The organism is Paracoccus sigandri (assembly GCF_003709565.1).
In the GTDB taxonomy this organism is placed as follows: domain Bacteria; phylum Pseudomonadota; class Alphaproteobacteria; order Rhodobacterales; family Rhodobacteraceae; genus Paracoccus; species Paracoccus siganidrum.
Window position 1 is genome coordinate 53,598 of sequence record NZ_QNRC01000015.1, and the last position, 53,129, is coordinate 106,726.

Sequence of the window (53,129 nt, forward strand, 5' to 3'; positions counted from 1 at the left end):
ACAGCGCCGCGATCGCGCCCAGCAGCACCCCGAACAGGATCGGCCAGCGCAGCAGCCCGACCAGCGCGCCGGTTCTGTCGGGCAGCGGCAGATAATGCAGCAGCACCGGGATCACCGCGATCACCCCCAGCATCAGCGCCACCATCACCAGCCCGCCAAGCGTGAAGCACATCGCCACCAGGTTCAGCTGCAGGAAACCGCGCGTTTCCTTCTGGAACAGCGCCACGTTCAGCGCCGAGAGCAGCGCCTTCATCCCGCCATTCGCGGAATAGAGCGCCACCGCCAGCCCGCCCAGACCGGCCAGCGACAGCAGGCTGCCCGAACTGGCCGCGATGGCCTCGACCTGCCCCCGCACGATCTGCAGCGCGCCCTCGGGCAGCAAGGCGGCCAGCAGGTCCAGATGCGCGGCGATGCGCGCCGGATCGGCCGCCAGTCCATAGAGCGACACGAAGGCGGTGATGGCGGGAAACAGCGACAGCAGCGCGAAGAAGGTCACGCCGCCGGCGACGGCGCTGACCCGGTCCTCGGAAATCCGCTCGGCGGTTTCCCGGACGATCCCGACCAATCCGCGGCGCGGCTCTCCCTCCGTCGCCGGGCCGGACCCGTCCCCGCCGGGCGGCACCAGCCCATAGCGGGCGCGCGTGCCGTCATCCAGATCGCCCAGCAGCGCGTCCCGGACCGAGCGCCCTGCCCCCTGCATCTCGGACATCGCGGCCCCCTTCGCTTGCGGAATTGCCCGGCCCGGCCCGTTACAGCCGGTGGGTGCGCCGGTCATCGTCCCGCTTCGGGCCGCGATCGCGGTCTTCGGCCGCCCCGGCGCCGCCTGCGGGGCGGTCCGCGGCGGCATCGCCTCGCCCCATCAGGTCACGCACCTGCTGGGCCGTGGCGGCGAATTCGCCGATGATCGCGCTGGCCTGGGCGGCGACGCTGCGAAAGCCGGTGAAGGCGCTGGCCAGCGAATCGGCCAGCCCGTTCAGCCCGGCGGACAGGCTGGTGGCGGTGTCGGTCATCTCGGCGGCGATATTGCGGCGCGGCGGGTTGCGGCGGCGGGCGGCCTCGGCGCGGCGCTGCGCGGCGGCGCGGCTGTCCTCGCGCGCCTGGGCCCGCGCGCGGCGACGGATCTCCTCGCGCTCCTCCTCGTCCAGCTCGGCGAATCGCGGCGCCAGCGTGTCCGGCGCCCGCCGGTCGCGCTCGGGGATGCCTGCGCCGACGCCGACGTGATAGGGTCGCCGCCCGCCCTCGTCGGCGATCATGCCGGCGATCTTGCGGGTGGCCATGATCGCCCCCGCCGTCAGCCCGGCCACGCCCAGGGCGATCCCGCCCCAGACGACGACCTTCGCGGTGGTCGAGGGCATCGGCCAGGGCTCGCGCCCGTCGGGCGAAACCCGCCCCGACGGGATCACCCGGCTGGAGCGCATCGGCCGGTGCGGATAGGGGCTGGCGGTGCGGTGCCCCTCGGGGACCTTGCGGGGGCCGAAGCGGGTCTCGCTGTCGCGGTCGGCTTCGGTCAGGTCGTGGTCGTTGTCGTCGCTGCGCTGCATCTGGGCCTCCGGCTCGTGCTGTCTTGTAACCTGAACCCGCATCGGGCGCGGAATGTTCCGCCGATTCCGCGCAATCGCCAACCAAAACTTGCCCCCGGCCCGGCACCCCGCTATGCCCGCGCCAACGACAAGGAGAGCGCCATGATCCCTCGCTATGCCCGCCCCGAAATGACCGCGATCTGGTCGCCCGAGACGAAGTTCCGCATCTGGTACGAGATCGAGGCCCATGCCTGCGACGCGCAGGCCGCGCTGGGGGTGATCCCGAAGGAAAACGCCCAGGCCGTCTGGCGCGCGAAGGATGTCGAATTCGACGTGGCCCGCATCGACGAGATCGAGGCGGTGACCAAGCATGACGTAATCGCCTTCCTGACCCATCTGGCCGAACATATCGGCGCCGAGGACGCCCGCTTCGTCCACCAGGGCATGACCAGCTCGGACGTGCTGGACACGACGCTGAACGTGCAGCTGGTGCGCGCCGCCGACATCCTGCTGGCCGACATGGACCGCGTGCTTGAGGCGCTCAAGCGCCGCGCCCACGAGCACAAGGACACGGTGCGGATCGGCCGCAGCCACGGCATCCATGCCGAGCCGACCACGATGGGCCTGACCTTCGCCCGCTTCTATGCGGAAATGGCGCGCGGCAAGGCCCGCCTGCAGGCGGCGCGCGAGGAGATCGCCACCGGTGCGATTTCCGGCGCGGTCGGCACCTTCGCCAATATCGACCCCGCGGTCGAGGAACATGTCTGCGCCCAGATGGGCCTGCGCCCGGAACCGATCAGCACCCAGGTGATCCCGCGCGACCGCCACGCGATGTTCTTCGCCACCCTTGGCGTGATCGCCAGTTCCATCGAGAACATCGCCATCGAGATCCGCCACATGCAGCGCACCGAAGTGCTTGAGGCGGAAGAATATTTCAGCCCCGGCCAGAAGGGTTCGTCGGCCATGCCGCACAAGCGCAACCCGGTCCTGACCGAGAACCTGACCGGCCTTGCGCGCCTGGTGCGCATGGCGGTGGTCCCGGCGATGGAGAATGTCGCGCTGTGGCACGAGCGCGACATCTCGCATTCCTCGGTCGAGCGCGGCATCGCGCCGGATGCCACGATCACCCTGGATTTCGCCCTGAACCGGCTGGCCGGGGTGGTGGACAAGCTGGTCGTCTATCCCGAGAACATGCTGCGGAACATGAACAAGTTCAAAGGTCTGGTGATGTCGCAGCGGGTCCTGCTGGCGCTGACCCAGGCCGGCGTCTCGCGCGAGGACGCCTATCGGCTGGTGCAGAGAAACGCCATGAAGGTCTGGGAACAAGGCGCTGATTTCAAGGAGGAACTTCTGGCCGATGCCGAAGTGACCGCGGCCCTGACCCCGGCCGAGATCGAGGAGAAATTCGACCTCGGCTATCACACCAGGCATGTCGACACGATCTTTCGCCGGGTATTCGATTCAAATCCCGTCTAGTTTCGGGATCGCGCTAACCGCCGCTTAGGGATTTCATGCCAGATTGACCGGGAAGAAACCGGCGGGGGTGTGAATGAACATGCAGGTTGCGCTCAGTCAGCGGCAGAAGGCGGCGGTGATCGTGCGGCTTCTGCTGGACGATGACGAGGGTTTCGGGCTGGACCGGCTGGACAGCGACAGCCAGACGCTGCTGGCCGAGGCGATGGCCGGGATGGAACTGGTCGATCGCCGCACCCGCGACGCGATCATCGACGAATTCTGCGACGATCTGGAGGCCGTGGGCGTCACCTTCCCCGGCGATATCGACGGCACCCTGCGGATCCTGGGCGAGAAACTATCGCTGGACAGCACCGACCGGCTGCGGCGGCTGGCGGCGATGACCGGGCGCGGCGATCCCTGGGCGCGGGTCTCGGCCCTGCCGAAAGAGGCGATCCTGGCGCTGGCCGCGCAGGAGCCGGTCGAGATCGTCGCGCTGATGCTGTCCAAGCTGCCCGTGGGCCGCGCCAGCGAGGCCTTCACCTCGCTGGAGCTGGACCGGGCCCAGGCGGTGGCGCAGGCCATGTCGATGACCGGCGGCGTCAGCGCGCAGGTGCTGCATCGCGTCGGGCTGATCCTGCTGCAATCGGCCGATGCCCTGCCGAAACCCGCCATCGACACGCCCGCCGCCGACCGCGTCGGCGCGATCCTGAATTTCGCCAGCGCCGATCTGCGCGATTCGGTGCTGGAATCGCTGGAAAATGCCGACCAGGCCTTTGCCGGGGGCGTGCGCAAGGCGATCTTCATCTTCGCCCATATCCCCGCCCGCATCCTGCCGCGCGACGTGCCGCGCATTCTGCGCGAGGTCGAACAGCCGGTGCTGATCCGCGCCCTGCTGGCGCAGGAGGAAGACAATGCCGCCGCCGCGCAGTTCCTGCTGTCGAACCTGTCGCAACGCATGGCCGACGGGCTACGCGAGGAGATGGAGGCGGCGGGCAAGGTCTCGGCCAGGGACAGCGAGGAGGCGATGACCGAGGTGATCGCCGCCATCCGCCGCCTGGAAGAGGCCGGGGAACTGGCGCTGATCGTCCCCGATGCCGAGGAATGAGATCTCCCGGCGCCCAGCCGTTCCTGCACACGCCGTTCCTGCGCGCGCCGATGCCGCGCCGCGGCGCTCGGCGCTTGCGGATGCCGCAGTGAGCGCGGATAAGGACGGCGGAGGCCGCCATGACCAACCAGATCGCCATCGCCCTCGTCGCGCTGCTTGCCGCCTTGCTGCTGCTGGATCACTTCTGGCTGCATCTCGGCCTGCCGCTTCTGATCGGCAAGCAGTTCGACCGCTTCATCGAATATCTCAGCTTCTGGCGCTGAGCGGGACCCGGCCGGCGGCTCTCTCCGGCTGCGGCCGCCCGCCCGGATGCAGCCCGCGCCCCGCAGGATGGCGAACGGATCATAAAAAATCATGGCTCGGCAAGGTGTTACCCGGCGCCCCTACCCGCCGCGCACCCTTGCCCGCAAGGTTCCCGTCGGCCTGCCCCGTCCCGATCGGCCGCGCCGCCGCCGCCCTTCCGCGCGGCCCGTCGCGCCCCGCCCGATCGCCGTCCGGGCTGCGACAATCCGTCCCGGAGTGTTAGCGCAGGTCAGGCATTCTTTCGGCGCAACGCCGCCACGGGGCATTTGCATCCCCCCCTTTCGCAGGCTAGAGGAAGCGCAACGTCATCTGGTCGGGAGAGAGAACCATGGCAGTCAAAGTCGCGATCAACGGGTTCGGACGCATCGGGCGCAACGTGCTGCGCGCCATCGTGGAATCGGGGCGCACCGATATCGAGGTCGTCGCGATCAACGATCTGGGTCCGGTCGAGACCAACGCCCACCTGCTGCGCTATGACAGCGTCCACGGCCGCTTCCCGGCTAAGGTGACGGTCAGCGGCAACTCGATCGATGTCGGCCGCGGCCCGATCGAGGTCAGCGCGATCCGCAACCCCGCCGAACTGCCCTGGGGCGATGTCGACGTCATCATGGAATGCACCGGCATCTTCACCTCGAAGGAGAAATGCCAGCCGCATCTGCAGACCGGCGCCAAGCGGGTGCTGATCTCGGCGCCGGGCGACGGCGCGGACAAGACCATCGTCTATGGCGTGAACCACGACAGGCTGACCGCCGATGACCTGGTGGTCTCGAATGCCAGCTGCACCACCAACTGCCTGTCGCCGGTCGCCAAGGTGCTGAACGACGCGATCGGCATCAGCCGCGGCTTCATGACCACGATCCACAGCTATACCGGCGACCAGCCGACGCTGGACACGATGCACAAGGATCTGTATCGCGCCCGCGCCGCCGCCCTGTCGATGATCCCGACCTCGACCGGCGCCGCGAAGGCCGTGGGCCTGGTGCTGCCGGAGCTGAAGGGCCGCCTGGACGGCGTCGCGATCCGCGTGCCGACCCCGAACGTCTCGGTCGTCGACCTGACCTTCGAGGCCGCGCGCGACACCAGCGTCGAGGAAATCAACGCCGCGATCAAGGCCGCCGCCGACGGGTCGCTGAAGGGCATCCTGGGCTATACCGAGGAGCCGCTGGTCTCGTCCGATTTCAACCACGACCCGCACAGCTCGGTCTTCCACATGGATCAGACCAAGGTCATGGAGGGCAAGCTCTGCCGCATCCTGACCTGGTATGACAACGAATGGGGCTTCTCGAACCGCATGTCGGACACCGCCGTGGCGATGGGCAAGCTGATCTGAGCCTGCCCGCAGGGGAAAACGAAAACGCCTGCCGGATCGCTTCGGCAGGCGTTTTTCTTTGCGGTTCGGTAAGATGATGAAGAAGCGGGGCAATAGCTTCCCGCCATCCACCCGACCATGCCGTGCCGCCCCGCCAGCCTTCGGCGGGACGTAGCGTCGCCGTTGCGAAGGGACCGCGCCGCGCGCCGGTGCAGGATCGGAAACCGCCCCACCATCGCGATGCGGCGGCAGTCGATCGTCACGCGCATCGGGAAATCGCCGGACCAGCGGCAACCCGAGAATCGCTCACAGCAGCGCCGCGACCTGCCGGTGCAGATGTTCCGCCGCCTGCCGCGCCTCTGCCTGCCTGTCCCGCCAATCGTCCGGCGCCAGCCCCAGATAGGCATCCCGCGCGCGGCCCAGCAGCGCCGCGATGGGCGCGGGCAGCCGGGGCATGGCCCATTCGGCGGCCGCGTCCTTGGCAATGAAGGCGCCGGTGGCAGCCGTGTGCCACATCCGGACCAGCGTCAGCAGCACGTTGCGCTCGTCGCCCTGCAGGTTTTCCAGCAAGGCCGGCAGCCCCTCGCGCATCGCGCGGCGGATCTGCTCGGCCGGGATCCGGGGCAAGAGGTCGGGCGCGGCGGGACCGATAAGCGGCCTGGCCTGCTGTCGGGCCTGCGCCAGCACCAGCACCAGTTCGGGGTCCCGGACGGGTTCCGGCACCGCGCCGGCCTCGAACCCCTCGCGCAGCCATTCGCCATAGAGGAACTCGGCCCGCGCCGGCCAGGGCGCGGCAAGGTCGGCGCGCTGGAACACCATCAGCTCGATGCAGCGCGGCCCGCCGGGCGCGGCGGGATGGCGCGCCGAGATCCGCAGCAGGCCGGCCAGCAGGTCCCGGCGCATCGCATCGCTCATCGGCCGGTCGATCACCGCCAAGAGGTCCACGTCGCTTTGCGGGCGCAACCCGCCCGCGACCGCCGATCCGTGCAGGTGGAAGGCCAGAAGCGCGGGGCCGAACACCTGCGCCGCAAGCGCCAGCCCGGCGCGGGCCTCGGCCGGGATATCCTGCTGCCTATTCCGTTCGTCCATCTTCCGCCTCGTCACCATCGGCCCGGGGCCCCGCCAGTTCCAGGATATCCGCGAACAGCCTCTGCCACTGCGCCTCGTCAAGCTCGATCAGGCCGAGGGCGCGCAGCAGGAAGGCCCCCTCGCCGGCCAGGAAACCCAGCGCCACCTTGCGGTCCGCGGCGCGGGTCAGGTCCAGCCCGGCAAGGCGCTGCGTATACCAGGCGCGGCTTTCGGCGACCTGGTCGGGGCTTTCCAAAAGCGCCGTCATCATCGCGGCCGAGCGGGAATGCTCGGCCTCGTCGGTGTCGCGGGTGGCCAAGAGATGGCCGCGGATCACCGCCTGCGGCGACGGATCCGGCCCGGCATGGGCCATGACCTCGGTCTCGAACGCCGCGCCCCAGCGCAGGATCATCGCCCGGATCAGGTTCTCCTTGCTGCCGAAGCAATATTGCACCCCGCCCTTGGTGATCCCGGCCTCGCGGGCCACGGCCTCGAAGGTCAGGCCCGCGGCGCCCGATCGCGCCACGATGGCCTCGGCCGCGTCCAGGACCTTGTCCCGGTCAATGCTGCGTGGTCGTCCCGACATTTCGCCCCTTCCATTTCAATACGGACGTATTTATATGCCCCGGCAGGCGCGGACAAGCCGCGACCGCATCTTGAACCAGGATTCGAACCGATGTCGCCCCTCGACTGCCCGCCCCGCAACCGCTGGCTTGTGCTGGCCATCGTCTCCAGCGCGCTTTTCCTGATCGTCATCGACATGACGGTGCTTTACACCGCCCTGCCGCGGCTGACCCATGACCTTGGCGCAACCGCGACCGAGAAGCTGTGGATCGTCAACGCCTATCCGCTGGTGGTCGCCGGGCTTCTGCCCGGCCTCGGGACCCTTGGCGACCGGCTGGGGCACCGGCGGATGTTCATGGCGGGGCTGGCGGTCTTCGGGCTGGCCTCGCTCGGGGCGGCCTTCGCGCCTTCGCCGGCGGCGCTGATCGCGGCGCGGGTGGTGCTGGCGGTGGGCGCGGCGATGATGATGCCGGCCACCCTGTCGCTGATCCGCCTGACCTTCACCGACGAGAAGGAGCGCGCCTTCGCCATCGGCATCTGGGCCGCCGTGGCCTCGGGCGGGGCGGCGATGGGGCCGGTCATCGGCGGGCTGCTGCTGGAATATTTCTGGTGGGGCTCGGTCTTCCTGATCAACGTGCCGGTGGTGCTGGCAGCCCTGGTGGCAAGCCGGCTGCTGCTGGTCAACCGCCCCGGCAACCGCAGCCGGCCCTGGGACCTGGCCGGATCGGTCCAGGTGATGGTCGGGCTGGTCGGGCTGGTCTATGCGGTGAAGGAGATCAGCAAGCGCGACCCGTCCTGGACCGCCGCCGCGCTGAGCTTCGCCATCGGCCTGGTCTTCATGACGGTCTTCGTCCGCCGCCAACTGCGCAGCCCCGCGCCGCTGATCGATTTCGCGCTGTTTTCCAATCCGCGCTTTTCGGCGGGCGTGGCGACGGCGCTGGTCGCCTCGGCGGCGCTGATCGGGGTCGAGCTGGTCTTCAGCCAGCGGCTGCAACTGGTGCTGGGCCATTCGCCGCTGGAGGCCGGGCTGCTGATCCTGCCGATCCCGGCGGCGGCCTTCTTCGCCGGGCCGCTGGCCGGGCTGGCCCTGCCGCGCATGGGCGCCGAGCGCGTGCTGTGGTCGGCGCTGCTGATGACCGGGCTGGCGCTGGCGGCCTTCCTTGCGACCCATGACGGCCCGGCCGGCCTGTGGCTGACGGCGCTGGCGGCGATGGGTTTCGGGACCGGGGCCGCGATGACCGCGGCCTCCAGCGTCATCATGCTGTCGGCGCCCGAGGATCGCGCCGGCATGGCCGCCTCGGTCGAGGAGGTCTCCTATGAACTGGGCGGCGCGCTTGGCATCGCGCTGCTGGGCAGCCTGATGTCGGCGCTGTACACGCGGGCGATGGTGCTGCCCGAGGGGATCGTGATCGGCAGCCAGGCCCGCGACAGCCTGGACGAGGCGCTGATCCTGGCCGAGGCGCTGCAACCCGCCCAGGCCGAAACGGTGGCCCGGCTTGCCCGCACCGCCTTCGACCAGGCCTTCGTCGGCGTGGTCGGCGTCGCGGTCGCGATGCTGATCCTGGTGGCGCTGGTCATCCGGCGCCAGACGCGGATCGCCTGACGCCGCCGCCGCCGCATCGCGTCAGGAATGGATGCGGCGGCTGTCGCCCGGGGCCTGGTCGCGGTCGGCCTTGCCATAGTCGCGCGCGACATGGGCGATGCGCAGCCGGTAATCGGTGAGGACATGGCCCCGCCCCGCCGCCTGCGCCCGGCGATGGGCGGGCAGCGACCGCCATTCCGCGACCGCCGCCTCGTCGCGCCAGAAGGACAGCGACAGGACCTTGCCGGGCGTGGTCAGGCTCTGGAACCGCTCGATCGAGATGAAGCCGTCGATCCCGTCCAGCAGCGGGCGCAGCTCGGCCGCCAGGTCCAGGTATTCGGCCCGGCTTTCCTCGGTCGTGACCGCCTCGAAGATGACCGCGATCATGTGTCACCCCTGGCATGGGGACCCGAGGCCAGCCTGACGAACAGGCGGTCCTCGCGACGGATGAAGCCCTCGCGGCGGGCAAAATCGTAATTCTCGCGCCCCAGCGGGTCCTGCGCCAGCCGCGCGCGATAGGCTTCGTATTCCGCCAGCGAGCCGATGGAATAGATGCCATAGGCCGTGCTGGCCGAGCCCTCGTGCGGGGCGAAATAGCCGAACAGCGCGGCACCGCAGCGCGGCGCGCATTGCCCCCAGTTGCGGGCATAGCGCTCGAACAGCTCGCGCCGGTTCGGGTCGATGTCATAGGTGATGACACAGGTAATCATGTCCTGCCTTTCCGTTGTCTGCCGCCCCAGACTAGCCGCTTGCCGCGCGGACATGGTTCGATTACCGTCGAACCATGAACGAAGGACCCGAGATCGCCCGCATCGCCGCGCTGGTCGGCGACCCGGCCCGCAGCGCGATGCTGCTGGCGCTGATGGACGGCCGCGCGCTGACCGCATCCGAACTGGCCGGGCTTGCCGGCGTCACCAAGCAGACCGCCAGCAGCCACCTGTCCCGGCTGGTCGACGGCGGCGCCCTGGCGATGGAGGCGCAGGGGCGGCACCGCTATTTCCGCCTGGCCGGGGCGCATGTCGCGGCGCTGCTGGAGGCGCTGATGGTCTTTTCGGGCGATGCGGCGAACCCGCCGCCGCGCACCGGCCCCCGGCAGCCCGCGCTGCGCAAGGCCCGCATCTGCTATGACCACCTGGCGGGCGAGATGGGCGTGGCGATGTTCGACCGGATGCGCGCGGCGGGCTGGCTGCGGCTGGATGGCACGGTGCATTCCGTCACCGATGCGGGCTGGCAGCGGCTGGCGGCGATCGGCCTGGCGCCGGACCGGCTGCCGCGCAGCAACCGCCCGCTATGCCGCGCCTGCCTGGACTGGAGCATGCGGCGCGACCACCTGGCCGGGCTGGTCGGCAAGCTGATCCTGGACCGGCTGTTCGCGCTGTCCTGGGCGCGTCGGCTGGAGGGATCGCGCGTTGTGGCCTTCACCGCCGAGGGCGAACGCCGCTTTCACAACTGGCTGGGCTGAGCCGCGGCGCGATCCGCAAGGCCGCCCGCCCCCGCATCGCCCGAGCATTCGCGGACCTGCCCGCCGCCGACGACCAGCTGCCGATGCGCCGCGCGAACCAGCGCCGGGCGATGGGCGATGACGATGCGCGTGACCGGAAGCGAGGCGATCAGTTCGACGATCTCCTGCTCGGTCCGCTCGTCCAGGTTGGCGGTGCCCTCGTCCAGCAGCAGAAGTTTCGGGCGGCGATAGAGCGCGCGGGCCAGCAGCACCCGCTGGCGCTGCCCGCCCGACAGCGCCGATCCCATGTCGCCCACCAGCGACAGATATTGCATCGGCATCCGCAGGATGTCCTCGTGGATGCGCGCGCCCTCGGCGGCGGCGATGACGCGCTCCATGTCCATGTCGGGGTCGAAGAAGGCGATGTTGTCGGCGATGGTCCCCGACAGAAGCTGGTCGTCCTGCGCCACGACGCCGATCTGCGCCCGCCAGGCGCGCCAGGCCGCGGGATCGGCGGGGCGCCCGTCCAGCAGGACCTGCCCGGCGACCGGCCGGTGCAGCCCCAGAAGCAGCTTGGCCAGCGTGGTCTTGCCCCCGCCCGAGGCGCCGCTGATCGCCACGAAATCGCCGGGCGCGATCGTCAGCGAGACATTCTCCAGCACCGGCGGAAGGTTGTCGCCATAGCGGAAGCCGACCTCGCGCAGCTCGATGCCGCCGGCCAGGTCGCGATGGACAGGGCTGGCCGCGGCCGGGCACAGGTCGGGCTCGGCGGTGACGATGTCGCCCAGCCGCTCCAAGTGCAGCCGCAGCAGGCGGAACTGCATGATCTCCTCGGCCAGCGACAGGGCGCGGTCGGAAAAGGTCTGGCGGAACGACAGGAAGGCCATCAGCATCCCGACCGAGAATCCGTCGGCATTCAGCACCATCCGCGCGCCCAGATAGATCACCAGCACGGTCTGGATGCCGAGCACCGCATTCTGCAGGAAGTCGCGGGTGATCCCCAGCCGCCCGACCCGGACCGAGCTGTTGATGACCGAGGCGAAGCGGTTGCGCCAGCGGGCCTCGCGCTCGACCTCGCCGCCCATCAGCTTGATGGTGGGCATGGCGCGCAGCGTCTCGATCAGGTTCGACTGTTCGGCGGCGCGGGCGACGATGGCCTCTTCCGTGGCGGCGCGGGTGGCGGGGAAATAGGCGAAGCCCAGCCCCAGTACCAGCAGCAGCGCGACGATCACCACCATCGCCAGCAGCGGCGAATAGAGAAACAGGATGAAGGCGGCGACGACCGCCATCAGCCCGTCCACCAGCGCCGAGATCATCCCGCGCGTCAACGCGTCCTGGATCGCCTCGGTCGATTCGATGCGCGACATGACATCGCCGACATGGCGCTTCTCGAACCAGGCGACCGGCAGGCGCAGCAGGTGGCGGACGATATTGCCGACCACCTGGAAGCTCATCATCGAGCCCAGCAGCCGCAGGATCCAGGCGCGCAGGGCGTCCAGCCCGGCATGAAGCAGCGTCAGCGCCCCGAAACCCAGCGCCAGCACCGGCAGCAGGTTGGCATCGGCCCGCCCGATCGCCTCGTCCACGACCAGCTGGATGTGGAAGGGCAGCGCGAAGGTCGCGATCTGCAGCAGCAGCGACACCACCAGCACCTGCGCGACCGAGGGTGCCAGCCCGCGGATCCCCGACCACAGCGCATTCAGCCGCACCGGCATCCGCGCCGCCAGCTTGCGAAAATCGCCTGCCGGCGCCAGCTCCAGCGCGACCCCGGTATAGTGGTTCGAGAATTCCTGGATGTTCAGGCTGCGCCGGCCCCGCGCCGGGTCGTGGATGACATAGCTGTCGCCGCGGACCGATTTCAGCACCACGAAATGGTTCAGGTCCCAGTGGATCACGGCCGGCAGCGCGATCCGCCGCAGCGCCCTGATCCCGACCCGCAGCGGCCGCGCGGCCAGCGACAGCGTGTCGGCCAGCTGCATCAGGTCGCGCAGCGTCGCCCCGGTCAGCGAGACCGCGTGGCGCTGCCGCATCCCGTTCAGGTCGATGTCATGGCCGTGATAGCGCCCGATCATCGCCATGCAGGCCAGCCCGCATTCCGCCGCCTCGGCGGCGCGGATCACCGGCAGCCGGCGATGGCCGGGCAGGTTCAGCTCGGCCAGGCCCATCACATCCGCCCCACGGCATAGAGCGGGTCCAGCAGCCATTCGACCAGCGTCCGGCGGTCCAGCACGATGCCGGCCGACAGCAGCATCCCCGGCTGGACGGGCATCTGCTGGCCGTAGGCCTCGACCAGCTCGCTGGCCAGGGCGACCTTGACGCGGAAGACCGGCTCGGAGATCGGCAGGCCGGGGATCGACAGTTCCGCCGGGGCCAGGACCGTGCGCGACACGCTGGCGACCACGCCCTTGGCGGTGCCGAATTTCTGATAGGGGAAGGCCTGGTACATCAGCCGCACCTCCTGCCCCGGCTGGATGAAGCCGGCGGCGCGCGACGGCACGAACAGCTCGGCCTGCAGGCGCGAGCCCTCGGGCGTGATGACGGCGATGGCGGTCTGCGGGTCCAGCGACTGGCCGCGCGCCACCGGCACCGCGACCACCCGGCCGTCGAAGGGCGCCGTGGCGTGATAGGTGCTCAGCACTTCCAGCTCGGTCCCCTGCCGCTCCAGCGCGGCCTCCGAGGCGCGGGCCTGCGCCTCGGCCGCGCGGATCGAGAAGGGGATGCTGCGCAGCTGCGCGTCCATCTCCTCGATCTGGCGTTCCATCACCATGATGCCGGTGCGCACGTCGACCAGCTCCTGTTCCGCCATCAACAGCGCCATCTCGGATTCCTCGACCGACCTGTTGCTGGCGAAGCCCCGCTCGGCGATGGCCTTCACCCGCTCGACATTGTTGCGCAGCAGCTCCAGCCGCTCGGTCACGGCGGCCAGGCGGCCCGCGCCGGCCTCCAGCTCCTGCCGCATGGCGGCGCGCTGGCGTTCCAGGTTCCGCCGCTGCGCCAGCAGCCGCTCCTGCTCGGCATCGGCCTGGGCGCGGGCGGCCTCCAGCTCGATGCGCAGGTAATCGGCGATGGCGGCGCCGGCATCGCCCGAATCGGTGTCCTGGGACAGGCGCAGCACCGCCAGCGACTGGCCGACCGCGACCCGCTGCCCCTCGGTCACGTCCAGCCGCTCGACCGTGCCGCCCTGCCGCGCCGTGACCCGGATCAGCCCGCCCTCGGGGACCACCCAGCCCGGCACCGTCTCGATCCGCGCATAGCTGGCCAGCGCCGCGAAGCCGAGCGCCAGCGCGATCACCACCGCCGCCGAGGCGACCAGTATCCGCGTCCGAACGGACAGCGACAGCAGCACCTCGCCCTCCAGCGAGCGCGCCTGATAGGCGACGGCCTGCTGGCGGAAAAGCGGCGCGCTGCCCCCGGATTCGGGCGGCGGACTGTCCTTCATCGAGAAATCCGTGTTCCTTCGCTGTCGGACCCGCCGCAAGGCGCGGCGGGCCCGGAAGTCACCATGACCCCGCCGGGGCGAGGGTCAGGCAGGCATCAGCACTTGCTGCCGCCCTTGCCGCCCTTGCCGCCGCCGTGACCGCCGCCATGGCCGCCACCGTGACCATGGCCGCCGCCGTGGCCGCCGCAGGTCGTGACGCAGCCAATCAGGCCGCCCAGGACGGTTTTCACGACGGCGACCTTCAGCGTCACCAGGCCCAGCAGCAGGCCGCCGGAAACGGCTTCGACCTGGTCGCCGTTCAGGGCAACGATGGTGTCGTCATCGATGTGATCGAATGCGGTATTCATGGTTCTCTCCTACCATTACACTGGTCAACAAACCCTGGCCGGGCCCGGAAGACCGGACCAAAGCGCCAGGGGCACAAGCATGGGAAACGCCCATGCGCGGCTTGTCCGCGCCGAAGCCCGGACATTCAACGCAAGGCCGACGGCCCGCGATGAATCTCGATCATCCTGGAGATGGGGTCATGCCGGCGCGGCGCGAAATGGCCGGCGGCACGGTGAAAAGACGGGGGCGAAAAGAGGGGCCCGCGCCCTATCGAAGCCTGGTTTTCGGAAGGGTGCCGCGACGGCCATCAAGGCGCGTCCATGCTGCGGCTTGCAGGAAATACGTATTCATAACGACTCCGCCTCTCGGCTGGGCAAACTGGGTAACCACTTGAACTGAGGGAAGTAAACATGCGAACCCGGCCCGAGGCAAGCGAAATTAACAATCGTTAACCAGGATTGTGCCAAGTTCCGCTTAAGGTTTTCCGCCATCCGGGCGGGTGCGGGCCGGCCTGCCCGGCCGGCCCCTGCCCTGGCGCTCAACCGCGAAGCGTGCCGCCGGTCGCCTTCTGCACCTTCTCGATGATCTTGCGGCTGACCGCCTCGATATCGGCATCGGTCAGGGTCCGGTCGCGCGGCTGCAGGCGGGCGGTGATGGCGATGGACTTGCGGCCGTCCTCCAGCCCGGTGAACTGGTCGAAGACGGTGACGCGCTCGATCAGCGCCTTGTCGGCGCCCGCCGCCGCATTGACCAGCGCCAGCGCCTCGACCTGCGGATCGACGACGAAGGCGAAGTCGCGCTCGACCGCCTGCAGGTCCGAGATCTGCAGTGCAGGCCGCGTCGGCGCCTTGACCTTCGGGAAGGGCGCATTGGCAAGGCGGATGGTGAAGCCGACCGCCGGGCCCTTCACGTCCATCGCCTTCAGCACGCGCGGATGGATCTCGCCGAAGGTGGCCAGCAGGTTGGGGCCAAGCGCGATATTGCCCGCCCGGCCCGGATGCCACCAGCCGTCCAGCTTGCGGTTGATCTGGGCCTTCTGCGGGGCGCCGATGGCGCCCAGCACCGCCTCGGCATCGGCCTTGGCGTCGTAGAGGTCCACCTTGCGGCGCGTGCCGAAGGGATCGCGCGGGCCGGTCGCGCCGACCAGCAGGCCGGACAGCTGCAGGGCCTGCTCGCCCGGCTCGCCGCCCCAGAAGACCGGGCCCAGCTCGAACAGCGCCAGGTCCGCGAAGCCGCGCGACTGGTTGCGCGCCGCCGCGGCCAGAAGACCGGGCAGCAGGTCGGGGCGCAGATGGGTCATCTCGCTGCTGATCGGGTTTTCCACCCGCACCGCCTCGGCGCCGCCGCCGAACAGCGCCGCCGTCGCCTGGTCGATGAAGCTGTAGGTCACGCATTCGTTGTAACCCAGCGCGGCGGCCATCCGCCGCGCGGCGCGTTCGCGCACCTGCAGCGGCGTCAGGATCGGCTTCGGCACGCCCGGCCGGGGACGCGGCAGCGGCTTGCCCTCCAGCCGGGTCAGGCTGGCCACGCGGGCGATTTCCTCGACCAGGTCGGCCTCGCCCAGCACGTCGGGCCGCCACGAGGGGACCTGCGCCATGTCGCCCTGCATGCGGAAGCCAAGCGCCTCCAGCGTGGCGCGCTGGGTGGCCTCGGGGATGTCCAGGCCGACCAGGCTGGCGGTGCGCGCCGGGTCCAGCCGATAGGCCCGCGCCGTGTCGGGAACCGCGCCGGCCGTCACTACGTCTGATGCCTCGCCGCCGCACAGCTCCAGGATCATCCGCGTCGCCAGCTCCAGCCCCGGCCGGGTGAAGTCCGGGTCCACGCCGCGTTCGAAACGATAGCGCGCGTCCGAGTTGATCTTCATCGCCCGGCCGGTCGCCGCGATGGTGATCGGGTCCCAATAGGCGCTTTCCAGGAAGACCTCGGTGGTGTCCCCGTCGCAGCCCGAATGCTCGCCGCCCATGATCCCGGCGATGCTTTCGGGACCGTTCGCATCGGCGATGACCATCGCGCCCTCGGGCAGCGCATGGGTCTTGCCGTCCAGCGCCAGGATCTCCTCACCCGCCGCGGCCGGGCGGACATGAAGATCGCCGCTGACCTTCGCCATGTCGAAGACATGCAGCGGACGGTTCAGGTCGAAGGTGAAGAAATTGGTGATGTCGACCAGCGCATTGATCGGCCTCAGCCCGATCGCCGCCAGCCGCTTCTGCAGCCAGTCGGGGCTGGGGCCGTTCTTCACCCCGCGCAGCACCCGCCCCGCGAAGAACGGCGCCTTTTCGGCAAGGCTCGGCTCGATCGAGACCCGGACCGGGCTGTCGAAGCGCCCCTCGACCGTCACCGTCTGAACCGGTTTCAGCACGCCCAGGCCGCGCGCCGCCAGGTCGCGGGCGATGCCGTGGACGCCAAGCGCGTCGGGGCGGTTGGGGGTGATCTTGATGTGGATCATCGGGTCGATCTTCTCGGGCGCGTTGGCCCGCAGCCAGTCGGTGAATTTCTGCCCGACCTCTCCCGAGGGCAGCTCGATGATGCCGTCATGTTCGTCCGACAGCTCCAGCTCGCGCTCTGACGCCATCATGCCGTGGCTTTCCACGCCGCGGATCTTGCCGACGCCAAGCGTCACGTCGATGCCCGGCACATAGTCGCCGGGCTTGGCCAGCACCACGGTGATCCCGGCCCGCGCATTGGGCGCGCCGCAGACGATCTGCTTCTCGCCCTCGTCGGTCAGCACCCGGCAGACCCGCAGCCGGTCGGCATCGGGATGCTGTTCGGCATGCAGCACGCGGGCCAGCGTGAAGGCGCCCAGCTTCGCCGCCGGATCCGCGACCTCCTCGACCTCCAGGCCAAGATCGGTCAGCGCCTCGGTGATCTGGTCGAGGGTCGCTTCGGTCTCAAGATGCTCTTTGAGCCAGGACAGGGTGAACTTCATGACGTCTCTTTCCACAGCATTGCCGGCCGGCGCGAGGCAGGCAGATCCTTTGCCTGCCTTGAACCGGGCCAGGGCGCCGGGGTCAAGCCGGAACGGCGCTTTTCCGCCCCCGCCACCTGAACCAAACGGCAGTTTTTTGGCCATTGTCGCCGATCGGGCCCGGTGCCAAAGTCGCCGCGGAATTCGAGCGCCGCTCGCGCGGGGTCTCTTCAAGGAATTGCATCATGATCTTTCGAAACACATCGCGACTGGCCTGCATCGCCATCGCGGCCTCGTCGGGCTTTTCAGCGCCCGTGCTGGCACAGGACGCCCCGGCCGAGGATACCGCGCCGCTGTGCGAGGGCATGGCGGCCGCATGGATCGGCGACGGGCCGGAAGGCTCGGACATCTCGGCTGCGGATGCGCCGCTGTCGGCCAATCTTTCCGCGACTGCCCGCGCGCAGGGCCTGATCGCCTTCCGCGTCACCGCCGAAAGCCAGCCCCTGCGGATCGAGGCGCAATCCTCGGGCGATCCGGCGATCACGCTGCTGACCATGGATGGCGACGAGATCGCCGACAATGACGACACGCCCGAATCGCTGAATTCGCGGATCGAGGAGAGTGTCGGCCCCGGCGATTACTGCGTCGCGCTGCGATCCGTCGGCGGCGAGCGGATCGAGGCCACCTTGCAGGTCGGCCGTCCCGACCAGCCGGCGCTGCTGAACGAATCCGGCGGCGGAGAGATCGCCGCCTGCAGCCCCGATACCGAGGCCACGGCCCTGGCCGAGGGCGCGCTGGAGGCCGGTTTCGCCTCGGGGCCCGTCAGCGCCACGCAGGACGGCAACGCGACCGGCTATTACCGCTTCACCATCGCCGAGGCGACCCCGGTGACGCTGCGCGCGACCAGCGCCCAGCTGGACCCGCATGTCAGGCTGTTCGACTCGAATGGCGGGCTGATCGCCGAAAACGACGATGCCGACGGCACCGATTCGCGGCTGGATTTCCCCTCGAACCTGATGCCCGGCGACTATTGCCTGGGCGTGGCGGCGCTGTCGCCGGGGGTCGGGCAGATCAGCGTTTCGGCCCAGATGCTGGACCGCGACGCCTTCCTGCAGGCCGCCTGGCGCCGGGGAGAGATCGCGCCCCCCGCCGACGGCGCCTATCCGGTCCAGCAGATCGACCTGGCCAGCATCGGGCAGACGGTCGTGCTGCAGGACGGCAGCGCGCAATGGTTCCGCTTCCAGATCGAGGCCCCGACGGTGCTGATCGTCGATGCCTATGGCTCGCTTGCCGGGGTGGATCCGAAACTGGCGCTGTTTGCCACCAGCGGCGCGCTGGCGGGCCAGAACGACGATCACGGCGGCACCACCGACGCCAAACTGGGCCCGCTTCTGCTGGAGCCGGGCAGCTACAACCTGGTGCTGACCGACGTGAACCGCATCGACCAGCCCGGCGCGCCGATGCGCCCGGTCGGCCTGGTCTTCGACATCTTCGAGCGGGTCGCGCGCCCCGAATGACGCCCCGGCGGGCGGCCCCTGCGCAGGGGCGGCCCGCCCATCCCTCTCTGGGCCTGCCCTTGTCTGCAGCGCGGCAAATCCTATCTGTGATGGCAGGAAACGGGCACCGCCCCATGCAGGAGAGATGATTGTCGCACGATATCCAGCAGCAGCTTCTGATCGAGCAGCGCGTCACGAACGAGGCGAAATCGCCGCTGGTGGCCTATCTGCTGCTGATCTTCCTGTGGGGCTTCGGCGTGCATCGCTTCTATCTGGGCCGCTGGCTCAGCGGACTCCTGATGCTGGCGATCTGGGGCATCGGCTGGCTGCTGACCCCGATCCTGATCGGCTGGGTGCCGGTCGGCTTCGTCGCGCTGTGGTGCGTGATCGACCTGTTTTTGATCCCCGGCATGATCCAGGAGGACAAGGACGCGATCCGGCAGCGGCTTGCCCAGGACCTCTATCCCCGCCGCTGAAGGGCGCCGAGCCGGGTTCCGTTAATCATTTCGAAAGATCGCCGTGCCACAAGGGGGACATCTTCTGATCGTTTCCCGGACCCGGACATGACCCTCGACATCCAGCAGCAGATCCTGATCGAACAGCGCATCCAGAATGATGCGAAATCCCCCGCCGTCGCCTATTTGTTACTGATCTTCATGGGTTTTTTCGGCGCGCACCGCTTCTATCTGGGCCGGACGGCCAGCGCGGTGACGATGCTGGTCCTGACCGTTCTGGGGATTGCGACGGCGGTCATCGCCATCGGCTTCATCCCGCTGGCCGTCGTCGGCATCTGGACGATCGTCGACATCTTCCTGGTTCCGGGGATGCTGCGCGGCGACAAGGAGCGTTTGCGCGATCGCCTGACAAGTCAGGCCGCGCGCGCGTCCTGAGCCCACGCAGGTCCTGCGGGTGTCAGCGGCTCAACCCGCCGCTGACGCTTGGCACGTCGCCCGCCGCAAAGCCGTAATGGCGCAGCCAGCGCAGGTCCGATTCGAAGAAGGCGCGCAGGTCGGGGATGCCGTATTTCAGCATCGCGATGCGGTCAATGCCCATGCCGAAGGCGAAGCCCTGCCATTGGTCGGGGTCGATCCCGCCCGCGCGCAGCACGTTGGGATGCACCATGCCCGACCCCAGGATCTCCATCCAGGAATTGCCCTGGCCGATCTTCAGTTGGCCACCCTCCCAGCTGCAGCGGATATCGACCTCGGCCGAGGGTTCGGTGAAGGGGAAATGGCTGGCGCGGAAGCGCAGCTCGACCTGGTCCACCTCGAAGAAGGCGCGGCAGAATTCCTCCAGCACCCATTTCAGCTGCGCCATGGAGATGTCGCGGTCGATGGCCAGGCCCTCGATCTGGTGGAACATCGGCGTATGGGTCTGGTCCATGTCCATGCGATAGACGCGGCCCGGCGCGATCACCCGGATCGGCGCGCCATGTTCCTGCATCGCGCGGATCTGCACCGGCGAGGTATGGGTGCGCAGCACATGCGGCGGGCGGTCGTCGCCCGGCGCGCGCGACATGAAGAAGGTGTCGTGTTCCTGCCGGGCGGGATGTTCGGGGGCGATGTTCAGCGCGTCGAAATTGTACCAGTCGCTTTCGACCTGCGGGCCCTCGGCCACGGCGAATCCCATGTCGGCGAAGATCGCGGTGACTTCCTCGGTCACCTGGCTGACCGGATGGATCGTGCCCGAGGGGCGCGCGCGGCCCGGCAGGGTCACGTCCAGCCATTCGCCGGCCAGCCGCGCCTCCAGCGCCGCATCCTCCAAGGCCAGCTTGCGGGCGCGCAGGGCGGCGTCGATCTCGTCGCGCAGTTCGTTCAGGGCGCGGCCGGTGGTCTGGCGCTCCTCGGGGGACATGCGGCCCAGTTCGCGCATCTTCAGGCTGATCTCGCCCTTCTTGCCAAGCGCGGCAAGGCGCACCTCCTCGATCCGGTCCGGGTCGGCGGCGCTGTTGATGCGGTCAAGCCATTGCTGGCGGAGGGGGGTCAGGTCGTCCATCGTCTTGCCTCGGCGTCCATGTCGCGCCTGCGTTAGCACTTGTGGCCGGAATGAGAAAGCCTCTGACGCCGCGCGATGATCACTCCGTCCGGGCAGGCGGTCCGTCGCAAGCCTTGCCCGAATATCTGTACATCCAGGGAAGTGCCACCCAGAACACCGTCAAAAGACCGGCGAACAGAATCGCCAATGCGGCCTGCCCCTGGACGGATATGGGCATCGTGTCGATGTCGATCCCTGCGACCGTCGTCATCCACAATAATGCAAGACCCATAATCGATGCTGCGTGCGTCAACCTGTGGGAGGCGAGAGTTTCTCCTGCCGGCCCCAGCAGGAGTTTTCTCCGGCGCGGCTTTTCGGAAAGGATCGCCCCGAAAAGATAGCCGGCACAGCAAAGGAGGAAATAGATCCTGTCCGCCATCATCCCGGCATGTTCGCCCAGACCTGCGGCAGACAGGATCTGCTGCAGGGGAAACCGCCAAAGGGCGTGCGTGACAATGAACAGAAAAGCACAGAGCAAGGCGATTCTCACGCCTCGCGGCGCCGGCCTCAAGCGGACTTCTTCCATGTCGGTCGTTTCCTGGCTGCACCCTCATTCGGGACGCATCAGAGCATCCCCGCCGGACCTGCGCCAGGCTTTCCGCAGGACGCCTTACCCCGCAACCCTCAGCGCGGCGTGGCGCGCAGCCAGACGCCGCCCTTCGGCCGCAGGGTCAGGATCATGTGCGGCACCGGATCGCGCCCCGGCAGGGCGGCGAAGCGGAAGCGCGCCAGCAGCGTGGCCAGGATGATCACCGCCTCCTGGATGGCGAAGCTGGCGCCGATGCAGATGCGCGGGCCGGCGCCGAAGGGCAGGAAGGCATAGCGGTCGGGCGGGGTCAGGAAGCGGTCGGGATCGAAGGCGTCGGGGCGGTCCCACAGCAGGTGATGGCGGTGCAGCGCATAGATCGGCAGCATCACCGTGTCGCCGGGACGGACCTCGCGCCCGCACAGCCGGTCGGGGGCGCGCGCGGTGCGCGACAGGAAGGCGGCGGTCGGATAGAGCCGCAGCGTCTCATGCACGATGCGGTGGACCAGCGGCAGCGCCTCCAGGTCGGCGGCGGTGGCGGCGCGCTCCCCCAGCGCCGCGCGGGCTTCCGCGGCGGCGCGTTCCTGGACGGCCGGGTCGAAGGCGCAGAGATACAGCGCCCAGGCGATGGTCAGCGCCGTCGTCTCGTGCCCGGCGACGATGAAGGTCAGCAGGTTGTCGCGCAGCTCGTCGCGGTTCATGGCGCGGCCGGTCTCGGGGTCCTGCGCATCCAGCAGCAGGTCCAGCAGGTCGGGCGGCCCGTCGCGGGCGGCGGCCTCGGCCCGCGCGGCGATGGCGCGGTCGGCCACCGCCTTCATCCGCTTCAGCCCGCCCCCCGACAGCAGCCGCCCCGGCCGCGGCACCCAGGGCGGCAGGCCCAGCACGTCCAGGACCGAGACCTTCGCGGTCTGCGAGATATAGCCGTTGATCGCGTGATGCACCGCGTCGCGGTCGAACCCGCCATCGCCCGAGAAGGTGACGTCCGAGATCACCTCGAAGGTCGCCGCCACCGCTTCCTGGAACAGGTCCACCGGCCCGGTCGCGGCGCGGATCCTGCGGCACGAAGCCTCGGCGGCGGCGGTCATGACCGGACCCAGCGCCTCGACATGGCGCTGCGCGAAGGCCGGGGCGGCGGCGCGGCGCTGCCAGCGCCAATGGGCGCCCTCGGCGATGAACAGGCTGTCGCCGATCGCCGGTTCCAGGATCAGCTTGGTGGTGACGGATTTGGGATAGTCCTCGACCCGGTCCTTCAGGATGCGGCGCAGGCATTCGGGGTCCATCACCATGTGCCAGCGGATCCCCAGCCGCCCCGAGACGATCGGCTGGCGCAGCGCGATGCCGGGGATCAGCTCCAGCACGTTGCGCCGCGCGGTCATCGCCGTGGCCAGGATGCCAAGCGGGCGGTCGACCAGCTCGACCTTGACCGGCTCGGCCGGCCGGGCGCCGGACGGCGGGGGCGAAAGGGTCTGCGGGGCGCGGCTCATGGTCCCAGCATAGCCGCCGGCCGCCCGTTGCCGCAATCGCGGACCACGCGAAGGTGAGCGGCCGCGGCGGGCAAGAATGCGCGGGCTTTATCCGCCCCGGCATCCGCTCTAACATCGGAAGCCATGAAACACGCAAGCATCAAGGCATTCCACACCGCGCAGAGCGGCCCCGACAGGCTGATCTGCGACGCCCTGCGGGCAGAGATCGACCGGGCGCTTCCCGATGCGGAAAGCCGGATCTGGCACGCCCATCCCGTCTGGTTCCTCGACGGCAACCCGATCGTCGGCTACAGCCGGCTGAAGGATTGCATCCGCCTGCTGTTCTGGAGCGGCCAGGGCTTCGAGACGCCGGGCCTGGCGGCCGAGGGCACGTTCAAGGCGGCCGAAAGGCGGTTCACCCCCAGCGACGAGATCGACCGCGACCTGCTGCGGCGCTGGCTGGAGGAGGCCCGCCTAATCCAGTGGGACTACAGGAACATCGTGAAGCGGAAGGGCCGGCTGGAACGGCTGTCCTGAAACGCGGCGCTTGCGCGGGATGCGCGCCAGCCGCCGGGCCAGGGATGCCAATGAAAAAGGCCCGTCCGGGCGGGACGGGCCTTTCCGATTCGGGATGCGGCGGGATCAGGCCGCGGCCTTGGCCTTCTCGACGATGGCGCCGAAGGCTTCGGGCTCGTGCACGGCCAGGTCGGCCAGGACCTTGCGGTCGACCTCGATCCCGGCTTTCGACAGCAGGTTGATGAAGCGCGAATAGGTCAGGTCGGCATCGACCAGACGGACCGCGGCATTGATCCGCTGGATCCACAGGGCGCGGAAATTGCGCTTGCGGTTCTTGCGGTCGCGGGTGGCGTACTGGTTCGCCTTGTCGACCGCCTGGGTGGCGGTGCGGAAGTTGCGCGAACGCGCGCCGTAATAGCCTTTCGCCGCGTCAAGAACCTTCTTGTGGCGGGCGTGGGTGACCTTGCCGGATTTAACTCGTGCCATGTCTCGGTTCCTCGATCAGCGGTTGTAGGGCATGTATTTCTTGACGATGTTCGCGTCAGCATCGCTGAGCACCGTCGTGCCGCGCGCGTCGCGAATGAACTTCGTCGTGCGCTTGATCATGCCGTGGCGCTTGCCGGCCTGGGCGGACTTGACCTTGCCCGAAGCCGTGAACGAGAACCGCTTCTTGGCGGCCGCTTTGGTCTTCATCTTCGGCATTTTCGTCTCCTTCGTCAGAGTGAACGTGCGACTCGGCAATGCCACGGGGGCCGGACGCACGGGCAGGAAGCGCGCCGTATAAGCGCGCCGGGATCATTTGGCAAGGGGGTCAGGGATTGCCCGCCGCCCCTTCCGCACCGTCTGCCTCGGCACCGTCCGCCCCGGCATCCTCCGATGCGTCGGCTTCGGCGGGTTCGACGGTTTCCGACGCAGCGGCCTCGGGCGCGGCTTCGGGTTCGGCCGCTTCCGGTTCAGCCGCCTCGGGGGCCGCCTGCTCCGCGGGCGCGACCACGCCGCCGGTCACGCGGGTCCAGGCATCGCAGATCTGCGACAGCCGGAAGGGCTCGGGCGCCAGCCACGCCCCGGCCAGCAGCGCCACGATGGCCAGCACCAGCGTGATCGCGGCCGCGCGCGGCGGGCGCGTCTGCAGCAGCTGGACCACCGCGACCAGGATCGACAGGACACCCAGCGCAATGCCGCCAAGCAACAGGTAATCGGACATGAGCTCGCTCCGATGGTGATGTTTCGCCGGGCTTATTCCGGATCGGAGGCGAAGATCAAGCGTTCGTCGCAGGGCGCGATGCGCAGGATGTTGGTGGTGCCGGGCACGTTGAAGGGCACCCCGGCCATGACCACGACCTGCCGCGTCTCGTCCGCGAAGCCGAAGCTGCGGGCGGCGCGGGTGGCGTTCACCACCGCCTCCTTGAAGCGGCTGAGCCGCGGCGTGCTGACGCAATGCGTCCCCCAGGTCAGGCACAGCCGGCGCAGCACCGGCTCGATCGAGCTCAGCGCGATGATCGGCACCCGCGGGCGCTCGCGCGCCACCAGGCTGACGGTCTTGCCCGACTGGGTGAAGGCGCAGATGGCGGCGATGTCGGTCGTCTCGGCGATCTCGCGCGCGGCGGTGACGATGGCGTCGGCGACGCTGTGCAGCTCGGCCTTGCGCGAGGCCTCGATGATGGCGCGATAGTTCGGATCCGCCTCGACCGAGCGGGCGACGCTGTCCATGGTCGTGACCGCCTCGATGGGCCAGGAGCCGGCGGCGCTTTCGGCCGACAGCATCACCGCATCGGCGCCCTCGTAGATCGCGTTCGCCACGTCGCTGACCTCGGCGCGGGTGGGCACCGGGCTTTCGATCATCGATTCCAGCATCTGCGTGGCGACGATCACCGGCTTGGCGGCCGAACGGCACTGGCGCACCAGCCGCTTCTGGATCGGCGGCACCGAATGGATCGGCAGCTCCACCCCCAGGTCGCCCCGCGCCACCATGATCCCGTCCGAGACGCTCAGGATGTCCTCGAAGGCGCGCACGGCGGCGGGTTTCTCGATCTTGGACAGCACCGCGGCGCGGCCGCCGGCCAGGCGCTTGGCCTCCTCGACATCCTCGGCCCGCTGCACGAAGGACAGCGCCAGCCAGTCGACGCCCAGCTGGCAGGCGAATTCCAGGTCCGCCCGGTCCTTGTCCGAGAGCGCCGCCAGCGGCAGCACCACGTCGGGCACGTTCACCCCCTTGCGGTCGGAAATCGTGCCGCCCACCATCACCGTGCAATTGGCGAAATCGGGGCCGCATTCATCGACCCGCAGGCGGATCTTGCCGTCATTGACCAGCAGGCCGCTGCCGGGCTCCAGCGCCTGGAAGATCTCGGGATGCGGCAATTGCACGCGCCCGGCACCGCCCGGCGCGGGATCCAGGTCGAAGCGGAAGCGGTCGCCCTCCTCCAGGTCCTGCGCGCCCGAGGCGAACTGGCCGACGCGCAGCTTCGGCCCCTGCAGATCGGCCAGGATGGCGATCGGGCGGCCGGTCTCGGCCTCGATCTCGCGGATGGCGTCATAGCGGGCGCGGTGGTCGTCGTGATCGCCATGGCTCATGTTCAGGCGGAAGACATCGGCCCCCGCGTCGAACAGCCTGCGGATCATCTCCTTGCTGCTGGAGGCCGGCCCCAGCGTCGCCACGATCTTTACATTGCGATGTCGTCTCATCGTCCCGCCCCTTCCACGTTTAGCGCTATCTATCCAGAAATGCCGGATGCGGCAACTGGCGTCTTCCGCGTACCTGCCCTATTCAGCACTAGGCATGAAAGATGAACGCGACATGAACGAACCCGCCTTCCGGACCTGCGGCGAGGACCGTCCCTCGCGCTGGCTGATCACCTGCGACCACGCCTCGAACCGGGTGCCGGACTGGGTGCAGGGGGGCGAGCTGGGGATCGCCGCGGCCGACATGGCGCGCCACATCGCCTATGACGTGGGCGCGGCGGGCCTGGCCGAGAACCTGGCGGCGCTCCTGGACGCGCCGGCGATCTTCTCGGACTTCTCGCGGCTGGTGATCGACCCGAACCGCGGCGAGGACGACCCGACCCTCTTGATGCGGCTCTATGACGGCACGGTCATCCCCGCCAACAAGGCCGCCGACGGCGCCGAGCGCGAACGCCGCCTGAACCTGCTCCACCGCCCCTATCACGCGGCGCTGGCGCGGCTGGCCGACCGCCACCCGGCGCGCTGCATCTGCGCGATCCACAGCTTCACCCCGCAATTGCGCGGCCGCCCGCCCCGGCCCTGGCAGGTCGGCATCCTCTATTCGCATCGCGACGCGCGGCTTGGCCCGGCCATGGTGCAGGCCTGCCGCGCCGAGGGCTGGATCACCGGCGAGAACCAGCCCTATGACGGCCACCTGGACGGCGATTCCATCGACCGCCACGCCCTGGCCCAGGGCCGCCCGAACCTGCTGATCGAGCTGCGCAACGACCTGATCGCCTCGGAAGCGGGACAGGCGGAATGGGCCGCTAGGCTCGCCCCGGTCATCACCCGCGTCCTGGCGGAAAGCGGGCTCTGAACCTCGTCAGCGTCCCGCGATGGCCGGGGGCGCTTCGCCCCCCGGACCCCCCGAGGATATTTTCACCAAGGCGAAAGAGGCAAAGCCGGGCAAGCGACTTTCATCTTGGCTTAAGTATCCCCGGGGGTTGCCGGCTGGTGCGCCACTGGTTCGAGAACCAGCCGGCGACGGGGCAGGCAGCCCCCGGCGTTCGCGGGACGCAATCGGGGCTGCGGGTCAGATCGCCGTCCTGCGGCTTTCCTCCAGATAGATCTCGCGCAGGCGGCGTGCCACCGGGCCGGGGGTGCCGTCGCCAAGCGCGGCACCGTCGATCTGGACCACCGGCATCACGAAGGCCGAGGCCGAGGTGACGAAGGCCTCGTCCGCCGCCTGCGCCTCGGCGATGGTGAAGCCGCGTTCCTCGATCTTCATCTGCGCCTCGCGCGCAAGGCGCAGGATCGCGGCGCGGGTGATGCCGTGCAGGATGTCGTGGCTCAGCTCGCGCGTGACGATCACCCCGTCCTTGACGATATAGGCGTTGTTCGAGCTGCCCTCGGTGACCTTGCCGTCCTCGACCAGCCAGGCGTCGTCGCAGCCGCGCGCCTTGGCCTCCATCTTGGCCATCGAGGGATAGAGCAGCTGCACCGTCTTGATGTCGCGCCGCCCCCAGCGCAGGTCCTCGACGCTGGCGATCTTCCAGCCGGTCTTCGCCGCCGGCTGGTCGGCCAGGCCGGGCTTCGACTGGGTGAACATCACCACCGTCGGACGCGTGTCTTCCGGCGGATAGGCGAAATCGCGGTCGCCCGGATTGCCGCGCGTCACCTGCAGGTAGACCAGCCCGTCGGTGATCGCGTTCAGGCGCACCAGTTCGCGATGCGCCTGCAGATAGTCCTCGTCGCTCAGCGGATTGGCGATGGCCAGCGCCTCCAGCGAACGTTGCAGCCGCGCCAGGTGGCCGGCGAAATCCAGGAGCTTGCCGTCCAGCACGCTGACCACCTCGTAGACGCCGTCGGCCATCAGGAAGCCGCGGTCGAAGACCGAGACCGTGGCCTGGTCCTCGGGCAGATAGTCGCCATTCACATAAACCGTCCGCGTCATGTCCCGATCCCTCCGTTCTGGCTGCCTTTGCACGGTCCTGCGCCGAAAGCCGGGCATCGTCAAGCCGCGAGGCGCGCCGGGCCATACCGGGCGGGCTTGCGGGACGCCGCGGCTTGCGCTAAACGGCTGCGCAACATCGTTTCGCCAAGACGCACGGATTCGCAATGAGCTTTCGCCTCCAGCCCCTGCCCCCCGCCCGCCTGAACCGTTGCCAGCTGTTCGGCCCCGGCTCGCGCACGGCGCTGTTCGAGAAGATGGCCCGTTCCGAGGCCGATGTCATCAATATCGACCTGGAAGATTCGGTGGCGCCCGACGACAAGGAAGCGGCGCGCCGCCAGACCATCCAGGCGATCGGCGACGTGGACTGGGGCGACAAGACGCTGTCGGTCAGGATCAACGGGCTGGACACGCCCTTCTGGTATCGCGACGTGGTCGACCTGCTGGAACAGGCGGGCGAGCGGCTGGACCAGATCATGATCCCCAAGGTCGGCAATGCCGCCGACATCTATGCCGTCGACGCGCTGGTGACCGCGATCGAGCGCGCCAGGGGCCGCGAGAAGGCCATCGGCTTCGAGGTCATCATCGAGAGCGCCGCCGGCATCTGCCATGTCGAGGAGATCGCCGCCGCCTCGCCGCGCCTGCAGGCGATGAGCCTGGGCGCCGCCGATTTCGCGGCCTCGATGGGCATGGCGACCACCGGCATCGGCGGCACGCAGGAAGATTACTACATGTATCGGCAGGGCCAGAAATACTGGTCCGATCCCTGGCACTGGGCGCAAGCCAACATCGTCGCGGCCTGCCGCACCCACGGTCTGCTGCCGGTCGACGGGCCGTTCGGCGATTTCAGCGACGCCGAGGGTTTCCTGGCCCAGGCGCGCCGTTCCGCCACGCTTGGCATGGTCGGCAAATGGGCGATCCATCCCAGCCAGGTCGCGCTGGCCAACCAGGTCTTCTCGCCCTCGGAATCGGCAGTGACCGAGGCGCGCGAGATCCTGGCCGCGATGGAGGAAGCCAAGCGTTCCGGCGCCGGCGCCACGGTCTACAAGGGCCGCCTGGTCGACATCGCGTCGATAAAACAGGCAGAGGTGATTGTGCGCCAGGCAGAAATGATACAAAAACGCTGAATGGAATCACAAGCGGGGCCGGCCTTGTGGAGGAGGACGGCGCCGCGCTGTGGGAGGGCGCGGGCTCTGCGGCATCGCAGGGCCCGTTGCATTTGAAATCTTCCAAAAACGCGCCGATAAAGAGAAATCTGCTTCCGCGGCCGGTCTTGCCCCTGCCCCGGCGCTGTGCGATTGTCGCGCCGTTCTCAGGGCGGGGTGGAAATCCCCACCGGCGGTAAGCAGCCCGGCTGCAAGCCCGCGAGCGCCTTCGCCACCGCGAAGGGTCAGCAGATCTGGTGCGATTCCAGGGCCGACGGTGACAGTCCGGATGGAAGAGAACGTGTCTTGCGGCGCACTTTGCGGTGGCGTTGCAGGCATGTGATCGCCTTGGGTGACGTGTCGCTTGTCAAGGGAGATCACATGGCACACACCCGTTTCGCATTCATCAAGGCCAACTGGCACGCCGATATCGTCGACCAGGCGCTGGCGGGTTTTCTGGAACTGATCCCGGAAGACCAGGTCGATGTCTTCGACGTCCCCGGCGCCTTCGAGATGCCGCTGCTGGCGCGCGACCTGGCCCGGACCGGCAGATATGCGGCCGTGGCCGCGGCGGCGCTGGTCGTCGATGGCGGCATCTACCGGCACGATTTCGTGGCGCAGGCGGTGGTCAGCGGGCTGATGCAGGCGGGGCTGGACAGCGGCGTTCCGGTGCTGTCGGTGTCGCTGACCCCGCATCACTACCAGGAAACCGACCACCACAACCGGATCTATCGCGAGCATTTCGTGACCAAGGGCCGCGAGGCCGCCCAGGCCGCGCTGCAGATCACCCGGACGCGCGAGGCGATCTCGGCCTGACCGGGCGGGCGGCCTGCCGGGACTATCCCCGGCCGGGCCGCCGACCTCTATGCCCGGCGCAGCCTGCGGAACAGCGCCGAGGCGCCCCAGCCCGCCACCACCGCCACGGCCAGCGACATGAGCCCGTAGAGAAAGGGCTGGTCGAAGGCCAGGCGGTAAAGCCAGCGTTCCAGCCCGACCTTGCGCACGTCGATCGGCGCGACGAAGACGTCGATGACCTGGCCGTCGCGCAGCAGGAAGATGCGGGTCTTGTAGCTGCCCTCGACCAGGTTCGCGGGCAGGCGGACATCGGCGCGGAACAGCGTCTGCTCGACCAGCTTCACGCTGCCCTCGTCCAGCCGGTAGAGGTCGTCCTGCTCTCGCAGGCGGATCAGCGCCTCGGTGAAGGGCACGGCGCTTTCGACCGCGATCTGCCCGGCGAAGGCCCGCATCGCCTGCGGCAGCGAGATGCGGTATCGGCTGTCCCATTCGGGCAGCAGGATGTCGTCCAGCGCCGCCGTGGTGGCCACCGCGTAAAAGCCCGGCGCGGCGCCGATCCTGACCGAATCCGTATTGACCCAGATGCCCGCGCGGCGCTGCTTGCGCCAGACCGTCACCGCCTGCGAGGGCGCCTCGACCGTGACGATGATCTGCAGGGGCGGGCCCTGCGGGATCGGCGTCTCGCGCTTGATGGCGCCGTAGATCAGGATGTCCGAGCCGTCGAAGCTGGCGGTGATCGCCACGGCATCGCTGGAGAGGCCGGCGACGACTTCCTCGACGGGCCCGACGGGTTCCTCGGCCACGTCGGCGCGCGGTTGGGCGGGGTCGGGATAGGTCGGCCAGCTGTCCTCGGGCAGGATGTCGCCCGCGCGCAGCGGAACGGTCGGGGGAACGCCGCCCGCCTCATCCTCCTGCGCGCGCGCGCCCGGCGCTGTGGCCAGCATCAGCGCCAGCAGCACGCCCCACCCCCTCGCCGCGCCCCGCATCAGCGTATCCCCGGCGTGATCGCGAACAGCTCGTCCGGCGTCAGGAACAGGTCCAGCGCCAGCTTCAGGCAGACCGCCAGCACCAGAAGCGCCAGCAGGATGCGCAGCTGCTCGGCCCTGAGCTTCGCGCCGAGCGTCGTGCCGAACTGCGCGCCGATCACGCCGCCGACGATCAGCAGCACCGCCAGCATGATGTCCACGGTATTGTAGCTAACCGCGTGCATCACCGTGGTGAAGGCGGTGACGAAGGTGATCTGGAACAGCGAGGTCCCGACGACCACCTTGGTCGGCATGCCCAGCAGATAGATCATCGCCGGCACCATGATGAAGCCGCCGCCCACCCCCATGATCGCCGCCAGCACCCCCACGGCCAGCCCGACCAGCAGGGGCGGGATCACGCTGATATAGAGGCCCGAGGCGCGGAACTTCATCTTGGCGGGCAGCCGGTGCACCCACATGTGCTGGTGAAGCCGGCGCCGCGTCGTGGGATGGCGCGAGCGTCGCAGCGCGCGGATGCTTTCCTGCAGCATCATCATCCCGATCAGGCCCAGGAAGACGACATAGCAAAGCTGCACCACCAGGTCGACCTGGCCCATGCCCTGCAGGATGGTGAACACCCAGACCCCCAGCCAGGACCCGACCAGGCCGCCCGCCAGCAGCACCCAGCCCATGCGGAAATCGACCGACTTGCGCTTCACATGCGCCAGCACGCCCGACACCGACGAGGCCACGACCTGGTTCGCCCCGGTCGCCACCGCGATCGGGGGCGGGATGCCGATGAAGAACAGCAGCGGCGTGATCAGGAAGCCGCCGCCGACGCCGAAAAGCCCGCTCATCAGCCCCACCAGCCCTCCCAGCCCGATGAGGGTGAAGGCGTTGACCGAAACTTCAGCAATGGGAAGATAGATCTGCATGGCTCGCGCGCGTGTGGTTCCTGAAAGGATGCAACGCGCCGCAACACAGGTCAAACGGCTAATCCGCGCCCGGACGGCTTGAAGCGCGCCCGGCGCGCGGCTAAGCAGGGGACAGGGACCGATGGCACATCAAAAGGGCCGGGCAGGCATGCGCATTCTCATCACCAATGACGACGGCATCAACGCTCCGGGGCTCGAGGTGCTGACCGAGATCGCGGCCGAGATCGCCGGCCCCAAGGGCGAGGTCTGGACCGTCGCCCCCGCCTTCGAGCAATCGGGCGTCGGCCATTGCATCAGCTATTCGCACCCGACCCTGGTCGCGCGCCTGGCCGAGCGCCGCTATGCCGCCGAGGGCAGCCCGGCCGATTGCGTGCTGGCCGCCATCGCCGACATCATGGCCGAGAGCCCGCCCGACCTGGTGCTGTCGGGCGTCAACCGCGGCAACAATTCGGGCGAGAACGTGATGTATTCGGGCACCATCGGCGGCGCCATGGAAGCCGCGCTGCAGGGCCTGCCCGCCATCGCCCTGTCGCAATATCTGGGGCCCGAGACGCAGGGGCTGGACGACCCGTTCGAGGCCGCCCGCGCCCATGGCCCCGAGGTCATCCGCCGCCTGCTGGCCCGCGGCGACTGGAGCTCGGACGCCGATTTCCGGCTGTTCTATAACGTGAACTTCCCGCCCCTGCCCGCGCCCGCCGTGCGGGGCTTGCGCGTCGCGCCGCAGGGCCGCCGGCAGGGCAGCAATTTCGGCGTGGTGCCCTATACCGCCCCGAACGGCCGGCGCTTCATGTGGGTCGCGGGCGGATCGCAGCAGGCGCCCGCGCAGGCGGGCAGCGACGTGGCGGTGAACCTGGACGGCTATGTCTCGATCACGCCGATGCGCGCCGACCTGACCTGCCACCTGTCGCTGGACCGCCTGACCGAGGCGCTGGATCCGCAACTGCCGTCGGTCGAACCCGGCAGCCTTCCCTTCCGCAAGCGCGAGGTGACCGAGTCCCGATGACCCCCGAGGACGACGAGGACAGCCAGGCCGAGCGCCAGATGCGCTTCCTGTTCCAGCTCCGCTCTCGCGGGGTGACGGATCCGCGCGTCCTGGCCGCGATGGAGCGCATCGACCGCGGCCATTTCGTCCGCGGGCAGTTCTCGGACCGCGCCTACGAGGACACGCCGCTGCCGATCCCCTGCGGGCAGACGATCAGCCAGCCCTCGGTCGTCGGGCTGATGACCCAGGCGCTGAATCCCGGCCCGCGCGACACGGTGCTGGAGGTGGGCACCGGCTCGGGCTATCAGGCGGCGATCCTGTCGGGGCTGTGCCGGCGCGTCTATACCGTGGACCGCCACCGCCGCCTGGTGCAGGAGGCCGAGGCGATCTTCCAGCGGCTGGGGCTTCACAACATCACCGCGCAGGTGGCCGACGGATCGCGCGGCCTGCCCGACCAGGCGCCCTTCGACCGCATCCTCGTGACCGCCGCGGCCGAGGACCCGCCGGGACCCTTGTTGGCACAGCTGAAGATCGGCGGTATCATGGTGGTGCCTGTCGGGCAGTCCGACGCGGTCCAGACCCTGATCCGCGTCACCCGCACGGAAAGCGGGTTCGATTACGACGAACTTCGACAGGTGCGGTTCGTGCCGCTGGTCGAGGGGTTGGGACAGACATGACCCCCGCGCCCGGCGCGTTGATGAGGACATTGAGATGAGCAGCAATTTCAGACCTGTCGCCGCGGCATCCCTTGCGGTGGCGCTGTTGGCGTCCTGCGGGGCGAACGGCGCCTTCGACCCGGACCTGCGCCGCTGGATGCCCGGCAGCTTGAACACGGCCGAGGCGGCCGCGCGCGCCGCGCCGCGCCCCCAGCCCGACGGCCGCGGCGTCATCACCTTCCCCGATTACCAGGTCGCGGTGGCCCGGCAAGGCGACACGCCGGCGACCGTCGCCGCCCGCGTCGGGCTGAATGCCGAGGAACTGGCGCGCCACAACGCGCTGCAGGCGAACGCCCCGCTGCAGCCGGGCGCGGTGCTTGCCCTGCCGCGCCGCGTCGCGGGCAGCATCGCGGCCGGACCCGCCGCCGGCGGCACCGGGCTGGTGACGGATCCCTTCGCGGGCCAGGGCGCGGGCCAGGGAGCGGGACAGGCTTCGGGACAGGCGGGGGGCCAGGCTGCGGCCGGCACGGCCCCCGCCGCCCAGCCGCGCGAACATGTGGTGGCGGCGGGCGAAACCGCCTGGTCGATCGCCCGCAGATACGGGATCGCGGTCCAGGACCTGGCCTCCTGGAACGGGCTGCCGGGCGACATGGCGCTGCGCGTGGGCCAGCGGCTGATGATCCCGCAGGCCGGCCAGACCCCGCCGGCGGGCAATGCGACCACGGCGCCCGGCCAGGGCAGCCCGACGCCGCGCCCGCCTTCCGCCGCCCAGCCCCTGCCCGAGGAACGCACCACGGCGGCGGCCACCCCCGCCCCGGCCACCCCGGCGCCCGACCTGGGCGCAACGCGCACCGCGGCCTCGGGCGGCGGGCGGTTCCAGATGCCGGTCTCGGGCTCGATCATCCGGCTCTACGAGAAGGGCCGCAATGACGGCATCGACATCGCCGCCGATGCCGGAACGCCGGTCAACGCGGCGGGCGGCGGCACCGTCGCCGCGATCACCCGCGACACCGCCGGCGTGCCGATCGTGGTCGTGCGCCACGAGGGCGACCTGATGACGGTCTATACCGGGCTGGACGGGCTGGACGTGGCCAAGGGCGACCAGGTCTCGGCCGGGCAGGCGATCGGCAAGGCGGGCAGCGGCGGCTTCGTGCATTTCGAGGTCCGGCGCGGCTTCGACAGCGTGAACCCCGAGGATTACCTGAACTGATCCGCCGCCGGCCGCCCGGCCGGCACGATCCTTCCAGGATACGGCAAGAACCCGGTCCGCATCGGCGGGCCGGGTTTTCCTCGCTTCGGCTGGCCGTCAGAGCCGGTCGAGATGGTCGTCGATGGCCACGGCGACCTCGCGGCGGATCACGGCGCGCAGGTTGCGCGAGAAACGCTGGCCCAACTCGCCCAGCAACTCCTCCTGGATCATCTCGCGCAGCAATTCGCGGATGCTCTGCTCTTCCTCCGAAAGGATCTCGGCCGGCGACTCCGCGGCGGCGGCGGGCCTGTCCTCCACGGGCGCGGCCGTCGCCAGATCGGCCTCCGCGGCTCCGGCGCCGAGTTCGGCATCCGGCGCGGCGATTTCCGCCGATGCCGGGGCTTCACCTGCGGCCGGCATATCGGCCACGACCGGCTCCGCTCCGGGCGCCATTACGGCCACCGGCTCGGGCGGGATCGGCAGCGGGATCGCGGCAAGGGGCGTCGCCATCGTGAAGGGCGTGGAAAAGACGGCGAAAGGCTGGGCGGGAAGCACCGTGGTCATCGGGACGGCCAGGAAGGCATCGGCCCGCGCGGCATCGCTTGCGGCCTCGGCCACCTCCGGCTGCGGGGCCGGTTCATCCCCGGCGGTCCCGGCCGAATCGACGGCCTCCGACAGCGGCAGGGGGGACAGGTCCGCACCCGCCACCTCGATCCGGTCCTCGGCCGCCTGCTCGTCCAGGTCGGGCCGCATCCGGGCCTTCCAGTCGAAATCGTCCTCGAAATCGACCCTGGCGAGGCGGGCCTGCCCGGCTGCGGGATCCGGGATACATTCCTCGTCCTGCGGCGCATCCTGCGGCTCGTCGCCTTGCGCCGCTGGGACCAGGGTCAGCGGGGTCCAGTTCGGCGCCGCCGGGCGCGGGGCGTGCCGGGCCGGAAGCGGCGCGGACGTGATGCGCTGGTTCGGGTCCAGAAGCAGCGGCGCCGCGTCCTCGCCTTCGCTTGCCTCGACGTCGTGATCGCCGGGGGCATCCTCCGGTTCGGGCCCCGCGAATGTCGCCGAGAGGCGCCGGGCAAGATCGTTGCGATGTTCCGGGACCGCAATCCCGGCCTCCGGCCCGTCGCCGTCCAGTTCCGCCAGCATCTGTTCGAAATCGTCGCCCGGCCCGGCGTCGCCATCGATGTCGCCGGGAGGAACGGGCGCCTCCTCGACAAGGCCGGGGCGCGCGGCCTCGGGGCTGTTCGCGAAGGGACCCAGGGGCCAGGCGGCATCGTCGCCTGCGGCCTGTGGCGCGGCGCCGAAATCCAGGTCGTCATGCAGATGCGCAAGCTGCCGCGCCAGGGCGGCATTGCCGCCATAGCGGCGCGCCAGCAGTTCGGCCGGATCCTCGGGATCGGAGATCGGAACCTCTGCCAGTTGCAGCGGCGCCTCGCCGCGCGCCTGCTGGACGCGGTCGCGGGCGGAAACCAGCGCCTCGTCCTCGGCGATCAGGCGGCGGATCGCGGTCAGCACGTCGCCGATATCGTCGGACAGGCGCTGCGCCGAGGGGCGGGTCGGGATGATGCGGCGGGGGTCAGCCATGGCACCCCCCGCCGGCAGGCAGGTCAGTCGCGGCCGATGGCCCGAAGCACGCGGTCCAGGCTTTCGCCCTGCCGGCTGGTTGCGGGTGCGTTGCGCACGGCGTTGTAATACTGCGATGGGTCATAGGTCGGGATCCCGAGCTTGAGGTTTTCTACCGTCAAGAGACCCATAGCAGCCAAAAGTTGATAATGTGCTAACTGCAGATTGGCTTCGGCCGTGATCTTGTCGGCCCGCGCCTCCAGCAGCGCCTGTTCCGCATCCAGCACGTCCAGCGTGGTCCGCGCCCCCAGCGTCGCCTCCTCGCGCACGCCCTCATAGGCCTGCTGCGCGGCCGAGATCTGTTCGTCGATGGCCCGGATCTGGGCGCGGGCGACGTCGATATTGGCCCAGGCGACGCCGACATCCTGGCTGACCTCGCGCGCGGAGTTCAGCAGCTGCGCCCGTGCCTGGTCGCGATTGGCCATGGCCTTGCGCAGCCCCGCCGACAGCCGCCCGCCGGAATAGATCGTCTGGCTGAGATTGAGCTGGCCCGAGACGCCCTTGTTCGTCTCGTAGTCGCGGCTGAGGCTGCGCTGGTTGATGCCGCGATCGACCGTCAGGCCCAGGGAACCGCTCAGCGTCGGGTTGCGCTCGGCGCGGGCGGCGGAAACGCCCAGCTCGGCGGCGGCGGCGGCCCGCTGCGCCTGAAGCACGCCGGGGTGATTGCGCTGCGCCACGGCCCGCGCGGCATCGACATTGGCGGGCAGCGTCGGCAGCGGCGGCGGCGCGGCAAGCGTGCCCGGCATCCGGCCGGTCGCGGCCAGATAGTTCTCGCGCGCGATCTCCAGGTCGCCCTGCGCGGCGACCAGCGCGGCGCGCGAGGCGGCAAGCTGGGCATCGGCCTGGGCGACATCGGTGACGGTGATCTCGCCGACCTCGAAACGGTCCTGCGCCGCCTGGCGTTCCTGCCCGATCACGCGGACCGAGTTTTCCTGCAGCGCCACCTGTTCCAGCGCCGAGCGGACCTCGAAGAAGGCGACCGTCGCGGCCAGCAGGATGTTCTGCTCGACCCCGACCAGCGCCTGCCGGGTGGCCAGCACCTGTTCCTTCGCCGCGTCGATGGCGATCTGCGAGCGGCCCCAGTCGTAAAGCGTCATCTGCACGCCAAGCGTCAGCGAGCTGGAGCGGATCGACCCGCCATTGCCTTCGGTGCGGCTGAGCGCATGGCTGGCGGCCCATTCCAGCACCGGGCGCAGCTGCGCGACGGCGCTGGCGACATCCTCGTCGGCGGCGCGCAAGACGGCGCGGTTCTGCTCGATCAGCGCCGAGTGGCGATAGGCGGCGACCATCGCATCGGCCAGCGATTCAGCCGCGGCGGGCAGCGCGGTGGCCAGTGACAGAAGCGCGGCGGCGGTCAGGCGGCGGAAGGCGGCAAGACGGATCACAGGCTGAACCCCCGCTGGCGGGTGAAACCGGGAAGCAGCGGGGCATGGGCGTTGAAGGCATAGCGCCAGTTGACCCGGCCGTTCACCTTCAGCCCGATCCGCGCCACGCCCAGGGATCCTTCCAGGAACAGGGCGGCGATGCGGCCGCCCTCGTTCAGCTGGTCCAGCAGCGGCTCGGGGACCTCCTCGACCGCGCCGCCGATCAGGATCGCGTCATAGGGCGCCTGCTTCGCGCAACCTTCGGCCAGCGGCCCGGCCAGCACGGCGACGTTGAAGACATTCGCGCCAGCAAGGCGGCTTTCGGCCTCGGCGGCCAGTTCCGGGCTTTCCTCGACCGCGACGACCGCCTCGGCCATGCGCGCGATCACCGCCGAGGAATAGCCGTAGCCGCAGCCCAGATCCAGCACCAGGTCGGTGGGCTGGACATCCAGCGCATCGACCATCTTGGCCAGGGTTCGCGGCTCCAGCAGGACGCGGCCGTGGCCGATATCCAGGTTTTCGCCCGAATAGGCGACCGGGCGGCGCGCGGGGGGAACGAATTCCTCGCGCGGGATGGACAGCATCGCCTCGATTACCGGGAATTTCGTGACGTCATTGGGACGAACCTGGGTATCGACCATCATGGTGCGGCGCGCGGCGAAATCGGTCATGTCGGAAAACCTCTGCTCGACCTGCTTTGTGCGCTTATTGCCACGATTTGCCGGACTGGGCAACGGCGCTGATCCCCACCGCGAGGATCACCGCCACCGCCCGCCGCATGTCCCGGCGTTCCCGCTGCGAAAGGCGCAACCGCCGGGGGCCGCGCTTTCCGCGCGCCCGGCCGGTCAGCCGGCGTCCAGGGCCTCGAAGCCGGCCTTCTGCCGCGCAGTCCAGCGCAGGTGCAGCACCAGGCCGTCCTCGCCGCTCTCCTCGCGCTCGACCACGCCGGCCTCGTGCAGCCAGGCCCGGCGGCGGCCGTCGCCGAAGGGCAGGACCACCGTTGCCGCCTCGCGCGGCTCGTCCAGCGCGCGGGCCAGATGCGCGTCGATGGCCGCGACCAGGTCGTCCAGCCCCTCGCCCGACAGCGCGCTGACGGCCTGGATGCCCTCGGTCCGGGCATCGGTGCGGCGCAGCGCGGCCCGCGTCTCGGGCGACAGGGCGTCGATCTTGTTCCAGACCTCGATCAGCTCGACATCCTCGTCCACGCCCAGGCTGTCGAGGATCCCGGCCACGTCGGCGGCCTGTTCCTCGGTCTCGGGATGGCTGATGTCGCGGACATGCAGGATCAGGTCGGCGGCCAGCACCTCTTCCAGCGTGGCGCGGAAGGCGGCGACCAGTTCCGTGGGCAGGTCGCTGATGAAGCCCACCGTATCGGACAGGATGATCCGCCGGCCGGTCCTGCCGCCGCCCGCGCCGGGCAGGCGGATCGCCCGCATGGTCGGGTCCAGCGTCGCGAACAGCATGTCCTTGGCCATCACCTCGGCCCCGGTCAGCCGGTTGAACAGCGTCGACTTGCCGGCATTGGTATAGCCGACCAGCGCGACGACCGGATAGGGCACCTTGGCGCGGGCCGCGCGATGCAGGGTGCGGGTCTTGACCACGCGGTCCAGCTGCCGGCGCAGCCGGGTCATCTGTTCGTCGATGGCGCGCCGGTCGGCCTCGATCTGCGTCTCGCCGGGGCCGCCGACGAAGCCCAGCCCGCCGCGCTGGCGCTCCAGGTGGGTCCAGGCGCGGACCAGCCGGGTGCGCTGATAGGAAAGCGCGGCCAGTTCCACCTGCAGCACGCCTTCCCGCGTGCGCGCCCGGTCGGCGAAGATTTCAAGGATCAGCCCGGTGCGGTCCAGAAGCTTGACGCCCCAGTCCTTTTCCAAGTTGCGCTGCTGGACCGGGCTGACCGGCCCGTCGACCAGCACCAGCTCGGCCTCGGCGGCCTGAAGCCGCTGGCCAATCTCGGCCAGCTTGCCCTTGCCGAACAGCCGGCCCGCATCGGGGCTGCGCAGGCGCGCGACCTCGGACCCGACGATCTCGATCCCCGGCAGCGCATGGGCCAGCGCCACGGCCTCGGCCAGCGCGTGCTCGGGGTCGCGCCGCTGGGTCCGGCCGCTGGCCAGATCGGGATGGATCACATAGGCGCGGGTGGGCCTTTCCTCGGTCGAGGTCGGTTCCGCCAATCAGTCCTCGCCTTCATAGAGCGAGATAGGCTGGCCCGGCATGATCGTGCTGATCGCATGCTTGTAGACCAGCTGCGACTGGCCGTCGCGGCGCAGAAGCACGCAGAAATTGTCGAACCAGGTGATGACCCCCTGCAGCTTGACGCCGTTGATCAGAAAGATCGTGACCGGCACCTTGGCCTTGCGGACATGGTTCAGGAAGGCGTCCTGAAGGTTCTGTTTGTCACCAGCCATATTTCGTTCCCAAGCATGTTCTTATAGGTTCTTGCAGAACATCTAGGCCAGCGGGGCTGGCCTTGCAAGGCACAGCAGGCGCGAAACAGGATAGTTTAACCCGCCGCGCCGATCCGCGGCGCCTGTTCGCGCTAGCGGCGCCAGAATTCGGGCGACAGCAGCGCCAGGATCGCCAGCGTCTCGATTCGCCCGACGATCATCGCCAGGGCCAGCACCGCCTTGGTCGCGACCGGCAGGCCCGACCAGCCCTCCCACGGGGCCGAGGCGATGCCGGCGCTGCCCTCGAAGGCCGGGGTCAGCGGGATCGCCCCGGCAAGCTGGCCGGTATTGCTGAGCGCGGCGATGGACAGCACGGTAGCGGTCTCGAACTCGATCCGCTGCAAGGATACCAGCGTCACCGTGGCCGCGATCGAGACCGCGAAGAGCATGAAGAAGATGAAGGCCAGATAGGCGCCCTCGCGCCGCAACCGCCGCGCCATCGGCCCGCCGCCGCCGACCGAGCCGGGATGGACGATCCGCTCCAGCTCGCGCTGGCCGTGGCGGGCCAGCGCATAGACCCGCATCAGCTTGACCCCGCCCGCCGTCGTCGCCACGCCGCCGCCCATCATCGCCAGCCCGGCCAGAACCAGGCCGGGCGAATTCAGCCCCGACCAGTCCCGCACCCCCTGCCAGTCCAGCGAATTCCAGCCGGTCGTGGTCAGGAAGCTGAGCCCGTTGAAGACCGCGCCCCAGGCGACCGCCAGCGCGGCGCGCAGGTCCGCCAGGGCCAGCGCCACCGGCCCTTCCGAAGCGTCGCCGGTCTCGATCGCCCACAGGAAATGACGCGCGAACAGCGCCAGCGCCACCAGCCCGACGATGAAGGCGGCCATGCGCAGCTCGGGATCGTCGCGCAGGCGCTGGCTGGCGCGCAGCTCTGCTCCGCCGGGCCAGAAGCGGCGCGACAGGGCCGGGATCAGGAAGACCAGCACCGCCAGCTCTCCGGGCCGGCCCGAGGCCTCGCCCACCGGCCCCAGCGCGGGCGAGATGCCGCTGGTCGACAGCGTGCCCATCGCCCGCATCAGCGCGGTCAGCCCGTCATCGCCCAGCATCAGCAGGATCACCCACAGGGCCAGGGTCAGCCCGGCATAGGCGGGCGCGACCGCCGCCGCCGCCCGCCGCAGCCGGTGCCCCGGCTCGGAAAACCGGGTGCGGAAGGCCGGCGAGGACAGGTGCGGCACCGGATCGGGGGGATCGGCCGAATCAGGCAGCACGCCGAAATGCTCCTCGCGCCCATAGGGGGCCGAGATCAGTTCGAACCCGCCCACCCGCAGGGGCGCCAGGATCGCCGTGGCCGCGATCAGCACGAAGAAGCCGCCCAGCCAGCCCACCAGCCCCCGCCACAGATGCAGCGGCGCCGGCAGCAGGTCGGCGGAATAGAGCGAGGCCCCGGTCGTCGTCAGCGAGGACACCATCTCCCACCAGGCGTTGAAGAGGCCGGTATCGGGCAGGCTTTGCGCGACCGGCATCGCCAGGATCAGCGGCATCAGCCCGAAGACCGCGACCACCGTCAGCAGCGCCTCTCGCGGGTGGCGGGCGCTGCGGCGGGCGCCCATCGCCAGGGCGACCATGCCGGTGACGACCATGACCAGCAGCGCGGAATAGAAGAAGTTCCGCGCGATGGCATGTTCGCGCAGCACCGAGGCATGGGCGGCGGGCACCAGCATCGCCAGCGCCGCGGCAAGCACCAGGACCACCGGCATCGGAAGGCGCGACAGGATCGTCACCGGCCCGCACCCCGTCAGAAGAAGTCGATCGAGACCTGCAGCAGGCGCTCGACCTCGGGGACATCGGGGGTCATGGCGAAGATCAGCACCACGTCGCCCTCGTCGATGCGGGTATCGGGCATGGGCTTCACGATGCGGTCGCCCTTCTGCACCGCGCCGATCAGCACGCCCTCGGGGAAGTCGATGTCGCGGATCGCCCGGCCCGACATGGGCGAGGTGGACAGGACCTGCGCCTCCATCACCTCGGCCTCGGCATCGCCGATGGAATAGATGTCGCGCACCCGCCCGTGGCGGATATGGCGCAGGATGGTCGAGACCGTCGTGGCGCGCGGATTGATATGGGCGTCGATGTCCAGCACCTCCATCAGCGGCACCAGCGTCGGGTCGTTGATCAGCGAGATCACCATCTTCGCCCCCGCCTGCTTGGCCCGCACCGCCGCAAGGATGTTGGTCTTGTCATCGTCGGTCAGGGCCAGGACCGCATCGGTGCTGGGCACCGAGGCTTCCTCCAGCAGTTCCGCCGACAGCCCGTCGCCGTTCAGCACGATGGTGCGCTCCAGCGCGTCGGCCGCCATCTCGGCGCGCAGCCGGTCGCGCTCGATCAGCCGGGTGCGGATCCGGTCGGGGCCGCGCTCCAGCGCCAGCGCCACCGACAGCCCGACATTGCCCGCCCCGATGATCGCCACCCGCGCGGGCTTCTGCGGCGGCTTGCCGAAGATCTCCAGCGTGCGGGCCACGTCCTCGGCATGGCTGAAGATATAGACCTGATCGCCCGCGAACAGCTGGTCGCCCGGCTCCGGCGCGAACAGCCGCCCCTCGCGCCGCACGCCCGCGACGATGGCGCGCAGCGTCGAGAAGATCTCGTTCAGCTGCCGCAGGGGCGTGTTCAGCGCCGGGCAGTCTTCCTCCAGCACGATGCCCAGCAGCTGCACCCGGCCGCCCATGAAGGTCTCGGCATCGAAGGTCGAGGGTGCCGACAGCCGTTGCAGCGCGGCCTTGGCGACCTCGCGCTCGGGGCTGATGACCACGTCGATGGGCAGGTGGTCGGTGCGGTAGAGATCGCACCAGATCGCCTCCATATAGGCGGCGCTGCGCAGCCGGGCGATCTTGCGCGGCACCTGGAAGACCGAATGGGCGACCTGGCAGGTGACCATGTTCACCTCGTCCGAATGGGTCGCGGCGATGACCAGATCGGCGTCGCGCGCGCCGGCCCGGTCCAGCACGTCGGGATGGCTGGCAAAACCGGTCACGCCCTGGACGTCCAGCGCATCGGTGGCGCGGCGGATCAGCTCGGCATTGGTGTCGATCACGGTGACGTCGTTGCGCTCGCCCGACAGATGCCGCGCGATCTGCCAGCCGACCTGCCCTGCCCCGCAGATGATGATCTTCATGGCTTTCCCCGCCCCGGCCCGATCCGCCCGCGCCCCGTCCGTCCTGCCTACGACCGCGCGCGGCGCCGCGCAACCGGCCATCGCATGGCGCAGGCCGCCGCCACCGGCATGAACATGCCGGCCGCCTTGCGCCTGCCGGGGCCCGGCTTGAAAAGCCCGCGGCGCTCAACTAAGGATTGAATTCCCGTGACATGCAACGGGATACCGAAGCGGAGGACCCTCCGCCGGCCGCAGCACGATCCGGCGCGCGGCCGCAGGCAATGGTAAGTCCGGGCCGCCGCCCGCCGCGAGAGGGGCGCCGACCGGTTGTCTTGATTTCCGGCTGTTTCTGGAACCTTTGCGGGCCAAGTGCCCCGTCCAGGCGCAGCCATATCGGTACCGAGCCGCCCGACAGGATGGAGATGGAAAGTGACCGATCCGGCCGGACATGGTGTCGTCTGCTCCCATGGCCGGCCGGAATGCAGCGTCATGTTTGTTTCCCCAAAACGCCGTCGCCAGTCGGAACGGGCTCGGACGTGGCCGGCGATCCCTCCCTTCAGGGGCGGATCGCCGGCCACAACCTTCAGGGGGTATGGCGCCTACTTGCCGGTCAGCACCTCGTCATCGGCGCGCATTCCGCCGACCACGCCAAGCGATTTCAGCTTGCGGTGCAGGGCGCTGCGCTCCATGCCGACGAATTGCGCGGTGCGGCTGATATTGCCGCCGAAGCGGTTGATCTGGGCGACCAGGTATTCGCGCTCGAACAGCTCGCGCGCCTCGCGCAGCGCCATGGCGGTGATCTGCGGGCCAAGGCTCAGCGCGTCGCTGTTGTCGGGCGTGGCGCCCTGCGGCTCCAGCTCGGCGGGCTGGATCGGGCCGCTGTCCTCGGCCAGGATCAGCACCCGCTCGACCACGTTGCGCAGCTGGCGGATGTTGCCCGGCCAGCGCATCGCCTGCAGTGCCGCCACCGTCTCGTCGGGCAGATCGCGCAGCGCCAGGCCCTGCAGCTGGTGGAACTGCTCGATGAAATGGCGGGCCAGCACGGAAATATCCTCGCGCCGGTCGGCCAGCGAGGGCACCGCCAGCGGCACCACGTTCAGCCGGTCGTAGAGTTCCTGCCGGAAGCGCCCGGCGGCGATCTCGGTCGGCAGGTCGCGATTGGTCGAGGAGATCACCCGCAGATCGACCCGCACCCGGTCCGTGCCGCCGGCGCGGGCGAATTGCTGTTCGGTCAGCACCCGCAGGATCTTGGGCTGAGTCCCCAGCGGCATGTCGCCGACCTCGTCGAAATAGATCACCCCGCCATGGGCCCGTTCCAGCAGGCCCGGCTCGATGCCGCGTTCCGGGCTTTCGCGGCCGAACAGCACCTCTTCCATGCGCTCGGGCTCGATCGTGGCGCAGGGGACGGTGACGAAGGGGGCATTCGCGCGCGGGCTGTGGGCGTGGATATAGCGCGCCGCCAGTTCCTTGCCGCTGCCCGGCTCGCCGCTCAGCATCACCCGGCCGTTGGACTTGGCGACCTTGTCCAGGTTGTCGCGCAGCCGCTTGAAGGCGACCGAGCCGCCCAGCATCTCGGCCAGGCGCGCGTCGCCGCGTTTCAGGCTGCTGTTCTCGCGGCGCAGGCGGCTGGTCTCCATCGCGCGGTTGATGACCACCATCAGCTGGTCGATGTTGAAGGGCTTCTCGATGAAGTCATAGGCGCCCTGCTTGATCGCGGCGACCGCGATCTCGATATTGCCGTGCCCCGAGATGATGATCACCGGCACGTCGGGATTGTTGCGCTTGACCTGCTTGAGGATGTCGATGCCGTCCATCCGGCTGTCCTTCAGCCAGATGTCCAGGATCATCAGCGCCGGCTCCGCCTCGTTCAGCGCGGCGACGGCCTCGTCGGAATTGGCGGCGGTGCGGGTCGCGAAGCCCTCGTCCTTCAGGATATCCGCGATCAGCTCGCGGATGTCGCGCTCGTCGTCGACGATCAGAATATCGCTCATATCGTCCCTGCCTCGTCTTTTTCCTGTTTCACTTTACGCCCGGTTCCGCGCACCGGGTGGCGCTCGCGGGGCAGGCGGATCTCGGCCATGGCGCCGGGGCGCTCGGGCGCATCCGTCAGGAGCAGGCTGCCGCCATGTTCCTCGACGATCTTCTTGACGATGGGCAGGCCAAGGCCGGTGCCCTGCGCCTTCATCGTCACATAGGGTTCGAACAGGCGCGAGCGGTCGGCGGGCAGGCCGGCGCCGTTGTCGGTGATGCGGATGGTGACCGCATCGGGGCCCGCCTCCATCGTCACGCCGATCCGCGCCTGCCAACCTTCGGGCGGATTTTCCGCCGCCTCGTCAATGGCCTCGCCGGCGTTCTTCAGAAGATTGGTGAAAGCCTGGCGCAGCATGCCCGCATCGCAATCGACGATCACCGGCTCCTCGGGGATGTCGGTGACCAGCGCGCCCTTCAGCGCGTCCTGCTGCAGCAGGACGGATTCGCGCAACAGCCGCGCCAGGTCGGTCTCGGCCCGGTCGGGCTCGGGCATCCGGGCGAAGCGGCTGAATTCGTCCACGATCCGGCGCAGGTCGTTGGTCTGGCGGATGATGACGTCGACATATTGCTCCAGCGCGGCCTTGTCCTCGTCGCCCGCCAGGGGCGCGAACTTGCGCCGCAGCCGCTCTGCCGAAAGCTGGATCGGGGTCAGCGGGTTCTTGATCTCGTGCGCGACGCGGCGGGCCACGTCGCCCCAGGCGGCCATGCGCTGCGCGCTGACCAGCTCGGTCACGTCGTCGAAGGCGACCACATAGCCCTCCAGCCCGCCATCGGTGCCGCGCCGCACCGCCATGCGCACCAGCAGGCTTTCGACGCGGCCGTCGCGCATCAGCCGCACCTCGTCCTGCACCGCCTCGGCGACCGAGCCCGACAGCCGGTCGAACAGCGGCGCGAATTCCGGCACCGCCTCGGACAGCAGCGCGTCGATGTCGCGCTTCGGCTCCAGCCCGACCAGCCGGGTGGCGGAACGGTTCAGGAAGTCGATCTCTCCGGCCGCGTCCAGCCCGATCACGCCCGATGTCACCGAGGACAGCACGTTGTCGAACAGCCGCCGCTGCTCGTCGCTGATGCGATAGCTTTCGACCAGTTCCTCGCGCTGCTGCTTCAGCTGCCGGGTCATGCGGTTGAAGGCGCGGCCCAGGGTCTGGATCTCGTCGCCGGTCCGGGGCTCGGGGATCTGCAGGTCCAGGTCGCCCTGCCCGACCCGCTCGCTGGCCTGGGCCAGAAGCCCGATCGGATGCGACAGCCGGCTGGCGAACCACAGCCCGGCCCAGATCGCCGCCGCCACCAGCAGCAGCGCGAAGCCCAGATAGACCAGCGAGAATTCGAACAGCACCTGCCCGCGGGTCTGTTCCAGCCGACGGTAGTCGCCGACGGTCGCGCGGGTGTCGTCCAGCAATCCCAGCAGGTTGCCGTCGACGTCGCGGGTCACGTAGAGGTAGCGGTCGGCCAGCGGCGGCAAGGCCACCAGCGCGCGGAATTCGTTGTTCTGCCAGTCCTCGATCAGCACCAGCCCCTCGGACTGGGCCTGGTCCAGCTGCTCGCTGGTGGGTTCCTCGTACCAGAACAGATAGCTGCGCTCGCCCCGCGCGCGGATCCCGCCCGAGCCGTCGATGACATAGGCCTCGCGCAGCCCGCGCTGGATCAGCCCCTGCCCCTGCACCAGTAGCGGGCGCATGTCGCCATCCTCGATCAGCGGGTTCGCGCGGCCGGCCTGGATCAGCACCCCGGCCAGCGCGCGGGCATCCTCGGTCAGGTCGCGGCGGTGTTCCTCCTGATAGGCCTCGGCGGCGGCCTGAGAGGTCATGACCACCTGCTGCACCCGGTCCGAGAACCAGCCCTCCAGCCCGATATTGACCAGGAAGCCCGCGAAGACCGCGACCAGCACCGTCGGCACCAGCGCGATGCCCGCGAAGACGCCGACCAGCCGCCCGTGCAGCCGCGAGCCCGCGTCGCTGTTGCGGCGCGCGGCGATCAGCCGGGCCATGCGCAACACGACGAAGCCGAACAGCACGATCAGATAGGCCAGGTCCAGCATCAGGATCAGCCGCAGCATCTGCGGCTCGGCGCCCCGGCTGACCGGGCCCAGCACGCTCATCGTCGCCGCCGCCAGCGCCGCGCCGACGAGGATCATCCCCCATGCCAGCACCGGACGCCAATGCCGGGCCAGCCGGATCTGCGCCAACCTGTCCCAGCTCAGCCCTGATATGGACCCTGCCATAGCCCCCACCTGCCGTCTTGCGCGGCATCTGTTGCGGCGACCCGTGTCCTGGGCACCGCTACCTGTGGCGGTTTTACATCAGTTTGCGGCGCCGTGTCACCTCGATATTCAGCTCGGTCAGCTTCTTGCGCAGGGTATTGCGGTTGATTCCCAGCAAATCGGCGCATCGCAGCTGATTTCCGCCGGTCGCATCCAGCGCGACCTGCAGAAGCGGGCGCTCGATCTCGCGCAGGATGCGGTCATAGAGGCCCGGCGGCGGCAGCGCGTCGCCATGCAGGTCGAAATAGCGCTGCAGATGCGCCTCGACCGAATCCGACAGCCGGGCATGGGCGGCGGGCATGACCATCGGCTGCGGCGCCTCGACCGCGCCGCTGACCGGGGCGGCCGAGGTCGCGGCGATCGGCACCGCCCGCCCGGCGCCCTGCTGGCTCAGCGTCTCGCGCATCTCGGGCTCGGTGATGACCGGGCTGGAGGCGGTCAGCGCCAGCCGGCGCATCATGTTCTCCAGCTCGCGCACATTGCCGGGGAAGGGATGGGCGCGCAGCAGCGCCGCCGCCTCGTCCGACAGCATCCGCTCGGGCAGGCCCTGGGCGGCGGCGCGGGCCAGCAGATGCGTGGCCAGCGGCAGGATGTCGTCGACCCGCGCGCGCAGGGGCGGCACCGTCACCGTCACCCCCGCCAGCCGGTAATAGAGGTCCGAGCGCAGCCGCCCCGCCGCCACGTCCGCCTGCGGATCGGGGCCGGTGGTGGCGACGACGCGCGGGGCCATGGCGCGGTCGGGGCCGGATTCCATCGCCTCGATCATGCCGATCAGCCGGGCCTGCGCGGCCTGGTCGAAACCGGCGGGGTTCTCGATCAGGATGGTGCCGCCGCGCGCCTTGTCGACCGCGCGCATCACCGCCTCCTCGCCGGCATCGGCCGAGGTCAGCACGGCGATGCCCCGGTCGCGCCGCTCGGACAGGTCGTGGAAGCTGCGCGCGATGGTGGTCTTGCCGACCCCCGGCTCGCCGGCGATCAGCACCGGCAGATCGGCATTCAGCACCCGCGCCGCCATGCGGAACAGCGACTGCATCGCCGGCGCGTGGCCGATCAGCGGCATGGCCGGGTCGGCGGCATCGCGCGAGATGGTGATCGGCTCGGGCGCCGGGTCCGACCTGCGCGGCCGCCGCGACAGGGCCTGGTTCGCCTTGGCCATCAGGTCGGGCAGGTCGAAGGGCTTGGGCAGATATTCGAAGGCCTCGGCCTCGGTCGCGCGGATCGCGGTGACGATGGTGTTCTGGGCCGAGATCACGATCACCGGCAGGTCGGGCCGGGCCTCGCGGATGGCGGGGATGCGGTCGATGCCGTTGCCGTCGGGCATCATCACGTCGGTGATGACCAGATCGCCCCGCCCCTCCTCGACCCATTTCGACAGCTGCGCCAGCGAGCCGGTGGCATGGACCCGGCAGCCCGCCCGCGTCAGGGCCTGCGTCAGCACCGTGCGGATGGTGCGGTCGTCATCGGCGATCAGAACGGTTCCGTCCATGGGGGTCGGTCCTTATGGCTTGGCGGGTGGGGATTTGGGAAGCGAAATGCGGAACACCGTGCGGCCGGGGCGGCTGTCTACCCGGACCAGCGCGCGGTGGTCGGTGATGATCTTGCTGACCAGCGCCAGCCCCAGCCCGGTGCCGTTCTCGCGGCCCGAGACGAAGGGCTCGAACACCTCGTCGGCGATGGCTTCGGGCAGGCCGGGGCCGTTGTCCTCGATCTCGATCTGCAGGGGCAGCGGGCGGCCGGCCGGGTCGGCCTCGTCGGGGGGCAGCCGCAAGGTGTGGTCATAGAAGCTGCGCAGCCGGATGGTGGGCCCCGGCACGCCGTTCAGCGCCTCGGCCGCGTTCTTGACCAGGTTCAGGCAGACCTGCATCAGCTGGTCGCCATCGGCCAGCGCCGGCGGCAGCGAGGGGTCGTAATCCGTCAAGAGCGCGATGCCGCGCGCGAAACCCACCGCGGCCGAGCGGCGCACCTGTTCCAGCACGTCATGGACATTCACCGGCACCAGCTTCGGCGCCGAGGTGTCGCCGAAGCGTTCCACCTGGTCCAGCAGCGCGACGATGCGGCGCGATTCGCTGACGATCATCTCGGCCATCTCGCGGTCCTCGGGCGTGGCGTTCATCGCCATCAGCTGCGCCGCGCCGCGGATCCCGGCCAGCGGGTTCTTGATCTCGTGCGCCAGCATCTCGGCCATGCCGATGGCGCTGCGGGCGGCGGTGCGGACCTGGCGGCTCTGGCTTTGCAGCCCGACGGCATCGGGCACGATCAGGATCGAGACATTGCGCGCATCGTCGCCAAGCGGCCCGGCATGGACCACCGCCGAGCGCGCCTGGTGCCCGCCCGCGCGGTCGCCCAGCTCGAAGCGGACGCCGGGCTGGTAGAGCGCCTCGTCCCCGCGCGCGACCCGCGCCAGAAGCGGACGCAGCGAGGGCGAGATCAGCAGCCGCGTCGCCATCTCGTCGCCCTCCAGCGGCTTGCCCAGGGTCGAGTTGCGCGAGATGTTCAGCCAGATCTCGGCCGCGTCGTTCATCGCCGCGACCCGTCCCTTCCTGTCCAGGATCAGCGCCGGCAGAGGCAGCGTGTCCCAGCCCGCGCCCGGCGCGGCTTCGTGGAAATCGGCCGGGCGCGGACAGCTCATGCGGCCTCCCCCGTGGCGGGCGCGATGTCGTCGCCGGGCGCGTCGGTGAAGGCGCTGCGGATCAGGGCGATGGTGGCGTCCGGGCTGTCGGCGCGCAGCATCTGGGCGCGCAGCGGCGCGCCGTTCGCATCGGCATACCAGCCCAGATGCTTGCGGGCGACGCGCAGGCCCAGGTCGGTGCCGTAGAAGGACAGCATGTCGCGGTAATGGTCCTCGACCAGGTCGGCCAGCGCGGCGCCAAGCGGCCGCTCGGGCGCCGGGGTGCCCCACAACCGATGCGCGATCGCCGCCAGCCGCCAGGGCGCGCCCTGCGCGCCGCGCCCGACCATCACCGCCTCGGCCCCCGACTGCGCCAGCGCCGCGCGGGCCGAGGCCGCGTCGGTGACGTCGCCATTGGCGACCAGCGGCGGGCGGCCCGGCAGGTCGGACACCGCCCGGATCGCCGCCCAGTCGGCCCGGCCCTTGTAGAACTGCGCCCGCGTCCGGCCATGCACGGTCAGCATCCGCACCCCGGCATCCGAGGCCCGCCGCGCCAGTTCCGGCGCGTTCAGGCAGCTGTCGTCCCAGCCCAGCCGCATCTTCAGCGTCACCGGCACCTCGACCGCGCCGACCACCGCCTCGACCACCCGCAGCGCGTGGTCCAGGTCGCGCATCAGCGCCGAGCCCGACAGCCCGCCCGTTACCTTCTTGGCCGGGCAGCCCATGTTGATGTCGATGATCGGCGCGCCCATGCCCTGCACGATCCGGGCGGTCTCGGCCATCGCCCCGGCCTCGCGCCCGGCGATCTGGACGCTGACGGGCAGCCCCGCCCCGACCGTGGCCTTGGCGCGGACCGCGGCGCGGGTCGAGGGGCGCGGCGTCACCATCTCGGACGAGGCGACCATCTCGCTGACCATCAGCCCGGCGCCGAATCGCGCAACCATCCGGCGAAACGGCAGATCGGTGATCCCGGCCATCGGGGCCAGGAAGACGGGCGGACCCAGGGGCCGGTCGCCGAGATATATGGGTTCGGGCAGTCGCATGATCCGTTCCTTCGCCTCGCCGCCAAGCGCCCGCAAGAACGGCACCCTGCCGCCGGGGCGGGCACTCGTCATACGGCGCCGGATTGTCTATATAATAGGCATGTCGCCTGTTTCATATGCAGAACCCGCCTGATCGCGCCCTGATCGCGCCGCGACGGCACATGTCGCATTTCTCCACGGCGATTGTCGCTTCCGGCATGGCTTCCGCGGGGCAGCCGTGATTGGATCGGGCCTGGGTTGCAAGCGGAAATGGGGTTGCAAGGGGAAATCATGTTCCTGTCCGTCTTCGACATGTTCAAGATCGGCGTCGGGCCGTCGTCCTCGCATACGATGGGGCCGATGGTCGCGGGGGCGCGGTTCCTGCAATCGCTGCGCGCCCAGCCGTTCCAGGCCCACGGGCTGCGCGCCAGCCTGCATGGCAGCCTGGCCTTCACCGGCAAGGGCCATGCCACCGACCGCGCCACGATCCTGGGCCTTGCGGGATTCGTGCCCGAGACCATGGATGCCGAGGCCGCCGAGGCCGCGCTGGCCCGGATCCGCGAAACCCGCCAGGTCACGCCCGAGGGCCTGCAGCCGCTGCAGTTCGACCCCGAGACCGACCTGCGCTTCGATTTCGACCACGCCCTGCCCGGCCATGCCAACGGCATGACGCTTTCCGCCACCGATGCGCAGGGCGACGTGATCTTCCACCAGATCTATTACTCGGTCGGCGGCGGCTTCGTGCTGACCGATCAGGAACTGGCCCGGCAGGGGGACGAAAGCCGCAGCGACGACGCGCCGAAGGTCCCCTTCCCCTTCGCCAGCGCCGCCGAAATGCTGGAGATGGCCGAAGGCTCGGGCAGGACCATCGCCCAGATGAAGCGCGCCAACGAGCTGGTCCATCGCAGCGACGCGCAGATCCGCGACGGGCTGGCGCGGATCTGGCAGGTGATGCGCGACTGCATGGATCGCGGGCTGACCACGCCGGGCGTGCTGCCGGGCGGGCTGAAGGTGCGCCGCCGCGCCCATGCGATCCACCAGCAATTGCTGGCCGAACGCGGCATGAACCTGACCGCGCCCCATGTCATCAACGACTGGATGTCGACCTATGCCATGGCCGTGAACGAGGAGAACGCGGCCGGCGGGCAGGTCGTCACCGCGCCCACCAACGGCGCCGCCGGGGTGGTGCCGGCGGTGATCCGCTACTGGCTGGACCATGTGCCGGGCGCAGGCGAGAGCCAGTTGCCGGAATTCCTGCTGACCGCCGCGGCCATCGGCGGGCTGATCAAGCACAATGCCTCGATCTCGGGCGCGGAATGCGGCTGCCAGGCCGAGGTCGGCTCGGCCTCGGCCATGGCGGCGGCGGGACTGTGCGCGGTGATGGGCGGCACCCCCCAGCAGGTCGAGAACGCCGCCGAGATCGCGCTGGAGCATCACCTGGGCATGACCTGCGACCCGGTGAAGGGGCTGGTGCAGGTGCCCTGCATCGAACGAAACGGGCTGGGCGCGATCAAGGCGGTCAGCGCGGCAAGCCTGGCGCTGCGCGGCGACGGACAGCATTTCGTGCCGCTGGACGCCGCCATCGAGACCATGCGCCAGACCGGCCGCGACATGAGCGACAAATACAAGGAAACCTCGCTTGGCGGGCTGGCCGTCAACGTCCCGAATTGCTGAGCGGCCGCGCAGGCGGCTTGCCGCCCGCCCGCGCCCTTCGCGCTTGCCCGCGAGGCAGGCGATTGCTAACGCTGGGGGCAATCAATAACGACGCAATCCGACAGAGGCCCGTTTCATGAAGATGCCGCTCAGCCCGCGCCTTGCGCTGCTTGCCCTTCTGACCCTGCCGCTCGCCGCCTGCGAAGGCACCGGCCTGCCCGGCTTCGGCGCGCAGGACGACCCCCAGGCCGAGGGACACCGGGGACCGCCCTCGGTCTCGCCGCTGGAGGCCCCGATCGAGACCGGCGCCGCCGAGGCCCGCGCCGTCGCCACGGCCGAGGCGCAGACGCATAACACCGCCGCCTTCAGCGCCCGCGGCAACGAGCCGTTCTGGGCCGTCGACGTCGCCGGCAATACCGCGATCTACAAGACGCCCTCGAACCAGCGCGGACAGGCCATCCGGGTGAACCGGCTGACCTTCGCCGAGGGCGTGGAATATATCGGCGTGCTGGGCGGACGGCCCTTCACGGTGAATATCCGCGCCGCCGAATGCCGCGACAGCATGTCGGGCGACCGCTTCCCGATGACCGCGACGCTGACCGTCTCGGGCCGTTCGGAACGCGGCTGCGCGGGCCCGGCCACGGCCGAGGTGGCGCAGGCCGTCGCCGCCACCCGCGCCCCGGCCCCAGCAGCGCCGCGCGCGA

Annotated in this window: 50 protein-coding genes and 1 riboswitch (1 of these 51 only partly in view); of the genes, 18 read left to right on the forward strand and 32 right to left on the reverse strand. The window is 69.8% G+C overall.

What is annotated here, in order from left to right; all coding sequences use genetic code 11:
• A protein-coding gene (locus C9E82_RS14555) for a YihY/virulence factor BrkB family protein (protein ID WP_170161993.1) crosses the window boundary here: on the reverse strand, positions 1-709 show its 5' portion. Its footprint begins 293 nt before the window's first position; 709 of the gene's 1,002 nt are visible here — the first part of the coding sequence; the start codon lies at positions 707-709; the stop codon falls past the left edge of the window.
• Positions 710-749: 40 nt separating this feature from the next.
• Positions 750-1,541, reverse strand: coding sequence for a hypothetical protein (locus C9E82_RS14560; protein ID WP_119896870.1), 792 nt, complete (start codon positions 1,539-1,541; stop codon positions 750-752).
• A gap of 141 nt (positions 1,542-1,682) precedes the next feature.
• Between C9E82_RS14560 and purB the strand changes: the two genes are divergently transcribed.
• The 4 genes from purB to gap all read left to right on the forward strand — a co-directional run bounded on the left by purB (position 1,683) and on the right by gap (position 5,713).
• Positions 1,683-2,996 carry an adenylosuccinate lyase gene (gene purB, locus C9E82_RS14565; protein ID WP_119896871.1) on the forward strand — a complete coding sequence of 438 codons (1,314 nt, stop codon included), beginning with the start codon at positions 1,683-1,685 and terminating at the stop codon, positions 2,994-2,996.
• 73 nt (positions 2,997-3,069) lie between these two features.
• Complete coding sequence (locus C9E82_RS14570; protein ID WP_119896872.1) at positions 3,070-4,080, forward strand: FliG C-terminal domain-containing protein; 1,011 nt, start codon at positions 3,070-3,072, stop codon at positions 4,078-4,080.
• A 119-nt stretch (positions 4,081-4,199) separates the two neighbouring features.
• Positions 4,200-4,343, forward strand: coding sequence for a hypothetical protein (locus C9E82_RS24530; protein ID WP_170161994.1), 144 nt, complete (start codon positions 4,200-4,202; stop codon positions 4,341-4,343).
• Positions 4,344-4,711: 368 nt separating this feature from the next.
• Positions 4,712-5,713 carry a type I glyceraldehyde-3-phosphate dehydrogenase gene (gene gap, locus C9E82_RS14575; RefSeq protein WP_119896873.1) on the forward strand — a complete coding sequence of 334 codons (1,002 nt, stop codon included), beginning with the start codon at positions 4,712-4,714 and terminating at the stop codon, positions 5,711-5,713.
• Between the two features lie 285 nt (positions 5,714-5,998).
• Here the strand turns inward: gap and C9E82_RS14580 are convergent, their stop codons facing one another.
• Positions 5,999-6,781, reverse strand: a complete 783-nt coding sequence (locus tag C9E82_RS14580; RefSeq protein ID WP_119896874.1) for an aminoglycoside adenylyltransferase family protein — start codon at positions 6,779-6,781, stop codon at positions 5,999-6,001.
• Entirely contained in the window at positions 6,765-7,346 is a 582-nt protein-coding gene (locus C9E82_RS14585; protein WP_119896875.1) for a TetR/AcrR family transcriptional regulator, read from the reverse strand. The genes C9E82_RS14580 and C9E82_RS14585 overlap by 17 nt, the downstream gene beginning before the upstream one ends.
• A 90-nt stretch (positions 7,347-7,436) precedes the next feature.
• On the opposite strand from C9E82_RS14585, the gene C9E82_RS14590 reads away from it, so the two are divergent.
• Entirely contained in the window at positions 7,437-8,927 is a 1,491-nt protein-coding gene (locus C9E82_RS14590; protein WP_119896876.1) for an MFS transporter, read from the forward strand.
• Between the two features lie 21 nt (positions 8,928-8,948).
• Here the strand turns inward: C9E82_RS14590 and C9E82_RS14595 are convergent, their stop codons facing one another.
• Positions 8,949-9,293, reverse strand: coding sequence for an antibiotic biosynthesis monooxygenase family protein (locus C9E82_RS14595; RefSeq protein WP_119896877.1), 345 nt, complete (start codon positions 9,291-9,293; stop codon positions 8,949-8,951).
• Positions 9,290-9,616 carry an NIPSNAP family protein gene (locus C9E82_RS14600; RefSeq protein ID WP_119896878.1) on the reverse strand — a complete coding sequence of 109 codons (327 nt, stop codon included), beginning with the start codon at positions 9,614-9,616 and terminating at the stop codon, positions 9,290-9,292. Before C9E82_RS14600 ends, C9E82_RS14595 begins: the two co-directional genes overlap by 4 nt.
• 74 nt (positions 9,617-9,690) lie before the next feature.
• Here C9E82_RS14600 and C9E82_RS14605 point away from each other — a divergent pair, with 74 nt between their 5' ends.
• Positions 9,691-10,368, forward strand: a complete 678-nt coding sequence (locus tag C9E82_RS14605; protein WP_119896879.1) for an ArsR/SmtB family transcription factor — start codon at positions 9,691-9,693, stop codon at positions 10,366-10,368.
• Here C9E82_RS14605 and C9E82_RS14610 read toward each other — a convergent pair.
• The 4 genes from C9E82_RS14610 to pheT form a co-directional block, all read right to left on the reverse strand.
• On the reverse strand, positions 10,350-12,512 hold the full coding sequence (locus C9E82_RS14610; RefSeq protein WP_205962131.1) for a peptidase domain-containing ABC transporter: 2,163 nt from the start codon (positions 12,510-12,512) through the stop codon (positions 10,350-10,352). The genes C9E82_RS14605 and C9E82_RS14610 overlap by 19 nt on opposite strands.
• Complete coding sequence (locus tag C9E82_RS14615; RefSeq protein ID WP_119896881.1) at positions 12,512-13,786, reverse strand: HlyD family secretion protein; 1,275 nt, start codon at positions 13,784-13,786, stop codon at positions 12,512-12,514. Before C9E82_RS14615 ends, C9E82_RS14610 begins: the two co-directional genes overlap by 1 nt.
• 95 nt (positions 13,787-13,881) lie before the next feature.
• Positions 13,882-14,133, reverse strand: a complete 252-nt coding sequence (locus C9E82_RS14620; protein ID WP_170161991.1) for a hypothetical protein — start codon at positions 14,131-14,133, stop codon at positions 13,882-13,884.
• Positions 14,134-14,651: 518 nt separating this feature from the next.
• On the reverse strand, positions 14,652-17,039 hold the full coding sequence (gene pheT / locus C9E82_RS14625; RefSeq protein ID WP_119896882.1) for a phenylalanine--tRNA ligase subunit beta: 2,388 nt from the start codon (positions 17,037-17,039) through the stop codon (positions 14,652-14,654).
• Positions 17,040-17,263: 224 nt separating this feature from the next.
• Between pheT and C9E82_RS14630 the strand changes: the two genes are divergently transcribed.
• The 3 genes from C9E82_RS14630 to C9E82_RS14640 all read left to right on the forward strand — a co-directional run bounded on the left by C9E82_RS14630 (position 17,264) and on the right by C9E82_RS14640 (position 19,404).
• Positions 17,264-18,535 (forward strand): DVUA0089 family protein, encoded by a 1,272-nt coding sequence (locus C9E82_RS14630; protein ID WP_119896883.1) that lies wholly within the window; start codon positions 17,264-17,266, stop codon positions 18,533-18,535.
• A gap of 128 nt (positions 18,536-18,663) precedes the next feature.
• Positions 18,664-18,990, forward strand: coding sequence for a TM2 domain-containing protein (locus tag C9E82_RS14635; protein WP_119896884.1), 327 nt, complete (start codon positions 18,664-18,666; stop codon positions 18,988-18,990).
• Positions 18,991-19,077: 87 nt separating this feature from the next.
• Positions 19,078-19,404 (forward strand): TM2 domain-containing protein, encoded by a 327-nt coding sequence (locus tag C9E82_RS14640; protein ID WP_119896885.1) that lies wholly within the window; start codon positions 19,078-19,080, stop codon positions 19,402-19,404.
• Between the two features lie 22 nt (positions 19,405-19,426).
• On the opposite strand, the gene pheS is transcribed toward C9E82_RS14640, so the two are convergent.
• From pheS to C9E82_RS14655, 3 genes are all read right to left on the reverse strand, one after another.
• Positions 19,427-20,509 carry a phenylalanine--tRNA ligase subunit alpha gene (pheS, locus tag C9E82_RS14645; protein ID WP_119896886.1) on the reverse strand — a complete coding sequence of 361 codons (1,083 nt, stop codon included), beginning with the start codon at positions 20,507-20,509 and terminating at the stop codon, positions 19,427-19,429.
• Between the two features lie 79 nt (positions 20,510-20,588).
• Positions 20,589-21,074, reverse strand: a complete 486-nt coding sequence (locus tag C9E82_RS14650) for a hypothetical protein (RefSeq protein ID WP_119896887.1) — start codon at positions 21,072-21,074, stop codon at positions 20,589-20,591.
• A gap of 98 nt (positions 21,075-21,172) precedes the next feature.
• The gene (locus C9E82_RS14655) at positions 21,173-22,558 is read right to left on the reverse strand and encodes a cytochrome P450 (protein ID WP_119896888.1); all 1,386 of its coding nucleotides are present in this window, start codon (positions 22,556-22,558) and stop codon (positions 21,173-21,175) included.
• Between the two features lie 123 nt (positions 22,559-22,681).
• Between C9E82_RS14655 and C9E82_RS14660 the strand changes: the two genes are divergently transcribed.
• A complete protein-coding gene (locus tag C9E82_RS14660) occupies positions 22,682-23,074 on the forward strand; it encodes a DUF1801 domain-containing protein (RefSeq protein WP_119896889.1) in 393 nt (130 codons plus the stop codon).
• A gap of 105 nt (positions 23,075-23,179) precedes the next feature.
• Here the strand turns inward: C9E82_RS14660 and rplT are convergent, their stop codons facing one another.
• From rplT to pyk, 4 genes are all read right to left on the reverse strand, one after another.
• On the reverse strand, positions 23,180-23,539 hold the full coding sequence (gene rplT, locus C9E82_RS14665) for a 50S ribosomal protein L20 (RefSeq protein ID WP_119896890.1): 360 nt from the start codon (positions 23,537-23,539) through the stop codon (positions 23,180-23,182).
• Between the two features lie 15 nt (positions 23,540-23,554).
• Positions 23,555-23,755 carry a 50S ribosomal protein L35 gene (rpmI, locus tag C9E82_RS14670; RefSeq protein ID WP_119896891.1) on the reverse strand — a complete coding sequence of 67 codons (201 nt, stop codon included), beginning with the start codon at positions 23,753-23,755 and terminating at the stop codon, positions 23,555-23,557.
• Positions 23,756-23,864: 109 nt separating this feature from the next.
• The gene (locus C9E82_RS14675) at positions 23,865-24,257 is read right to left on the reverse strand and encodes a hypothetical protein (protein WP_119896892.1); all 393 of its coding nucleotides are present in this window, start codon (positions 24,255-24,257) and stop codon (positions 23,865-23,867) included.
• Between the two features lie 32 nt (positions 24,258-24,289).
• Positions 24,290-25,735: a pyruvate kinase gene (gene pyk / locus C9E82_RS14680; protein ID WP_119896893.1), complete on the reverse strand. Its 1,446-nt coding sequence runs from the start codon at positions 25,733-25,735 to the stop codon at positions 24,290-24,292.
• Between the two features lie 112 nt (positions 25,736-25,847).
• Here pyk and C9E82_RS14685 point away from each other — a divergent pair, with 112 nt between their 5' ends.
• Complete coding sequence (locus C9E82_RS14685) at positions 25,848-26,588, forward strand: N-formylglutamate amidohydrolase (protein ID WP_119896894.1); 741 nt, start codon at positions 25,848-25,850, stop codon at positions 26,586-26,588.
• 216 nt (positions 26,589-26,804) lie between these two features.
• Here C9E82_RS14685 and C9E82_RS14690 read toward each other — a convergent pair whose 3' ends face one another.
• Positions 26,805-27,665 carry a D-amino-acid transaminase gene (locus C9E82_RS14690; RefSeq protein ID WP_119896895.1) on the reverse strand — a complete coding sequence of 287 codons (861 nt, stop codon included), beginning with the start codon at positions 27,663-27,665 and terminating at the stop codon, positions 26,805-26,807.
• Between the two features lie 164 nt (positions 27,666-27,829).
• Here C9E82_RS14690 and C9E82_RS14695 point away from each other — a divergent pair, with 164 nt between their 5' ends.
• Entirely contained in the window at positions 27,830-28,789 is a 960-nt protein-coding gene (locus C9E82_RS14695; RefSeq protein WP_119896896.1) for an L-malyl-CoA/beta-methylmalyl-CoA lyase, read from the forward strand.
• A gap of 177 nt (positions 28,790-28,966) precedes the next feature.
• Positions 28,967-29,112, forward strand: a riboswitch (FMN riboswitch).
• A gap of 76 nt (positions 29,113-29,188) precedes the next feature.
• On the forward strand, positions 29,189-29,623 hold the full coding sequence (locus C9E82_RS14700; protein WP_119896897.1) for a 6,7-dimethyl-8-ribityllumazine synthase: 435 nt from the start codon (positions 29,189-29,191) through the stop codon (positions 29,621-29,623).
• Between the two features lie 47 nt (positions 29,624-29,670).
• Here C9E82_RS14700 and C9E82_RS14705 read toward each other — a convergent pair whose 3' ends face one another.
• Positions 29,671-30,588, reverse strand: coding sequence for a TIGR02186 family protein (locus C9E82_RS14705; protein WP_240643427.1), 918 nt, complete (start codon positions 30,586-30,588; stop codon positions 29,671-29,673).
• Positions 30,588-31,502: a sulfite exporter TauE/SafE family protein gene (locus C9E82_RS14710; RefSeq protein ID WP_119896898.1), complete on the reverse strand. Its 915-nt coding sequence runs from the start codon at positions 31,500-31,502 to the stop codon at positions 30,588-30,590. The genes C9E82_RS14705 and C9E82_RS14710 overlap by 1 nt, the downstream gene beginning before the upstream one ends.
• A gap of 148 nt (positions 31,503-31,650) precedes the next feature.
• On the opposite strand from C9E82_RS14710, the gene surE reads away from it, so the two are divergent.
• Genes surE through C9E82_RS14725 form a run of 3 tightly spaced genes read left to right on the forward strand, consistent with a single transcriptional unit; the run spans position 31,651 to position 34,350 of the window.
• On the forward strand, positions 31,651-32,505 hold the full coding sequence (gene surE, locus C9E82_RS14715; protein WP_119896899.1) for a 5'/3'-nucleotidase SurE: 855 nt from the start codon (positions 31,651-31,653) through the stop codon (positions 32,503-32,505).
• A complete protein-coding gene (locus tag C9E82_RS14720; RefSeq protein ID WP_119896900.1) occupies positions 32,502-33,161 on the forward strand; it encodes a protein-L-isoaspartate(D-aspartate) O-methyltransferase in 660 nt (219 codons plus the stop codon). The genes surE and C9E82_RS14720 overlap by 4 nt, the downstream gene beginning before the upstream one ends.
• 34 nt (positions 33,162-33,195) lie before the next feature.
• Complete coding sequence (locus tag C9E82_RS14725; protein WP_122449312.1) at positions 33,196-34,350, forward strand: M23 family metallopeptidase; 1,155 nt, start codon at positions 33,196-33,198, stop codon at positions 34,348-34,350.
• Between the two features lie 96 nt (positions 34,351-34,446).
• On the opposite strand, the gene C9E82_RS14730 is transcribed toward C9E82_RS14725, so the two are convergent.
• The 12 genes from C9E82_RS14730 to dusB all read right to left on the reverse strand — a co-directional run bounded on the left by C9E82_RS14730 (position 34,447) and on the right by dusB (position 50,793).
• Positions 34,447-35,910, reverse strand: coding sequence for a hypothetical protein (locus C9E82_RS14730; protein WP_119900143.1), 1,464 nt, complete (start codon positions 35,908-35,910; stop codon positions 34,447-34,449).
• A 23-nt stretch (positions 35,911-35,933) separates the two neighbouring features.
• The gene (locus tag C9E82_RS14735; RefSeq protein ID WP_240643635.1) at positions 35,934-37,334 is read right to left on the reverse strand and encodes a TolC family outer membrane protein; all 1,401 of its coding nucleotides are present in this window, start codon (positions 37,332-37,334) and stop codon (positions 35,934-35,936) included.
• A complete protein-coding gene (locus C9E82_RS14740; protein WP_119900142.1) occupies positions 37,331-37,984 on the reverse strand; it encodes a protein-L-isoaspartate O-methyltransferase family protein in 654 nt (217 codons plus the stop codon). Before C9E82_RS14740 ends, C9E82_RS14735 begins: the two co-directional genes overlap by 4 nt.
• Before the next feature lie 174 nt (positions 37,985-38,158).
• On the reverse strand, positions 38,159-39,484 hold the full coding sequence (hflX, locus tag C9E82_RS14745) for a GTPase HflX (protein WP_119900141.1): 1,326 nt from the start codon (positions 39,482-39,484) through the stop codon (positions 38,159-38,161).
• A complete protein-coding gene (hfq, locus tag C9E82_RS14750; RefSeq protein WP_020949330.1) occupies positions 39,485-39,718 on the reverse strand; it encodes an RNA chaperone Hfq in 234 nt (77 codons plus the stop codon).
• Positions 39,719-39,849: 131 nt separating this feature from the next.
• The gene (locus C9E82_RS14755) at positions 39,850-41,481 is read right to left on the reverse strand and encodes a potassium transporter TrkG (protein ID WP_119900139.1); all 1,632 of its coding nucleotides are present in this window, start codon (positions 41,479-41,481) and stop codon (positions 39,850-39,852) included.
• 14 nt (positions 41,482-41,495) lie between these two features.
• Entirely contained in the window at positions 41,496-42,872 is a 1,377-nt protein-coding gene (trkA, locus tag C9E82_RS14760) for a Trk system potassium transporter TrkA (RefSeq protein ID WP_119900137.1), read from the reverse strand.
• 578 nt (positions 42,873-43,450) lie between these two features.
• A complete protein-coding gene (gene ntrX, locus C9E82_RS14765) occupies positions 43,451-44,842 on the reverse strand; it encodes a nitrogen assimilation response regulator NtrX (RefSeq protein WP_119900135.1) in 1,392 nt (463 codons plus the stop codon).
• Positions 44,839-47,103 carry a sensor histidine kinase NtrY-like gene (locus C9E82_RS14770; RefSeq protein WP_183154087.1) on the reverse strand — a complete coding sequence of 755 codons (2,265 nt, stop codon included), beginning with the start codon at positions 47,101-47,103 and terminating at the stop codon, positions 44,839-44,841. Before C9E82_RS14770 ends, ntrX begins: the two co-directional genes overlap by 4 nt.
• A 73-nt stretch (positions 47,104-47,176) precedes the next feature.
• The gene (locus C9E82_RS14775; RefSeq protein ID WP_119900133.1) at positions 47,177-48,628 is read right to left on the reverse strand and encodes a response regulator; all 1,452 of its coding nucleotides are present in this window, start codon (positions 48,626-48,628) and stop codon (positions 47,177-47,179) included.
• A gap of 12 nt (positions 48,629-48,640) precedes the next feature.
• Complete coding sequence (locus tag C9E82_RS14780) at positions 48,641-49,771, reverse strand: two-component system sensor histidine kinase NtrB (RefSeq protein ID WP_119900131.1); 1,131 nt, start codon at positions 49,769-49,771, stop codon at positions 48,641-48,643.
• Positions 49,768-50,793, reverse strand: a complete 1,026-nt coding sequence (dusB, locus tag C9E82_RS14785; protein WP_119900144.1) for a tRNA dihydrouridine synthase DusB — start codon at positions 50,791-50,793, stop codon at positions 49,768-49,770. The genes C9E82_RS14780 and dusB overlap by 4 nt, the downstream gene beginning before the upstream one ends.
• Before the next feature lie 270 nt (positions 50,794-51,063).
• On the opposite strand from dusB, the gene C9E82_RS14790 reads away from it, so the two are divergent.
• Together C9E82_RS14790 and C9E82_RS14795 are read left to right on the forward strand one after the other, a co-directional pair.
• The gene (locus C9E82_RS14790) at positions 51,064-52,446 is read left to right on the forward strand and encodes an L-serine ammonia-lyase (protein ID WP_119900129.1); all 1,383 of its coding nucleotides are present in this window, start codon (positions 51,064-51,066) and stop codon (positions 52,444-52,446) included.
• 115 nt (positions 52,447-52,561) lie between these two features.
• Positions 52,562-53,129: COG3650 family protein (locus C9E82_RS14795; RefSeq protein ID WP_221035991.1), on the forward strand; the 568-nt coding region annotated here is incomplete at its 3' end.

Bases quoted from the DNA above. Each gene is read 5' to 3' on its own strand.
- C9E82_RS14560 (WP_119896870.1), bottom strand. From the start codon at position 1,541: ATGCAGCGCAGCGACGACAACGACCACGACCTGACCGAAGCCGACCGC.
- purB (WP_119896871.1), top strand. From the start codon at position 1,683: ATGATCCCTCGCTATGCCCGCCCCGAAATGACCGCGATCTGGTCGCCC.
- C9E82_RS14570 (WP_119896872.1), top strand. From the start codon at position 3,070: ATGAACATGCAGGTTGCGCTCAGTCAGCGGCAGAAGGCGGCGGTGATC.
- C9E82_RS24530 (WP_170161994.1), top strand. From the start codon at position 4,200: ATGACCAACCAGATCGCCATCGCCCTCGTCGCGCTGCTTGCCGCCTTG.
- gap (WP_119896873.1), top strand. From the start codon at position 4,712: ATGGCAGTCAAAGTCGCGATCAACGGGTTCGGACGCATCGGGCGCAAC.
- C9E82_RS14580 (WP_119896874.1), bottom strand. From the start codon at position 6,781: ATGGACGAACGGAATAGGCAGCAGGATATCCCGGCCGAGGCCCGCGCC.
- C9E82_RS14585 (WP_119896875.1), bottom strand. From the start codon at position 7,346: ATGTCGGGACGACCACGCAGCATTGACCGGGACAAGGTCCTGGACGCG.
- C9E82_RS14590 (WP_119896876.1), top strand. From the start codon at position 7,437: ATGTCGCCCCTCGACTGCCCGCCCCGCAACCGCTGGCTTGTGCTGGCC.
- C9E82_RS14595 (WP_119896877.1), bottom strand. From the start codon at position 9,293: ATGATCGCGGTCATCTTCGAGGCGGTCACGACCGAGGAAAGCCGGGCC.
- C9E82_RS14600 (WP_119896878.1), bottom strand. From the start codon at position 9,616: ATGATTACCTGTGTCATCACCTATGACATCGACCCGAACCGGCGCGAG.
- C9E82_RS14605 (WP_119896879.1), top strand. From the start codon at position 9,691: ATGAACGAAGGACCCGAGATCGCCCGCATCGCCGCGCTGGTCGGCGAC.
- C9E82_RS14610 (WP_205962131.1), bottom strand. From the start codon at position 12,512: ATGGGCCTGGCCGAGCTGAACCTGCCCGGCCATCGCCGGCTGCCGGTG.
- C9E82_RS14615 (WP_119896881.1), bottom strand. From the start codon at position 13,786: ATGAAGGACAGTCCGCCGCCCGAATCCGGGGGCAGCGCGCCGCTTTTC.
- C9E82_RS14620 (WP_170161991.1), bottom strand. From the start codon at position 14,133: ATGAATACCGCATTCGATCACATCGATGACGACACCATCGTTGCCCTG.
- pheT (WP_119896882.1), bottom strand. From the start codon at position 17,039: ATGAAGTTCACCCTGTCCTGGCTCAAAGAGCATCTTGAGACCGAAGCG.
- C9E82_RS14630 (WP_119896883.1), top strand. From the start codon at position 17,264: ATGATCTTTCGAAACACATCGCGACTGGCCTGCATCGCCATCGCGGCC.
- C9E82_RS14640 (WP_119896885.1), top strand. From the start codon at position 19,078: ATGACCCTCGACATCCAGCAGCAGATCCTGATCGAACAGCGCATCCAG.
- pheS (WP_119896886.1), bottom strand. From the start codon at position 20,509: ATGGACGACCTGACCCCCCTCCGCCAGCAATGGCTTGACCGCATCAAC.
- C9E82_RS14650 (WP_119896887.1), bottom strand. From the start codon at position 21,074: ATGGAAGAAGTCCGCTTGAGGCCGGCGCCGCGAGGCGTGAGAATCGCC.
- C9E82_RS14655 (WP_119896888.1), bottom strand. From the start codon at position 22,558: ATGAGCCGCGCCCCGCAGACCCTTTCGCCCCCGCCGTCCGGCGCCCGG.
- C9E82_RS14660 (WP_119896889.1), top strand. From the start codon at position 22,682: ATGAAACACGCAAGCATCAAGGCATTCCACACCGCGCAGAGCGGCCCC.
- rplT (WP_119896890.1), bottom strand. From the start codon at position 23,539: ATGGCACGAGTTAAATCCGGCAAGGTCACCCACGCCCGCCACAAGAAG.
- rpmI (WP_119896891.1), bottom strand. From the start codon at position 23,755: ATGCCGAAGATGAAGACCAAAGCGGCCGCCAAGAAGCGGTTCTCGTTC.
- C9E82_RS14675 (WP_119896892.1), bottom strand. From the start codon at position 24,257: ATGTCCGATTACCTGTTGCTTGGCGGCATTGCGCTGGGTGTCCTGTCG.
- pyk (WP_119896893.1), bottom strand. From the start codon at position 25,735: ATGAGACGACATCGCAATGTAAAGATCGTGGCGACGCTGGGGCCGGCC.
- C9E82_RS14685 (WP_119896894.1), top strand. From the start codon at position 25,848: ATGAACGAACCCGCCTTCCGGACCTGCGGCGAGGACCGTCCCTCGCGC.
- C9E82_RS14690 (WP_119896895.1), bottom strand. From the start codon at position 27,665: ATGACGCGGACGGTTTATGTGAATGGCGACTATCTGCCCGAGGACCAG.
- C9E82_RS14695 (WP_119896896.1), top strand. From the start codon at position 27,830: ATGAGCTTTCGCCTCCAGCCCCTGCCCCCCGCCCGCCTGAACCGTTGC.
- C9E82_RS14700 (WP_119896897.1), top strand. From the start codon at position 29,189: ATGGCACACACCCGTTTCGCATTCATCAAGGCCAACTGGCACGCCGAT.
- C9E82_RS14705 (WP_240643427.1), bottom strand. From the start codon at position 30,588: ATGCGGGGCGCGGCGAGGGGGTGGGGCGTGCTGCTGGCGCTGATGCTG.
- C9E82_RS14710 (WP_119896898.1), bottom strand. From the start codon at position 31,502: ATGCAGATCTATCTTCCCATTGCTGAAGTTTCGGTCAACGCCTTCACC.
- surE (WP_119896899.1), top strand. From the start codon at position 31,651: ATGCGCATTCTCATCACCAATGACGACGGCATCAACGCTCCGGGGCTC.
- C9E82_RS14720 (WP_119896900.1), top strand. From the start codon at position 32,502: ATGACCCCCGAGGACGACGAGGACAGCCAGGCCGAGCGCCAGATGCGC.
- C9E82_RS14725 (WP_122449312.1), top strand. From the start codon at position 33,196: ATGAGCAGCAATTTCAGACCTGTCGCCGCGGCATCCCTTGCGGTGGCG.
- C9E82_RS14730 (WP_119900143.1), bottom strand. From the start codon at position 35,910: ATGGCTGACCCCCGCCGCATCATCCCGACCCGCCCCTCGGCGCAGCGC.
- C9E82_RS14740 (WP_119900142.1), bottom strand. From the start codon at position 37,984: ATGACCGATTTCGCCGCGCGCCGCACCATGATGGTCGATACCCAGGTT.
- hfq (WP_020949330.1), bottom strand. From the start codon at position 39,718: ATGGCTGGTGACAAACAGAACCTTCAGGACGCCTTCCTGAACCATGTC.
- trkA (WP_119900137.1), bottom strand. From the start codon at position 42,872: ATGAAGATCATCATCTGCGGGGCAGGGCAGGTCGGCTGGCAGATCGCG.
- ntrX (WP_119900135.1), bottom strand. From the start codon at position 44,842: ATGAGCGATATTCTGATCGTCGACGACGAGCGCGACATCCGCGAGCTG.
- C9E82_RS14770 (WP_183154087.1), bottom strand. From the start codon at position 47,103: ATGGCAGGGTCCATATCAGGGCTGAGCTGGGACAGGTTGGCGCAGATC.
- C9E82_RS14775 (WP_119900133.1), bottom strand. From the start codon at position 48,628: ATGGACGGAACCGTTCTGATCGCCGATGACGACCGCACCATCCGCACG.
- C9E82_RS14780 (WP_119900131.1), bottom strand. From the start codon at position 49,771: ATGAGCTGTCCGCGCCCGGCCGATTTCCACGAAGCCGCGCCGGGCGCG.
- dusB (WP_119900144.1), bottom strand. From the start codon at position 50,793: ATGCGACTGCCCGAACCCATATATCTCGGCGACCGGCCCCTGGGTCCG.
- C9E82_RS14790 (WP_119900129.1), top strand. From the start codon at position 51,064: ATGTTCCTGTCCGTCTTCGACATGTTCAAGATCGGCGTCGGGCCGTCG.